We start from the raw sequence: 53010 nt of genomic DNA on the forward strand, positions 1-53010 counted from the left end.
TGCTCGTCCGTCATCGAGCGGTCCGGCTCGACAGGCAGTTCGTTCATCGACAGCGACTCCACGGCGGTCTCGGACATCAAGCGTCTCTTCCTTGATCATCAGATCCGCCGTTAGTTTTACAGTCCCCAGTTCGGGTCAAGATCGTGAGTTAGTCCGGACCGCAGAACGGCCTGACGACCGGCGACTTGACCAGCTTGGCAGGTTCCCGTGGTCAGGCCGGACAGCTGTTGGGTGGAGGCGGTCATGAGATCGCCTCCACCCCATACGCTTTGCGAAAATCGAAGATTCTGAGGAGTGAGATGGCGGACTTGTCGCAGGCAGTTCCTGCGGAGAGTCAGTGGGTTCTCCTGGAGGACTACCTCTTGAACGGATCTTTCCAGGCAGCCTGGATCGACACGAAGAATATCGAAGAGGCCGCACAACGATTCCGGGCGGATCCGAGTTCGGGCATTCTTTGTGATCTCGATACGGCATTCGACCTGGCCGACGATGACGGCGGGGGCACCATGACGTGGATCGGGGCGCATTCTCCTGGCTGGTCCGTCGCTGTCACCCTAACGGGGCGGCTTTCACTCCAACCGGCGGCGAGCTCGGGGGGTAGGCGCATCATCACTCATCAGCACAGGGCTGACCTGGCCGAACTTGCTGATGACGGGATGCTCTATTACCACGATGGAGAGCTCCTGGGCCCGCTGGGGGCACTCGAAGAATACGCGAATTACACGCGTGATCTGGAAGCACGCTACTACCTCGGGTTCGAGGAGATGGTGGAGAGCTATCTCATCCTGGCGGGACGGGTCACGAGCCGGTTCCTCGATCGCGACTGGTTCACGGCGCCGCGCGTCCTCTACCGTGTCCCCAGAGGCGCCTGGTCTCGTTGACTCCCTGACCTCGATGACTCACGGGCGGCCGTCCCCCTGATCGGTTTCAGCTGGCGGGGCTTTGTGCGCCCGATCGCCCTGTTCACTGCGAGCGGGTGATACGGCGACCTGCCCGAGACGCTCAGGCTCAGACCGTACAACGTTCGATCCGCCGTAAAGTTCAAACTCACCACGCAAGCCTGGCCCCAGGCAGCCGCGCCGAGATGGGGAACAAATGGCACATAGTGCCGACGATCAAGATCGCATGGTTGCTCGGTGGTTGCTCGCGTGTACGCGATACAACGCGGCACGCGTCGGCGCAGACCGACATGACGACGGGGATAATTCAGGCCACGGCAACACAAAACAGCACTCCGTGACACTGAGCGACATCAACCGAGGATTCTCATAATCCGTGGGTCGTGGGTTCAAGTCCCACCCGCCCTACTCACCAACACCGCGTCTGACCTGGGGTTTCTCGGTTCTCGCCACCCTCAAATCTTGCCGTTGATCATGGTCGGTTGCTCCATGGTTGCTCTTGTGTACGGACCGTGTACGGCGGTAGATCATTTAGTCCGCCATCGTCAGCTCAGACCTCGCCGACGACCAACAGAAGACCAAGCAAGAAGGCCCGTACGGCGTCCTCGGTCAGCGACGCCCTCGTGAGCGGTCAAGCCTTAGCCAAACTGCTTCGTTGTGCTCGCCAGGCGTTTCTGACCAGCAGATAAAAGATCCCCTGCTTCATGCGGAAGTCCGCTCGCCCCTTCGCAGCCGAAATTAGATACCGATCGGCTCCACAGTTCGACACCCTCATGGAGGGCAAACAAGCAGGCCCGCCGGGGAATCGGCGGGCCTGCTGGGTTCGGTAGCTCAGGTAGTGGCGTGGTCGATGTGGTTCGGCAGTGTGATCAACCGGGCAGTCTGCGCGCCGCTGGCTGCGGTGTTGATGAGGGCGGCGGCGGATTCGGCGGCGGCGCGGGCCACCTCGGGGTAGACGCTGGTGTAGGTGTCGCGCGTGAAGGTGGATGACACATGCCCCAATGTCTCCTGTACGACCTTCAGATCGACACCTGCGGCCAGCATGATCGAAGCCGCCCCATGCCGCAGGTCATGCAGCCGCACCGGCGGCAACCCCGCCCGGAAGGACAGCAGGTAGAACTGGTCGCTGACCTGCTGCGGATGCAACGCCCGGCCGATCTCGTCGGTGAAGACGAACCCGCTGTCCATCCACGCCTCCCCCGCCGCCAGCCGCTCAGCGGCTTGGCGCTTGCGGTGCGCGCGTAGCGCGGTGACGGTATCGGCGTCCAACGCGATGGTGCGGTCGCTGGCCTCGGTCTTCGGCCTGCCCTGCACCGGCTCCCACCCCAGCTGAGTGATCTGCCAATGCACCCCTGCCGTCCCGGCGGCCAGGTCGACATCCTTCCAGCGCAGCCCGACCGCCTCACCCCGGCGCAGCCCGCGCAACGCGATCAGTCGGTACAGCGCGAACAGCCGATGGGTTGCCGCTTGGGCGAGGAAGGCGAAGGTGTGGGAGGGCGTCCACACCATCACCGGGGACGGACGCGGCACGGACGCGTACACGTTGATCATGGCGGCGCGGCTCAGCCGCGCCCCGCACCGTTGCCGCTGCTCAACATCGAGCCGCTCCTGCAAGTCGCGGTTCCAGGCGGCCACCCGCTCCTCGGTCCACACCAGCGCCTTGGGAGATACGGCGTCGGGGAGTTCGACCACCGCCGCCGGGTTGAAGTCGATCAGCCGGTCCTGCTTGATCGCGATGTTCAGCGCGTGCCGGAGAGTCGCCCGGATGCGGTGCATGGTTGCCGGACCGACCGGCCGCCGATACCGCACCGTCGCCCGCTGCTCCGGATCGGCGCTGGCGCGGGCGGCGGTGATGACGTCGTTGAACTCCTCGATCGCATCGAACATCCCCGCCACATCCGACACCCGCAACCGGTCCAACCGGATGTCGCCGAGGTAGGGGGTGAAGTACAGGCGGATGTGCGCCTCGTACGAGCGACGGGTGGTGGCATCGATCTTCCGCTTACGCCGCAGAAACTCCTGCATCCATTCAGCGACGGTGACGGTGGGGTTGAGGTCCTGCCGTGTGCGGACCTTGCGCCGCACCTCCTCCACAGGCGGCAACGTCTTGGTGTCCTTGAGCACCGACAGCATCAGCTCGGTGATCTTCCGCTGCACGTGTGGGTCCTCATCCAGCGCCAGCAGTGCACGGGCGTGCTCCAGTTCAGCCTCGGCCTCCTCCAGTGTGGCGAAGCCGCGCCGTCGCAGGGGGTTGCGCCGCCGCCCATCGGCGTGCGCGGGCAACTCGAGCTGGTAGGCCCAGCGGCCGTGGGTGCTGCTCCACCTCTCCCCTGCGCCGCCGGGGCGGCGCAGCTTGGCGCAGGCCTTGCCCAGTCTCTTGCCGGTCGCCTCGTCGCGGCAGGAACATGTCTTGAAGGTGGTTCCGTTCATCTGCGTCGTCTTGCCCTTCATGTCCTGATCGGCTGCTGACCGCGTCGTCGCTGCTCGACGACGCCTTTCCTTTGCACCCCTACGACCGGCTGGACACGCCATCGCCCCTGGGCGATGGGTCCCTGCACGACCCGACCGGCGGGTTGCCCGCAGCGTCGCGCGGGACGCGGTCATGCCGTCAGGCACCCCACGCATGGGCAGCGGCGTCCAGGGCCCGGATTGCAGCCGTCCCATGGCACGCACACGGCCGGGGCGGCCGTTGTGGAACGCCCACGGCGGCCGCTGGTCGGGGGCGGTGGTATCGACGCCCACCTTCACCGCCCGCGTCAAGCGATATCCCCTGGTCACGTTCCCCGGGACACACATGATCCGGCCGGGCAAGCCGCCGGCGTGGCGTCCCGGGCAGCGGCTGGCCGCAGATTGTCCCGCTTGCACGCATAACCGCCTTCTGGCCGTAATGGCGGGAGAAGGCAGAAAAGCTCGACTGAACGAAAAGAATGTCCTGTCAGCATCATCGTCCCGATCCAGCGGGCGAGCATTGCCCGGTCACTATCCAAATACCGGCTCGAAGAGCCGAATTAGGACAGCGCGGTAGGCCAGACCTTGGTCAAATCGAAGTAAGCACCCGCTCCGATCGCCTCGAGCACCACACGCCACACGCGATCTCAGCGCCCCGGCCAGGAACAGCACATCATGCCCACGGCAGCACCAACATCAGGAAACGCCTGGCCATGGGGCGACGAGTCGGCAGGCGAACTCGGCGTATGCGTGTCGAATATTGGGCCTCATTCGCTCTGCGAGTACTCATGCGGGTCAGCCGCCACCAAGAGCGCCCGTTCGACCTCGTCGAGAGCGAGCCGCACCGCCCCAGGGCGACCGACCGGCTGCCGAGGGTGGAGGCCTCCACCCGGATGGGGAACAGGCACAGTTCGGCCAGCTCCTCGCGCAGTGGTGGCTTGGCGAGCAGTTTCGCGCGGCTCTGGGGCTCCTCCCGCTCTCCGATGACCTGGGAAACAGGTTCGGCGGCTTCCTCGCCGGTCTGCTGATCTCCACGATCACCGTGCTCGCCGGAGCCTCCGGTGCCGACACGGCGGTCCTTTCCGTCGTGGCATCGCGCCCGGGAACCCTCCACTCAGCGGGCGGGAGGGGCCGGAACCCTGGTGATGGGACCGACCAGGAGATCCTTCGCGGATCGTACGAACTCGGTGACGAGTGGGTTGGTGTCCGCAGCCCGGGTGGCCACGACGATCTGGCAAGGCTCGATCCCGTCGAGCGCAACGGTGACCAGGCCGGGGCGCAGGGTGTAGCGCCGGTCGCCGGCCGGGACGATGGCGATGGCGGTGCCGTCGGCGATGGCCTCGAGTTTGTCCTCGTAGGTCTCGGCCAAGGTAGGACCCACCGGGGCGGGTTCGCTGCCCGATCGGGGTTCGAGCCGCCAGAAGGTGGTCCATTCCACGCCCATCCCGGTACAGCCCACCAGTGGTTCTGCGGCGATGTCGTCGGCCGTGACCACCTCTTTCCCCGCGAGGTGGTGCGAGGCGGGCACGAGCAGGACCCGGGCCTCGGAGTACAGAACCGTCACCTCCAGATCCTCGGCCGGGATCGGCAGCGGCGTACGGATGACCAGGACATCGACCTGCCGCTCCAGCAGCGCGGAGGCGTCCTGCGAGCCGAGATGACGCGTACGGACGTGGGCGTCGGGACAGCGATGGCGCAGGTCGCGCACGGCGGGTGTGATGACGAGGTCGTCGACGTAGCCGATGGTGATCGTGCGCGCCGGCGCCGCCGCCCGGGCGGTCTGGACCGCCTGCCGGGCGCCGTGCAGCAGTTGCTGTGCCTGGGGCAGGAAAGCCGCGCCCGCAGCGGTGAGGCGGCTGCCCTGGGTGGTGCGCTCCAGCAGACGCACGCCGAGAGTGTTCTCCAGGCGCTGGATCTGACGGCTCAGGGAGGGCTGGGCGACCCGCAGTTCCTCGGCCGCCCGGGCGAAGTTCAGCTGCTCGGCGACGACCGTGAAGTACCGGACCAGCCGAAGGTCCAGATCGGGAAGCATGCCCCGAGACTAGTCCCCCGTTATGCAGATCTTGCATCACGGGGTGCAAGGCAGGTCTTGGACGCCTACGCCGGCCCGGTGGTGTCATACCTGCTATGACCATTGTCTTTGTCCACGGCGTCCCGGTGACCTCTGCGGTCTGGAGTCCTCTGATCAGCGAACTGCCCACGTCCCAGCAGCAGGACGTGGTCCGGCTCTCACCGCCGGGCTTCGGCGCCGCACTTCCGGTGGACTTCGGTGCCACCTTCCTGGACTACCGCGATTGGCTCATTGGCGAGCTGTCGCAGCTCAGGACCCCGGTGGACCTGGTCGGCCACGACTTCGGCGGCGGTTACGTGCTGGAGGTCGCGATGGCCCGTCCCGACCTGGTGCGCAGCTGGACCAGCGACACCATCGGCGGGTACGAACCGGACTTCACGTGGCATGACATCGCCAAGATCTGGCAGACGCCGGGGGATGGGGAACGCCACGTCGAGGAGACCTTCTCGGGAGACGCCGCGGAACGTACGCGGCGCATGATCTCGTGGGGCATCCCGGAGCCGGCGGCCGGCGAGGTGGCGCTCGGGCAGGGCCCGGAGATGGGCAGGGCCATTCTGTCGCTGTACCGCTCCGTACCGGAGAACATGCTGGCCGAACGCGGGCGCAAGCTGGCGGCGGCCGCGGCCCGGCCCGGTCTGGTTCCCGTGGCCACCGACGACCTCACTGCCGGCAGCGTCGCCCTCCGCCACCGCGCCGCCCAGCGCGCCGGCGCCCGTGCCGTGGATCTCGACGGGCTCGGTCACTGGTGGATGCTTCAGGACCCGGCCCGGTCCGCCCGCATGCTGTCGGACTTCTGGGACAGCCTGTGAAGCCGCACGTCCGGAAGTCACCGATCTTGAACACCGCGCACCACGATCACGGAAAGACCGCCGTCACCTCATGACCACGCACATCCCCGATCAGACCGGCCGGACCGCCATCATCACCGGCGGCAGCAGCGGCATCGGCAAGGCCACCGCCGCCGCACTGGCGGCGAAGGGCGCACGGGTCATCCTCGCCGTGCGCGACCAGACCCGCGGGCGCGCGGCCGCCGCCGAGATAGGCGGCCTCACCGAGTCACGCCCGCTCGACCTCGGGTCGCTGGCCTCCGTACGTGAGTTCGCCCGCACGGTGAACGGCCCCGTCGACTATCTGATCAACAACGCCGGCACCATGACCGACACCCTGCGGCACACCACCGACGGCTTCGAGAGCCAGCTCGGCGTCAACCATCTCGGGCACTTCGCCTTGACGAATCTGCTCCTGAGCCAGATCACCAGGCGGGTGATCACCGTGTCCTCCACCAATTACCGCAGCGCCCACATCGACTTCGAGGACCTGCAATGGCAACGACGGCCCTACCGGCCGTTCGGCGCCTACGGACAGACCAAGCTGGCCAACCTGCTGTTCACCCGGGAACTGCAACGCCGCCTGAACAGGGCCGGCTCACCGATCCTGGCCACGGCAGCGCATCCCGGCTGGGCGGCCACCGGATTCACCATGACCACCGGCCGGCGGCTCCTTGACCACGCCCTCGCACTGGGAACGCGGCTACTGGCCCAAAGCCCCGAAGGCGGGGCCCGGCCGACCCTGCTGGCCACCATCGGCGACGTCCCCGGCGCCAGCTTCTCCGGCCCCAGCCGGTTCGGAGTACGCGGCCCCGCCGCCCTCGAAGAACTGTCCGGCGAAGCACTCGACGACGCCGCCGCCCAAAAGCTCTGGGAGGTCTCCGAACACCTCACTCATGTCAAGTTCCCCCTGCCCACCGCCTGAGCAGTAGATCGCGCCCCGGCAGCCCCGCCCACGACCTGCTGCCCGAGGCCGTCGCCCGGTACAGCGAAGTGGCTGACCAAGGTGGCTTCCCCGCCGACGACCCCCGCGGCGCCGGCTTCACAGCCGGCGCTCTCCTTGTCCGTCGGCGTTGCTTGAGGACGTGGCATGCGCAGGCCCCCGAGAGCTTCGCCGCGCATGATCGCAGCATAGGAACTTGCAGAACCCGATGGAAGGCTTTTCAGAAAATTTCTGGAAGAATTCAGGCGTCATTACTCCCCATTATGGGCGAAATGTCTCTTTTTGGATGCATGCACCTGCCATCGAGCGGCCCGCGTCCCTGGCTATGCCGACCCATCGCGCGGCTTGAGATCATATGGCTCTATATTCGATCTCGTCAGCGTCGAAATTTGCTGAAATCTTCCAAGCATCTACCTGGCATCTAGGAGAACCGATGCGCAGATCGTTAGCCGCGCTGCTCAGCCTTGCGCTTGCCGTAGCGCCGACCCCGGCGGTCGCCGCCGCCGCACCACCACCTGCGTCCCAAGCAGGGCCGAACTCCCAACGCATCACGTTGATCACCGGAGACGTCGTCACGGTGGCCGGCGGTCGCGACGGCCTGCGGTTGCTGGCCTTCGAGCCGGGCTCCGGCCGCGAGGGGATCGGCTACCGAGTCACCAAGGGCCGCGACGGCGCCCTGTCGGTCGTCCCGGGTGACGCCCTCGACCTGCTCGCCAACGGGCGACTGGACCCGCGTCTGTTCGACCTTGACCGCCTGATCGACGATCACTATAGCGACGACAAGAGCAAGGCGTTGGCCGTACTCGTGCAGGGCCCCAAGGGGCGCTCGACCGCCGGAGCCCAGCAGGTGATGAAGGACGCCAGGCTCCGAAAGTCGCTGCCACGGCTCGCGATGAGCTCCTTCGCCGTGGACAAGACGAAGACCACCGCACAGTGGAAGGCGCTGGTGGGCGGCGAGCGCTCACCGCGCGCCTTCGTCGGTGAGGTGGGCAAGCTGTGGCTGGACGGCCGGGTCAAGGCCACGCTGACCGAGAGTGTGCCGCAGATCGGCGCTCCGCAGGTCTGGCAGTCGGGTCACACCGGTGAGGGTGTGAAGGTGGCGGTGCTCGACACCGGCTACGACACCGACCATCCGGACCTGGCGGGCAAGGTGATCGACTCGCAGGACTTCACCGGCCAGGGCGTGGAAGACGTGGCCGGACACGGCACGCACGTCGCCGCCACGATCGCCGGGACCGGGGCGACCACGAGTGGAGCGGGCAAGGGTGTGGCGCCAGGGGCCGACCTGGTCGTCGGCAAGGTGCTCGGGAACGACGGCTCCGGCGTCGAATCCGACATCATCGCGGGAATGGAGTGGGCCACGACGACCGCCGGCGCGAAGGTCGTCAACATGAGCCTCGGCGGGCCGGACACCGCGGGCGTCGACCCCATGGAGCAGGCGGTGAACGACCTGTCCGCGCAGACGGGCGCGTTGTTCGTCATCTCCGCGGGCAACGAGGGGCCTCGCTCGCAGACCATCGGCTCTCCTGGCTCGGCGGACGCCGCGGTCACGGTGGGGGCGGTCGACAAGCAGAACGTGCTGGCCGAGTTCTCCAGCAGCGGGCCTCGCGTAGGAGACCTCGCCGTCAAGCCCGACATCACCGCGCCGGGAGTGGACATCGTCGCCGCGAAAGCGGGCGGTGGCCTGCGCTCGGCGTCGGGGACGTCGATGGCGGCGCCGCACGTGGCCGGCGCGGCGGCGCTTTTGGCGGAGCTGCACCCGGATTGGCCGGCTACCCGGCTGAAGGCTGCTCTGACTAGCAGCGCCGTTCCCACTCCTGGGCTGACCGCCTTCCAGCAGGGCACCGGCCGGGTTGATGTGAACGCCGCCGCGACAGCGACAGTGATCGCTGAGGGAGCCCCGGTCTTCGGTCCGGTGTCCTCGACCGTGAACGCACCGGTCACGCGTACCGTCAGCTATCGCAACCTCGGCAGCACACCTGTCACCCTGACCCTGGAGGTGAGTGCGGCCGGGGCTCCGGCCGGCCTGTTCACGGTGAGCGCGACCAGCGTGACCGTTCCCGCCAGCGGGACCGCGGACGTCACCGTGACTGTCGACGGCCACGGCCGGCCGGTCGGCTCCTATTCCGGGCAGCTCACGGCCACCACCGGCAGCGAGGTCATTCGCACGGCCATCGGCGCCTACGTCCAGCCCGAGCAGCACACGCTGAACCTCGTCGTCAAGGACCGCCTGGGCGCACCCGCCAACACCACGGTGTGGGTCTTCTCCCGCCAGTCGGACACCGAGACGCCGGTCGCGATCGCCAACGGCAGTGGCACGATCGACCTGCCGGCAGGCTCCTACTACCTCGGCGCTCTCATCAAGACCGACGACACGTGGACGATGGCGGTCGTGCCCGCGAACATGTCGCAGGACCGGACGATCATCCTCGACTCGCAGCAGGCCAAGAAGGCCACGGTCACGGTGGGCGAGCCGACTGCCCGGCAGATCCTGCGCGAGACGTACGTGAACTTCCACTACGGCGTCGAGGACGGGCTCTACACCGGGTTCAGCATGGCGGATTACGTCCTCCCGGTCAGCGACCAAGGCATCACCTACACCGCCATCGCCTACTTCGACAAGGAAGGTTCCTCGGCGACCAGTCCCAGCCCGTACTTCTACCGCATCGTCGACCAGCGCAGCGGGGTGCCCAGCGAGCCGACCTTCCAGGGAACGCCGGCCAACCTGACGAAGGTCGACGTCACCTACCGCGGCACGGCGTCGTACGCGAGCTTGCTCGTCCAGCCCGAGTTCGACACGGGGCTCAGCTCTCCGGCGGCCCTGATCTACTCGCCGGTCAAGATGCCGTCGGTGGTGACCGAGTACCGGACGCCGGGACGCTGGCGCGGCCTGCTCCGGTTCGACGGAAAGCAGGTCCTCTCCGATCCCCGGGAGTTCGGCTCCGGCCTGGACAACACGGAGACGTGGAACGGCGCGGTTATCGGGCCCGCCCTCCCCGCGAAGAATGGCTATTGGAGTGGTACGGCTTGGCGTGACAACAACGAGATGGTGTTCAACTACATCAAGCTCCACTCCGACTCGGAGGCCGGTCACGGTGGTGAGAACGCCGACACCGAGGGGTCGATGCGCCTGTTCCGCGACGACCAGCAGATCTGGTCCAACTTCGTGAAGCCGCGTACCTGGCTCGTCCCGGTGACCGTCCCGGAGGCCCCCTCGCAGTACAAGCTCACCGCTTCGGCCACCAACAGAAATGGCGCCACGTCCACCCAGATCGATACGGAATGGACCTTCACCTCCGATGCCACGGCGAACGGGCCGCTCCCGCTGATGGTGGTGCGGTATCGGCCGGACGGACTGGACGAGCTGAACCGCGCGGCGGCCGGAACGGTGACCCCCGTGGTCACAAGCGTCCAGCGGGAGCCGGGCCAGGCCGTCACGTCCCTGGCCTCCTGCCTGATCGAGTCCTCCGTCGACGACGGCTCCACCTGGACGACGGTGGCCCAAGGGTCGACGTGCGGAACCCCGCAGATCACTAACCCGGCCGCCCCCGGCTTCGTGTCCTTGCGCGCGACGCTGGCCGATCAGGCGGGCAACACCGCCAAGCAGACGATCATCCGGGCGTACCAGGTGAAGGAGGCGCCGGGGTCGACGCGCATCCGCGTGCAGAAGGACGCGGGGGCGGGCAACAGGATCACGATCCGCGGCAACGTCAGCCCTCTCACCTGGTCTGCCGGTCGTGACTGCGTGAAGGTCTCGACCGCTGTGTGGGACTGCTGGGTGCCGGGCATCCCGGCCGGCCAGGCGTTCGAGTACAAGCCGTTGATCAACGACTCTGTGTGGTCGATCGGGAGCAACTACCACGGTGTGGGAGGAACCACCCAGGAGATCACGCCCACCTTCTGACCGAGACCAGACCGGGCTTCCCGCGGGGCGGGAAGCCCGGTCTTCTCAGCGTCGAGTGTCCCCACGCGTCAGGTTCGGCGGCGTGCCGCGACGGTCTCGTAGCCGATCAGGTCGTCGGGCACCGCGTCGGGGACGATCTCGTCGAATCTCGCCAGCACCCGGACCCGCATGGCGGCCAGCGCGATGACGGCGATCGCGGCGGCGAAGCAGACGTACATGAAGCCGATGCCGCGTCCGGCGCCGACGCCGATGACGGCGCCCACGGTGCCCGCGAGCGGTCCGCCTGGGGCCAGCAGCGGTTCGAACAGCGCCGCGCCGTACGGTGCCACCAGACCGAAGCCGATCGGGAGGGTGGACCAGGCGACCAGGGTGTTGAGCGCGATGACCCGGCCGTGGTACCGCTGCGGCACCTTGACCTGGATGATCGTGGCGTAGACCCCGTTGACGAGCGTGAGGCACAGCGACATGCCGAACGCGCCCACGGCGATCGTCTGCACGTTCCCCTGCAGCCCCGTGACCAGGCAGGCGAGCGACAGGGCGAGGGTGGCGAGCAGCACGCCGCGCAGCCGCCGCCGGCGAGGGCCGCCCCACACGGCCATCGCCAGGCCGCCCGCGAGCGTGCCGAGGCCCCCGGCGAACGACACCTGCGCCACGTCCGGCAGACCCGCGAACGCCAGCACCAGCGGCGAGATCATCAGGAAGAGCGGCGAGAGGAAGACGTTCAGCACCGCGAAGAAGCCGAGCATGCCGCGGAAACCCCGGTTGCCCCAGGAGTAACGCAGCCCGTTCAGCATCTCGGTGACGATCGGTTCCCTGCGCGTAGCGGCCATCGTCCGGGGGAAACGCGTCACGATCACCGCGGCGATCGCCACGACGTAGCTCGCCACGTCGATAGCGAGGATGCCCTCGACGCCGATGGCGGCCATCAGCCCGGCCGCGACGACGGGCACGACAAGCTGCGCCGAGCCCGTCGCCATCTGCACGACGCCGTTGGCGTGACCGAGGAAGCGTTTGGGCACGAGCTGCGGTATCGCCGACGTGTACGCCAGACGCTGGAACGTCAGGGCGACCGACAGGCAGGCCAGCAGCGGGTAGACGTGCCAGGTCGTCAGTCCCCCGGTCCAGAGCAGTGCACCGAAGATGAGCTGGGTGGACATCGCCGCCGCGTCGGCGGCGAGCAGCACCCTGCGCCGGTCGAAGCGGTCCACCACGGCCCCGGCGAGCGGCGCGATCAGGATGCCCGGCACGAGTCCGAGCACCGCGAGCAGCGCGAAGCTCACCAGGGATCCCGTCGTGGTGTAGATCCAGATGGGGATCGCGAACTCGGTCAGCGCGGCGCCGATCATCGACACGAGCTGACCTGCCGCGATGACGCCGAAGCGACGCATGCTCGGCCTCGGCCCCCGCTGCTCGGGCGGCGGGTCGGCCGCCGCGGACGCGCCCTGCAGCCACCAGGTGGAGCTCTCGGTGCGGCCGAGCCGGTCGGGCTCGCCCTCGGCGAGCGCGACGTGCGTCCGGGTGACGATCTCGGCGAGCTCGGCGGCGCGGTAACGCAGGAAGAAGTGGCCCGCCTCGTCCAGCACGGCCACGGCCGTGGTGGCGCTCAGCAGGTGCCATTCGCGGAAACGTTCCTGGTAGAACTCGGTCGCAGGGTCGCGCTCCCCCACGACCGAGACGATGGGGGCGCGTAGTGGCCGTCCGTCCTGTTCGAACAGCCGGGTGAAGTACCGCTCAGCCTCCCTGGTGCCCTTTCTACGGTTGTCGATGACCAGCTTGAGCTGGTCGCGTCCCAGCTCGTCCACCTCCAGCCCGGCCGCTCGCAGCGCGTTGGCCCACAGCTGGTCGCTGCGCAGGCGTTCCAGCGCCTCGGTGACCCCCGTCCACCGGGTTCTCGCGAAGGGGAAGATGCCGCCCAGGTAGACGGCGTCCACCTCGCGTCCGGCCGCCTCCAGCCGGCGGGCGATCTCGACCGTCAGCATCACGCCGAGGCCGCAGTGGCCGTACAGAACGAGCGGGCCCGCCACCTTCGAGAGGATCTCCTCAGCGCACGCGGCCGCGACCTCGTCGAGCGGCCTGGACTCCTCCCCCAGCTCGTGGCCGGGGACCGCGATCGAGTACAGGGCCCAGCCGGCGGGCAGCGCGTCGGCCAGCGGCTTGTAGATGACGGCGCTGCCGCCGCCGTACGGGGCGCACACGATGGTCCCGGTCGCCTGCCGGGCGGGGGTGAGCCGGTGCAGCAGCGCGCGTGGCCCGTCCTCGCCGCGTTCCAGGAGCCCGGCCAGCTCACGGACGGTGGGATGGCGGAACAGGTCCATGATGGTGACCAGCCGATCCGGGGCGACGGCGCGCAACCGGGCGACGACCTGCATCGCGAGCAGGGAGTGCCCGCCGAGGTCGAAGAAGTCGTCGGCCGCGCCAACCTCGTCCACGCCGAGCACGGCCGACCAGACGGCGGCCACCGCCTGCTCCGTCGGCGTGGCGGGCGGTTCCCACTCGGTCTCGCGGTCGAGGCCGGGCTCGGGCAGCGCGTCCCGGTCGACCTTGCCGTGCGCCTTCAGCGGCAGGGTGTCCAGCCAGACGTACCGGCTGGGGATCATGTAGTCGGGCAGCAGCGCCCGCAGGGCCTCGCGGAGGTCCGCCGCGCCGGGCCGGGGACCGGCCTCCGGTCCGGCCAGGTAGGCGACGAGCCGGTCCGACCGGAGTTCCGCCACCGCCTGGGAGACGCCCGGCAGTGTGGTGAGCACCGACTCGATCTCGCCCAGTTCGACCCGGTAGCCGCGGATCTTCACCTGGTGGTCGGTCCTGCCGAGGAACTGGAGGTTCCCGTCGGGCAGCCAGCGGCCGAGGTCGCCGGTGCGGTACAGCCGCGCCCCCGGCGGACCGTACGGGTCGGGGACGAACCGGTCGGCGGTCAGGCCGGGCCGGCCGAGGTATCCGCGGGCCAGCCGGTCGCCGCCCAGGTGAATCTCGCCGGGGACGCCCACGCCGACGGGACGCAGGTGCTCGTCCAGGACGCGTACGACCGCCCCGGGCAGCGGCCTGCCGATCGGCAGGGTCGCGCCGCCATGGGCGCCGGCCGGGTCGACGGCATAGGTCGTCATGCCCACGGTGGCCTCGGTGGGACCGTAGTGGTTGACGACCGCGCACCGTCCGGCCGCCGCCACCTCGTCCGCGAGCGCCTGACCGGCCGCCTCTCCCCCGAGGATCAGCAGCCGCTTGGGCAGCAGCTCCGCGGCGGGGGCGTCGGCCAGCAGCGCCGCCAGATGCGACGGGGTGATCTTCATGTAGTCCGAGCCGATGCCGGCGAGCCTCCCGGCCAGCTCGGGGGCCGAGGTGCGGGCGGGCACCAGGTGCAACGTCCCGCCCGTCGCCAGCGACAGGTAGAACACCGTCACGCCGAAGTCGAAGGCCAGCGACTGGAGCAGCACGAACACGCCCCCGGGCACGACGCCCAGCCGCTCGCGGACGCCGAGGAGGTAGGTGACGGCCTCGCGGTGCTGGACTGCGACCCCCTTGGGGGTGCCGGTGGTCCCGGAGGTGTAGATCACATACGCGAGGTCCCCGGGCCGCACGTCCGCGTCCACCGGGCCGTCCTCCTCGCCGTCGGTGTCGTCCAGGGTGAACGTGGGCAGGCCGGGAGGCAACCGGTCCCCGGTCCCCTCGGTGACGACGGCGGCCAGGGCGCCCGAGTCGGACACGGCGTGGGAGAGACGGGCGGCCGGGTGCTCGGGATCGAGCGGCACGTACGCGCCGCCCGCCTTGAGCACGCCGAGGACGGCGACCGCCACGTCGGCCGACTGCTCCATGCACACCGCCACCCGCGTGTCCCTGCCGACGCCGCGCCGTCGCAGGAACCGGGCCAGCCGGTTGGCCCTGCGGTCCAGCTCGGCGTACGTGAGGGTGGCGTCTCCGCAGGCCACCGCCGTGGCGGACGGGTGGCCGCCGGTCAGCTCGTGGAGCAGCCGCCGCTCGGGCCGTGGGAGGGAGGGCGCGGTGCCGAACGCCAGCACCTCCGCCCGTTCGGCGGCGTCGAGCAGGTTCAGCTCGGAGATCCGGGTGGACGGCTCGGCGGCGACGGCACCGAGCAGGGTCACGAACCGGGCGGCCAGGCGCTCCATCGTCTCGGGCAGGAAGAGCGCCGTGTTGTAGACGATGTGGCCGTCCAGCCCGTCGCCGGTCTGCCGCAGGTAGAGGGTGAGGTCGAAGCGTGTGGTGGCGGCGTCCACGCGATACTCGGCCATGCGCAGCCCGGTCTCCCACCGGGCGGGGGCCTGGAAGTTCTGCAGGGCGAACATGACCTGGAACACCGGCGAGCGGCTGACGTCACGCTTCAGGTTCAGTTCGCCGACGAGCCGGTCGAAGGGCAACCCCTGGTGGGCGAAGTCGTCGAGCGTGGCGTCGCGCACCCGGTCGAGCAACTCGGTGAAGGGCGGGTCGCCGCTGAGGTCCGCCCGCATGGCCAGCGTGTTCACGAAGACGCCCACGGTGCGTTCCAGCTCCGGCGTCTCCCGGCCGCTGACGGGCGAGCCGACCGCGAAGTCCCGCTGGCCGGAGTGGCGGAACAGCAGCACCTGGAAGGCGGCCAGCAGGGTCATGTACAGGGACGCCCCTCGGCCGCGTGCCAGGTCGGCGACGCGTCCGGCTGTATCCTGCCCGACCTTGAAGCGCAGCCCGGCGCCGGCGAACGTCTGCTCGGCCGGCCTGGGCCAGTCGCTGGGCAGGTCGAGTGCCGGCACGCCGGACAGCCGCCGCGTCCAGTACGCCGGCTCCTGCTGCCTTTCTTCCTGGGCCCGCTGCCAGAGGGCGTAGTCGCCGTACTGCACCGGGGGCTCCTCCAGCGGGGACGGCTCACCGGCCCGGAAGGCGTCGTGCAGGGTGAGCGCCTCGCTGAGCACCAGGTCGTACGACCAGCCATCGATGACCGCGTGGTGGGCGGTCAGCAGCAGCACGTGCTCCTCCGGGCCGAGCCGGACAAGAAGGGCGCGCAGGAGCGGCCCCGACGCCAGGTCGAACGGCCGGGCGAGCTGGGCGGCGCACAACTCCGCCGCGCCGGCCTCGTCGGACTCGGCGACGGTGAACTCCACCGCGGGCTCGTCCTCGATCACGACCGCGGGCCGCCCCTCGCCGTCGGTGACGAAGCGCGTGCGCAGGCTCTCGTGCCGGGCGGCGACCTCCCGCAGTGCGCGGGCCAGCGCCTCGGCGTCGAGGTCGCCGGAGAGCCTGGTGCCGAGCGGCACGGTGTAGGCGGCGGTCCCCGGCGCGTACTGCTCCATGAACCACAGGCGTTCCTGGGCGTGCGACAGCGGCGGCGTCCGGCCCTCAGGCCGCCTCGGAACGGACGAGGCGGCGGCGCGACGGCGCAGCAGCCCGGACAGCACCGCCTGCTTGGCCGGGGACAGCCCGTCGTCGAGTGTGGTCATCGGGCGCTCAGCGGACGCATGTCCGTCCAGACCTCGTCGATGTGGGCCAGGCAGTCCTCCCTGCCGCCGGTGAAACCGGTCCGCCGCCAGCCCTCGGGGACCGTCCGGTCGCCGGGCCAGAGGGAGTACTGCTCCTCGTCGTTGATCACTACGTGGTACGTCGTCACTGATCCTCGTCTTTCTGGTCGAGCAGGCGCAGCGCCTCCTCGTCGGACAGCCCGGCGAGCGAGTCGAGGAGCAGTGCCTCGACCGCGCCGGCGAACTCCGCCACCGTGCGCCGGGTGAACAGCGTCCGGATCGGCACCTCGACGCCGATCACCGCCCTGAGCCTGGCCGCGATGCGGACGGCGAGCAGCGAGTGCCCGCCGAGGTGGAAGAAGTCGTCGTACGCGCCGACGGCGGCGACGCCGAGCAGGTCCGCCCAGACCTCGGCGACCAGCGCCTCGGCGTCGGTGCGCGGCGCGACGAAGGAACGTTCCCTGGCGGGCTCGGGATCTGGCAGCGCCGCGCGGTCGACCTTGCCGTTCCCGGTGAGCGGAAGCCGGTCCAGGAGCGTCCAGGCGCCCGGCACCAGGTGCGCGGGGAGCCGTTCTTCCGCGTGGCGGCGCAGTTCCTCCGCCGTCGCCCGGCCCACCACGTACGCGACCAGCAGGTCACCGCGGGCGGCGACGGCCGCCTGGCCAACGTCCGGGTGCGCGAGCAGGCAGGCCTCGACCTCGCCCGGTTCGATCCGGTAGCCGCGCACCTTGACCTGGGAGTCGAGCCGTCCGAGGAACTCCAGGGTGCCGTCGCGCCGCCACCTGGCCCGGTCGCCGGTGCGATAGAGCCTTCCGCCGCCCGGTGTGAACGGGTCGGGCGTGAACGCCGCCGCCGTCGTCGCGGGCCGTCCCGCGTAGCCGCGCGCCACTCCCGCGCCTCCTACGCACAGCTCGCCGGGGGCGCCCGGCGGCACCGGTTCGCCGCTCTCGCCGAGCAGCCACACCGTGGTCTCGCCCACCGGCCGGCCGATGGCCGGGCGCAGGCCGTCGTCCACCAGGTCGGCGGACGTGGCGATGACCGTCGCCTCGGTCGGGCCGTAGGTGTTGACCAGCCGGACGCCGGGGAAGCGGCGCTTCCACCTCGACACCGCGGCGGCGTCCGCCTGCTCCCCGCCGAGGATGACCAGGCGGAGCGACGGCGGCCAGTCCACCTCGTCCACGACGTCGACCAGGTGGTGCCAGTAGGCCGTGGGCAGGTCGAGCACGGTGACGTCCCTGCCCTCGGGGGAGGCGAGCAGGTCGGGCAGGGCGGCGCCGCCGTCCGGCAGGAGAAGCAGCGTGGCTCCCGAGACCAGCGTCGGGTACACCTCTTCGACGTGGGCGTCGAAGCCGAACGAGGCGAACTGCACGACGACGTCGCCGGGTCCCAGCTCGTACACGGCGGCCATCCAGCGGATGCGGGCCGCCAGCGCGGCGTGCTCGACCACCACGCCCTTGGGGACGCCGGTCGAGCCGGAGGTGTAGATGACGTACGCGGCGTCACGCGGGTGCGGCTCCGGCTGTGCGAGCGCCTGCCCGGACAGGTTCCGCAGGTCATCCGGGGTGAGCACGGCCGCGGCGCCGCTGTCGGCGAGCAGCCGCTCCCGCCTGGGGGCGGGGTCGGCGGGATCGAGCGGCAGGTAGGCGGCGCCGGCCCGGAGCACGCCGAGCAGCGCGACGACGGCGTCCATGCCACGCGGCAGCGCCACTCCGACGACGTGCCCGCGGCCGACGCCGCTCCGGTGAAGGGTGGCGGCCAGCGCGTCGGCCCGCGTCACAAGCTGTCGGTAGGACAGCAGGTCGCCGCCGCACCGCAGGGCGACGGCGTCAGGAGTGTGCTCGGCGCTCCGGGCGACGAGCGCGGGCACCAGCCCTGCGGCGAGGACGGGTGCGGGGCCGGCGGCGACGGGTGCGGGGCCTGTGGCCAGGGCGCGCAGCTCGGCGTCGTCGGCGGGCGTCAGCAGGGGCAGCGAGCTCATCCGGCGGCCGGGGTCGGCGACGATCCCCTGGCAGAGGGTGTGGAACCGCTCGGCCAGCCGCTCCACCGTCGTCGCGTCGAACAGATCGGCGTCGTAGGTGAGGACCAGCGACAGAGCGCCGGGCTCGCGCCACACGTCGAGCGCCAGGTCGAGCTTGGCCTGGGCGTGGCCGTCCTCGAACAACTCCGCCTCCAGGCCGCCGAAGCGGGCGCCGGGCGCGTGCGGACCGGTGTCCTGGCTGTGCAGGATCATCATCGTCTGAAACAGCGGTGTCCGGCCGAGGTCGCGCCCGATGCCGAGCTCGTCGACGAGCAGCTCGTACGGCACCTCCCGGCCGGCCAGGTCCTCCATGACGGTCCGCCGGGCGGCGGCCAGGAGGTCGCGGAACGACGGGTCGCCCCGCAGGTCGGCGCGCAGGGCGACGGTGTGGGTGAGGTTGCCGAACACCGGCTCCAGCTCGACGCGGTCCCGTCCGGCGGTCACTGAGCCCACCACGACGTCGTCCTGGCCGCAGTGCCGCGACAGCAGCACCTGGTACGCGGTCAGCAGGACCATGAACAGGGTGGCGTCGTGCTCCCTTGCCACCCGTTCCAGCCCGGCTGCCGTCTCCTCCGGCAGGTGGGCACGGACGCGGCCCCCACGCCGCATGCCGGCGGACGTCCGGGGGCGGTCGGTGGGCAGGTCGAGCACCGGCGGGTCGGCGAGCCTGCGCCGCCAGTACGCCAACGGCGCCGACAGGTCCCTGCCGCGCTGCCAGGCGGCCACGTCCCCGTGCTGCAGGACGGGCTCGGTGAGTTGGCGGCCCGCGTACAGTCCTGCCAGGTCGTCCATGAGGACGTTGAGCGACCAGCCGTCGCCCAGGATGTGGTGGATCACCCAGCACAGGACGTGGTCGTCGTCGGCGAGCCGGACGAGGGTGAGGCGATACGGCGGCGCGGCGGCCAGGTCGAACGGCGCGTTGACGCGGGCGGCCACCAGCCTGCGGGCCTCGTCCTCGTCACGGGCGGCGAGATCCTCCCACTCGTCCTTGTCGCGGGCGGCGAGGTCCGCCCGTTCGTCCTCGTCGGAGGCGACGAGGTCCTCCCATTCCGGTCCCGCCGAGGGGTGGACGACGGCGATCGGCACGCCGTCCGCCTCGGGGAAGCTGGTGCGCAGCGACTCGTGCCGCGCGCGGGCCCCCGCGACCGCGCGGGCGAGCGCCGCCCGGTCCAGTGGGCCACGCAACCGCCGGACCAAGTACATGTTGGCGGAGCTGTCGTCGGGATTGAGCCGCTGCAGGAACCAGAGCCGCTCCTGGGCCGCCGACAGCGGCGGCGGTGTGCCCGGCGGGCGCGGGACGACCCGTACGTCGCCTCCCGGCCGGGCCGCGGTGCCGTCCCCGGTGTCGAGCTCCGCGGCGAGCGCCGCGACCGTGGGGTGGTCGAACAGAGCCCGTACCGCCACCTCGGTCCCGAGCGCCCGGGTGAGGCGGGCGGCGGCGCGGGAGGCGAGCAGCGAGTGGCCACCGAGGTCGAAGAAGCCGTCGTCCGCGCCCACGGCGTCGAGGCCGAGCACCTCGGCGAAGACCTCCGCCACCAGGCGCTCGGCCGGCGTCGCGGGCGGCCGGTCACCGCGTACGACGTCCGGGTCGGGCAGCGCGGCCCGGTCCACCTTGCCGTTGGGGGTGAGCGGCAGCGCGGGCACCGGCACGAACGACGCGGGCACCATGGGCGCCGGCAGCATCGCGCGGGCGTGCGCGGCCAGCGCTTGCGGAATCGCCTCGCCATGCCCCTCCGGTGCGGAGGACTCGCCGGAGCTGTCCGGCCCGGAGAGGGCGCCTGGCCTGTCCTGCCCGGAGAGCGCGCCGGACCCTTCCGGCGCGAAGGGGGTACCGGAGCTGTCCGGCGCGAAGGGTGTGCTGGAGCTGTCCGGCGGTGGGGGTGCGCTCGTGGGCACGACGTAGGCGACGAGCCGGTCGCCGCGCACCACGACCGCGGCCTGCGCGACCGAGGGGTGCTCCATCAGCCGCGCCTCCACCTCGCCCGGCTCGATGCGGTGGCCGCGCAGCTTCACCTGCTCGTCGGTCCTGCCCAGGCATTCGACCTCGTCACCGCGCCACCTGGCCAGATCGCCCGTGCGGTACATACGGGTGCCCGGCGGCCCGTAGGGGTCGGGGAGGAAGCGCTCGGCCGTGAGCCCCGGCCGGCCGGGGTATCCGCTGGCCAGGCCGTTACCGGCGATGAACAGTTCGCCGGTCGAGCCGTCGGGCACCGGCTCCATCCGGCGGTCCAGCACGTACAGGCGGGTGTTGGCAATGGGACGGCCGACGCGGACGGCGCCGGTGACGCCGGCCGGCACCTCCCAGCAGGACGACCAGATGGTGGTCTCAGTGGGTCCGTACACGTTCCAGAGTCGCGCGACGCGGGGCCGCAGTTCGGTGGCGAGCGGCCCCGGCAGCGCCTCCCCGCCCGTGAGCGCGACGGCGCCGGGCCGGTGGAAACCGGCGTCGAGCAGCATGCGCCACCCTGACGGCGTGGCCTGGAGATGAGTGACGCCGGCGGCCGCGGCCAGGGCCGCGAGCCGGGAGCCGTCGCGGATGTCCTCGTCGGAGGCGATCACGACGGTGCCGCCGGTGATCAGCGGCAGGTACAGTTCCAGGGCCGAGATGTCGAACGACAGCGACGTGGAGGCCAGCCACACGTCGTCCGGGCCGGCTTCGAGCTGGTCGCGGAACGACAGCAGCAGGTTCGCCAGGGCTCCGTGGCTGATGGCGACGCCCTTGGGCCTGCCGGTGGAGCCGGAGGTGTAGATCACGTACGCGAGGTCGGAGGCGACAGCCGGTTCGCCGGGCTCGTCTTCCGGCTCCTCCCCGTACGGCTCGTCGAGGAGCAGCGATGGCAGGTCGCCCGGCAGGCGCGTGCTCAGGCCACGCTGCGTGAGCAGCAGCTGCGCGCCCGAGTCGGCCAGCACGTACGCCAGCCGCTCGGCAGGGTGTCCCGGGTCGAGCGGGAGGTAGGCGGCCCCGGCCCGGACCACCGCGAGGAGCCCGGTGAGCAGGTCGATCGAGCGCGGCGCGCAGATCGCGACGAGTGTGCCCCGCGCGGCGCCGGTGGCCCGCAGCCGCCGGGCCAGCGCGCGGCTACGGGCGTCGAGTTCGGCGTAGGTGACCCGCTCGTCCCCGCAGATCGCCGCGACCGCGCCGGGCTTGCCGCCGAGCAGGTCGGCGAGCGTGACGTCGGGGTAGGACGTCTCGGGACCGCCCGCCCTGGCGAGGATCGCCGCCCGCTCTCCGGGGGCGAGCAGGTCGAGCCGCGCCAGCGGGGTGTCGGGATGGGCGACGACCTGGCCGAGCAGCACCTCGAACCGGGCCGCCACGCGTTCGACGGTGCCGTGGTCGAACAGCCCGGCGTCGTAGACGAACCTCGCGGTCAGCCCGTCCGCCGACGGATGGACCTCCAGGGAGAGGTCGGCCTGGGCGTGGGCCGTGTCCACGGTGAACGGTTCGGCCACGAGACCATGGAGGGCCGGCCGGACGGTGTTCTCGTGGTGCAGGCCGAACTGGGCGCGCAGCAGCGGGTTCCTGCCTCCGTGGCGGCCGGGGGCGAGTTCCTCGGCCACGCGGGAGAACGGCACGTCCCGCCGGGACAACGCTCCCAGCACGGCGGTCCTGGTACGGGTGAGAAGCTCTGCGAAGGACGGGTCACCGGTCAGATCGCCCCGGAGGACGACGGTGTTGATGAGCGGGCCAACGACCTCCTCCAGCTCCGGCCGGTCCCGGGTGGAGACGGCCGAGCCGACGCAGACGTCGTCCTGGCCGGTCTGCCGGGCCAGCAGGAGCTGGTAGGCGGCGAGCAACGCCATGAAAGGGGTGCATCTCCGGCTTCTGGCCAGCTCGGCGACACCGCGGCTGAGCCCGGCGGGCAAGCGCAGCACGACCGTGCCCGCACCGGACGCGGCGGACCCGCCGGACGCACGGGACGCGCCGTCGCGGCGAGGGCGGTCGGTCGGCAGGTCGAGGACCGGGGCCCCCTTCAGCCGTTCGCGCCAGTAGGCGAGCGCGGCCACGTCCACGGCGCGTGCGCGCTCGTCCGCGGCGTGCAGGGCGTGGCCGCGCGGGGGCGGGAGGTCGGCGGGCACTCCGGTGACGAACTCCGTGTAGAGCGACGCCAGCTCCGAGGTGAGCAGTCCGATCGACCAGCCGTCGGCCGCGATGTGGTGCACGGCCAGGTGCAGCACGTGGTCGCGCTCCCCGAGCCGGATCAGCGCGGCCCGCAGGACCGGTCCCTCGGCCACGTCGAACGGCGTCCGGGTGCGCTCGGCCACGGCGTCGGCCGCCCGGCGCTCCCGCTCGCCCTCGGGGTGGGAGGTGAGGTCGAGGCGGTCCAGCGGGGGGATCGGTCCCGGCACCGCGACCGGTTCACCGTCGCGGGCCGGGTAGCGCGTACGCAGCGTCTCGTGTCGCGACACCAGCGCGGCCAGGGCCCGTTCCAGCGCGTCCGCGTCGAGTCGGCCGCGAAGCCTTTCGGAGATGAACAGGTTCGAGGAGGAGTCGGCGGGATCGTACCGCTGCAGGAACCACAACCGTTCCTGAACGTAGGAGACGTCAGCCCGCATGGCGCACCGCGAGCGGAGGAAGGACCTGGTCGGGACGGCCAGCGGCGGCGCGGGCCAACCGGAGGAAGGCGTCGGCCAGTGCGGCCGCGGTCTCGGGGTCGTAGCCGTGGTGGTTGTAGACGACGGCGCAGTGCATGGAGCCGTCCCGCTGCTCCTCGACGATGAGCTCGGGGGCGCTCAGGTCCAGCTCGCCGGGGTTGGCCGACCATTCCAGCGCCTCCTGCTCGCGCGGGAACGGGAACGGCTCGGACGCCAGGCCGGGGAAGTGCGGCGCGCCGAAGCTCTCGTAGTGGATGCGCGACGGGAACGGCACGCGCAGCCGGGCGTCCTGGTACGCGTGGAGCTGGTGGGCCACGGCGCCCACGGCGACGTCCCGCACCCGGTCGAGCAGTTCGGCGTAGCCGGGGCGGCCGGAGACGTCGAAGCGCAGGATCAGCGACTGCACCAGGCAGCCGACCAGGGTCTCGTGCTCGGGCAGCGTCCTGCCTGGCACGGGCGACATCACGACGATGTCAGTACGGCCGGTCCACTCGGCCAGCAGCCACGTCCAGCAGGCGGCGACCGCCATGAACGTGGTGGCGCCGCGCTCGCGCGCGATCTCGGCCAGCCGGTCGCGCAGCGCGGGTTCGACCTCGAAGGCGTGCCGCCGCCGGGAGAACCGGCTCGTCTCCCTGCGCCCCGGGAACGGGCTCAGGTCCGTGGGAGCGCCCTCCAGCACGCGGTCCCAGTACGGCTGGTTCACCGGCCACTGCTCGCGGGCGAAGCGGCAGTAGTCGGTGTAGGTGATCGGCAGGGGCCGCAGCGGGTCGGGGTGTCCCGTGGACAGCGCGGAGTAGAGGAGGGCGAGCTCCCTCAGCAGCACGCCGAAGGAGAACCCGTCGAACGCGAAGTGGTGCACGGCCAAGACGAGGACGTGGTCGTCCGCGTCGTCGTCCTGACCGATGTGGACGACGAGGGCTCGCACCAGCGGGCCGGCGATGACGTCGTCGAGGCGCATGCGCTCGTGCCACACGATGCGGCCGGCCTCGGCCTCGTCCGCCGCCCGTTCCTCGGCGACCTGCGGCGGACGATCGGCGACGATCTCCACCGTCCCGTCGGGCCGGACCACGGTGCGCAGCGCCTCGTGGCGGGCCACGAGCGCGTTCAGCGCACGGGTGAGCAGCGGCACGTCCAGCTCGTCCCTGATCCTGATCGCGGTGCAGCAGGAGCCGATGTCGCGCACGTCCTGGGAGCCGTGAAGCCGGGGCTCGAACATCCAGTACAGGAAGTCCTCCTGCTGGGTGCTGAGCGGGACGGCCGACGGCGGGGCCTGCGGCAGCGGGGTGAGAGGTGCGTCGCCGGCCCGCGCGCCGTCGATCCAGCGGGCCTGCCCGGCGAGTTCGGGCCGGTCGAAGGCGAGCGCGGCGGTGGCGGCCACGCCGAACCGCTCGCCGACCAGCGCGGCGAGCCTGGTGGCGCGGAAGGAGTCGCCGCCCAGGGCGAAGAAGTTGTCCTCAGGGGAGACGCGCGAAAGGCGCAACACCTCGCGCCAGATCCCCCCGAGCGCGTCGAGCGTCGGCGACGCGACCGGTGCGGTCATCGCTTCCCCCAGTCGAGCGCCGTCGCCGGTACGGTCTTCGCTTCCCCAACCGAGCGGCGTGGCCGGTGCGGTCATCGCTTCCTCCAGTCGAGCAGGCTGGGGCCGTCGGCCTCCAGATCGCGCCGGGTCCGGCGGATCAGCTCCGCGCACTCCCCCAGCCCAGGCGCGGACATCAGCAGGTCGTAGGTGTCGGGGAACGTCCACAGCAGGTCTTCCAGCAGGTAGCGCCAGTAGGCGGGCCGCAGTTCGGGGTGGTCGCGCAGGATCCGCTTGTGGTGCCAGGTGTGGTGGAAGAGCCCGGCGTGCGGGGGGCCGTCCCACCGTTCCGCCTCGACGATCCAGAACCTGCCGGTCACGGGGCGCAGGTCGATACCGAGCGCCCGCGCCACCGCCGGGGCGAGGCGCTGCTCGGCGAACGTCTGCCGGACGAGCGGGTCGGTCGCCGACGGCGCGGCGTTGCCCGTCATGAACTCCATCGACGCGGCCGCGTACGCGGCCCGGTGCTCGTCGTCCAGGAACACCGAGATCGCCATGTTCGCGGCGGGAGTGTCGAAGACCCAGCGCGACAGGTCGGCGCCGCCCTGGTTGGGCACCTCGGCAACCGGCGGGTAGACGGCGTTGCCGGTCGACTCCCAGTGGGCGAAGACGAAGCCCCCGCGGTCCAGCCCTTCGATGGGACTGCGCAGGTAGAGATCGGTGTCGATGACGGCGAACGGGGCCCGGCGGAGCGTCGCCAGATGGCTCTTGCCCGCGGCGAAGTAGAACAGCGGGTCGATGTCGAGCTCGTCCAGGGCGTCGAGGGCGGTGTTGACGCGGTCGTAGAGCACGTCCAGGCCCTGCTCGGCGGCGTACTTGGCGCCCAGTGTGTCGGTCACCAGCTCGACGCCGCCGTGGAAGGCCCGCCACGCCCGGATCCCGTGCACGCAGGTGAGGATCTCCTCGACGGGCATCGCGTAGGGCCCGTTCTCCAGCGCCCTGTCGCGGTGCCTGCGCAGCCCCGCCCGGTGGGGGCCCGTCCAGGCGACGTGCGCCGCGGTCAACGCCATCGGTCAGCCCTCCCCGCGCGACCGCTCGACGGCGGCGGCGATGCCCGCGATCGTGGGGTCGTCGTAGTAGAGGTGCAGCGGCAGGTCGGCGCCGAGCCGGGAGCGTACTCGCGCGGCGATCTGCGTGATCGTCAGCGAGTGGCCGCCCAGGTCGAACAGGTCGTCGTGCGGGCCGACCCGGTCCACGCCGAGCACGTCGCACCAGATCTCGTGCACCACGGCCGCGGCGCCGGTGAGCGCGGCGGCGGGCGCGTCCGGCTCGGGCGGCGGCGCGTCCCTGGCCGGTGGCGCGGGGAGCGCGCCACGGTCCATCTTGCCGTTGGGGGTGAGCGGCAGCGCGTCCAGCTCCACGAACTCGGCCGGCACCATGTACGGCGGGAGCGTCCTCGCGCAGTGCTCCCGCAGCCCGGCGGGAAGGCCGGGCGCGCCGGCGGCAGGCACGGCGTAGGCGACGAGCCTGTCGCCGCGCACCGCCACCGCCACGTGCGCGATCGACGGGTGCTCGGCCAGCCTGGCCTCGATCTCTCCTGGCTCGATACGGTGGCCGCGCAGCTTGACCTGGTCGTCGAGGCGTCCGAGGAATTCCAGCACGCCGTCCTCGCGCCAACGCGCGAGGTCCCCGGTGCGGTACATGAGGCCCTTGCCGAAGGGGTCGGCGACGAACCGTTCTGCGGTCAGCTCCGGCCTGCCGCGGTAGCCGTCCGCGACGCCGTCACCGGCGACGCACAGCTCGCCGGGCACGCCGACCGACCGCAGCCGGAGCCGGTCGTCCAGGACGTACACCCGCGTGTTGGCCAGGGGCGTCCCGATGGGCACGCCCGCTCCCGCCTGAGTCACCTCGGCGCTGGTGGACCAGATCGTGGTCTCCGTCGGCCCGTACACGTTGATCAGCCGGCCGGTCCTGGCCAGCAGTTCGGCGGCCAGCGGGGCGGTCAGCCGCTCGCCGCCCGCGAGCGCGGTCACCGCCGGGCGGTCGAACCCGCCGTCGAGCAGCATCCGCCACCCTGAGGGCGTGGCCTGGACGTGGGTGACGCCGTACGTGTCGGCCAGTGCGGCGAGCGCGCGCCCGTCCCTCGTCAGGGCGTCGGGCGCCAGGACGACGCTCCCTCCGGTGATCAGCGGCAGGTACAGCTCCAGGGCGGAGATGTCGAAGGCCAGGGACGTGGCGGCGAGCCAGACGTCGCCGCTCCTTGAGCCGAGGCGGTCGCGCATCGCCCACAGCAGGTTGGCCAGCGCCCGATGCGGGATCTCGACCCCCTTCGGGCGGCCGGTGGAGCCCGAGGTGTACATGACGTAGGCGAGGCTGTCGGGCTCCGGCCACGGCCCCGCGTCTCCCGCGGCGGGCTCCAGGGTGTCGGAGAGGAGGACCGTCGTGGCACTGCCGCAGGGCAGCCGCTCGCGCAGAGCTTCGGAGACCACGATGACCTTGGCGCCGGAGTCGTCCAGGATGAAGGCGAGCCGGTCCGCCGGGTGCTCGGGATCGAGCGGCAGATACGCGCCCCCTGTCCTGAGCACGGCGAGCAGGACGGCCAGGGTACGCCGCGACCGCTCGGCGAGGACGGCCACGAGCGTGCCCGGTCCTACTCCGGCCTCGCGCAGCCCTACGGCCAGCCCCTCCACCTCGGCGGCCAGTTCCGCGTACGTCGTCGCGCCGGGTCCGTGGCGGACCGCCACCGCCTCGGGGGCGTGCCGCGCCTGCCGGACGACCAGCTCGGGCAGCGTGGCCGACGGATAGGCGACGGACGTGTCGATCCAGGCGCCGAGTAGCGGCTCGGTCTCGTCGGCGCCGAGCAGCTCCACCTCCGACAGCCGCGTGTCGGGGTCGGCGGTCACTTCGGCGAGCAGGCGCAGCCAGTGGGCGGCGACCCGCTGCGCGCTCTCGCGGCGCATCGTGGCGGGGTCGTACTGGAGGATGACGCCGCACTTGTCGGGCCCGTCCACGACGTGTACCCGCAGGGCGCCGCGCACGGTGTGGTTGAACAGCGCCCACGTGACGTCGGCGCGCACCCCTTCGAAGGAGGGCGCAGCCCCCCGCCTGCGGTAGCCGAGCGACACGGGGGCGAGCGCCACCCCGGGCCGCACGTCGCGCACCGCGCGTGACAGCGGCACCTCACGGACGCGGAACAGGCCCGGCAGATCGGAGCGCAGCCCGTGGGCGAACCGCTGGTCCTGCAGGAACCTGCGGAAGCTCCACGAGCCGTCGAGCCGGGCGGTCACCGGTAACTCGTTGACGAAGGCGCCAATGTGTTGGCGGGTGTCAGCGGTGCGGGTGCCTAGGTCGACGGCGACGGTCGGCTCCGCGTTGCCGTACCGGTGAAGCAGGGCGTGCAGCGTGGCGAGCAGGATCTCGAACCGGCTCGCGCCGGTGTCCAGGCCCAGGCGGTCGAGCGCCGACGACAGCTCGCCGGTCAGCGTGAACTCCACCGACTCGCCGCTCGCCGCCGTCGCCGCTTCCCCGGTGAGGCCGGGCAGCACCACTTCCGTCCGCTCCCGGTGGCGCGCCGCCCAGAAGTCGCGGGCCTGCGCCAGTGTGGCCGTGACGCGGGTGTCCTCCCTCTCCGCCAGCCCGTCGTACGGGACCTCGGGCAGGTCCGCCGCCCGGCCGGTGACCTCGGCGCGGTAGAGCTCGGCCAGGTCGTCGAGGAAGACCGAGGTGGACTCCCCGTCGAAGACCAGGTGGTGGGCCACGACGAGGAGCAGGGCCCGTTCCGGCCCTTCGACGAGGAGCGTGAGCCGTACCAGTGGGCCGGTGCGCAGGTCGAACGGGCGCAGGAGCTCGGCGCGGACCAGTTCGTCCGGCTCGCGCCCGGCGACCTCCACGACCGCAAGCCGGGGCGGCCGTGCCGACTCGACGAGGTACGGTTCCCCTCTGTCCTCGGCGACGACGGCGGCCAATAAGGGATGCCTGCGGACCAGCGCCGTGCAGGCGGCATCGAGCGCCGCCACGTCGAGCGGCCCGGTGAAGAGGACCGAGAACGGCATGGAGTAGACGGTTCCGAGGCCGCCGAGGCGTTCGTTGAACCAGATGCCCTGCTGGGCGAGGGAGGCCCGGATGCGCGGATGATCGGTCATCGTGGGAATGGCCATCGCTGAGGTTTCACTTCCGATCACGAGGTGCGGTGTTTCAGGGGGTGCTCACGAGAGGAGCAGGCCCAGGTGGTGGGTGAAGGACTCGGCCGCCCGCGCCGCCGAACGCCCTTCGCAGTGGCCGGACAGGCTGCCGTCGGGCTGCGCGGTCAAGGTGAGCCGGGGTGGCCCGTGCGGAGGCGTGGGCGCGGGGAGCGGCAGCGGCTCGGTCCGCAGTCCGGGCAGGTCAGGCTCGGGCCGCAGTCCTTCGAAGGTGAACCGTCCGGCGTGCGGGGGCACGGGCCGGAACCGATGAGCCTCGGCGTCGGCCGCTTCGACGACCTGCTCAGGAAGGCCGGGGATGTCCACGCCCAAGGGACCGACCAATCCGGCGGCGCCCGGGGTGGTACGCCCCGGCGAGCGGACGAGCACGCACGCGGAGCCATGCTCTTCGGCGAGCGCGGACGCCCACGCCACGAGCGCCAGGCTGCCCGGAGCAGTGCCCCTGGCCCGTGCGGCGCGACGCAGCCTGCCGACCGTCCCGGCGGCGATCACCACGGGAACCCATTCCGCCGGCCCGGTGTCGAAGACCGGGCCCGGCCGGGTCACGGGCGTCGGAGCACCTGACCCGGCGTGGGCGGCGGTGACGAAGCCGGCGTACGTCGTCTCCACCGGCGGCAGGCCGGCCGGCCTGCCGTGGTACGCGGCGCCGTACAGGATGCCGAGCTCCTGGACGAGCAGGTCGAGTGACCAGGCGTCGCACACCAGGGGATACGCGGCGAGCCCGAGCAGGCGCCCGCCGTCCGGCGTCTCGGCGACCACGGCGCGCAGCAGCGGCCCGCGCCTGGCGTCGAAGGCGGCTCGGAGCGCTCCGGTGAGGGCCGCCGTCCCTCCCTCCACCCGTTCCAGGTCAGGGGCGAGACCGTCGGCGATCTCGGCGACGCCCCCGCCGGGGAACGTCATGCGCAAGGCGTCGTGCCGGGCGGCGAGATCGGCCAGCGCGCGGCGGAGCGCGGCCAGGTCGAGGGGATCGTGCACGCGCAGCGCCGACTCGTGCGGCGAAGGGTCGCCGGCCAGGTCGGCGAGTTGCGCCGCCGTCAACGGCACCCGCGTGGAAGCGCCGGTGAACAGGGCGCGCACGGCTGGTTTGAGCACCTTGCCCGCCTCGTTGCGCGCGAAGTCGTCCACCACCGCGATCCTGGTCGGCAGCTCGTGCCTGGCCAGGCGCGTGGTGAGGAAGTCGCGCAGCTCCTCCAGCCGTACGTGCCCCCGAAGCCGTACGGCCGCCGACGGGACCTCGCCCATCACGGGATGGGGAACCCCGACGACCGCCGCCTCCGCCACGAGCGGGTGCTCGTGCAGAGCGGCCTCGACACGCAGCGTCGAGACCTTGAGCGCGCCCGACTTGATGACGTCGCCCGCGCGGTCGGCGAGATAGAGGTATCCGGCGTCGTCCAGGTGGCCGACGTCCCCCATGCGCACCCAGCCGTCCCTGAACACGGCGGCGCTGCCGCCGGGGTCTGCGAAGTACGAGCGCGGCGGCGCCGGGCAGCGCAGCCAGACCTCGCCCACCTCGCCCGGCGGCAGGACACGCCCGCCGGAGTCGCGGATCACGAGGTCGCCCGGGTCGCTCGCCCTGCCCAGCGACCCCGGCCGCTCGGGGTCCAGGACCATCGTGGTCCCGGCCGGCATCGCCTCGGTGGAGGTGTAGGTGTTGACCAGGACGGCGCCGGGGAAGGCCGCGGCCAGGTCCTGCGCCAGAGCGGGCGGCAGGGCGGCGGCCGAGGAGCCGACGAGCACGACGCTCGACAGGTCCTGGCGTCGCCTGGCGGCCGAGCCGAGCAGCTCGATCGCCATGGACGGCACCAGGAACACGGTCCCCACCCGGTACGCCTCGACGAGCCGGCAGAACTCCGCGGCGTCGAACCGCGGCAGCGCCAGCGCCGCCGGGTACGCGGTGAGGGCGTCCATCAGCATCATCTGGGCCGCGTTCGTGCCGATGGGGAAGGCGTGCAGGAAGTGCCGGGAGTGCGCGTACGCGCGGCGGCGCGGCATCGGGTGGCGCCCGTACGTGAGGTTGGCGTGGCTGGCGGCCACGCCCTTGGGGTCTCCGGTCGTCCCCGACGTGTAGACGATCTGCGCGAGCCGGGAGGGACTGACCTCGATGCCGGGCGGCGTGTCGTCGGCGGACTCGACCTCCTCGATCGTGGCCGCCCATCGGCCCGGCCCGGCCGCACAGCCGGTGTCCTCCTGCAGCACGCCGACGGCGTCGCACCGGTCGAGGATGTCGTCCGTGACGCGTACGGGTTGCGCCGCGGCCAGGGGGACGGCGACTCCGCCCGCCTTCTGAACCCCGCAGTAGGCCACGGCGTAGTCGATCCACCGTGCTCCCCCGAAGCGCAGCCCCACCCGATCGCCGGGCCGCAGCCCCCGGTCCAGCAGGCCGTGCGCCACCGCGTTGGAGCGCGACGCCCATGCGCCGAAGGTCAGCTCGCCCCGGCCGTCCACGACGATGGCCGCTCTGTCCGGCTCGGCCTCGGCGCGGGCCTGTAACAGGCCGGGGATGGTCAGCTCGGCCTCCACACCCTCGCCTCCCTTCTTCCTTCGGTCAACGGATGATGTTGGGCCCTGAGCCGGTCGAGGAGCGGACGATGAGCTCCGGCCGGAACATCAGTTCCTGGTGCCGGTAGGGTCCACCGGCGACCAGTTCCAGGAGCGCGTCGACCGCCGCGGTCGCCATGACCTGCACCGGCTGGCGCATCGTCGTCAGGGGCGGGTCGGTGTAGGCGATGAGCGTGGAGTCGTCGTAGCCGACCACCGACACGTCGCGCGGCACGTCGAGCCCGCGCTCCTTGCAGGCCCTGATCGCACCGATCGCCATGAGGTCGCTCGCGCAGACCAGTCCTGTGCAGCCGCGGTCCAGGAGCTGGGACGCGGCCGCCTGCCCGCCTTCGACGGAGAAGAGCGAGTGGGCGATCAGCGACTCGTCGGCCCCGCCGAGTCCGAGTGTCGCCATGGCCTGCCGGTAGCCCTCGACCTTCCTGACCACGGGCACGAACCTGGCCTGGCCGACGGCCAGCCCGATCCGCACGTGCCCGAGGTCGTGCAGGTGCTGGACGGCGAGCCGGGCCGCTAATCGGTCGTCGGTGGACAGGAATGTCGCCTCGACGTCGGCGGCGTACCCGTTCAGCAGGACGATCGGCACGCTCTGCGCCACCAGCCTGGTGTAGCGGTCGGCACGCGCGGTCGTGTCCGCGTGCAGCCCCGACACGAAGATCATTCCGTTGACGCCGCATTCGAGGAGCAATTCGGTGAACTCGTCCTCGGGGGCGCCGCCGGGCAGCTGCGTGCACAGCACCGGCGTGTAACCGTGCTGGGTGAGCGCCTTCTCGATCGCCTGCCCGAAGGCCGGGAAGATCGGGTTGTCCAGCTCGGGCGTCACCAGGCCCACGAGCCCGCGGCTGCGCTGCTTGATCCGCGCCGGCCGCTCGTACCCCGCGAGGTCGAGCGCGGTCAGCACGGACCGCCGGGTCTGGTCCGACACTCCTGGCCGGCCGTTCAGCACCCGGCTGACCGTCGCCTCGCTCACCCCCGCGAGCGCGGCGATGTCGATGAGCCGGGGCGTCCCGTTCCCGGCCGCGGCTACCACGAGGGCCGCCTCCACCAGGCGGCCGAGTCGGGCGGGAGCGCGCCGTCGATCAGCGGGGCGCTGGCCAGCAGCAGCTCGCCCTCGACGCGTGGCTCCACCTCGTGGTCGTTGAGGTTGACGACGCAGGTGAATCCGTCGCCGCGGGTGAAGGCGAGCGTCCCGAACGGCGCGTCGAGCCAGGTGAGGTCGCCGTCACCGAGCTCGGCGCACTCGCGACGCAGCCGCAGCGCCGTCCGGTACAGCTCCAGGGTCGAGCCGGGGTCGTCCCGCTGGGCCTCGACGCTCAGCCCCGCCCACTCCTCCGGGATGGGCAGCCACGGGTCGTTCCAGCCGGACTCGCGCGTCCAGGGAACGGGCACGCGGCAACCGTCCCGGCCGCTGTCGGGGTCGCGCAGCCGCTGGGGGTCGCGCAGGCACTCCTCCGGCAGGTCGAGCACCTCGGGCAGGCCCAGCTCCTCCCCCTGGTAGACGTAGACGGAGCCAGGGAGCGCCAGCGCGAGCAGGGCCGCGGCGCGGGCCCGGCGCAGCCCCCGCTCGCCGCCGCCGTAGCGGGTGACGTGCCGCTTGACGTCGTGGTTGGACAGCACCCAGGTCGAGGGCGCGCCGACGAGCGCGGCGGTGTGCAGCGATTCGTCGATGACCGCGCGCAGCTGCGCGGCGTCCCAGGGGGTCTTCAGGAAGTGGAAGTTGAACGCCTGGTGCAGCTCGTCCGGGCGGACGTAGTCGGCCAGCCGCTCGGCGGTGGGGGCCCACGCCTCGGCCACGCCGATCCGCTCTCCCGGGTAGGAGTCGAGGACGCGCCGCCAGGCGCGGTGGATGTCGTGCACGCCGTCCTGGTCGAAGAACGGCACGACGGCGGTGCCGATCATCTCGACCTGGCCGGTACGGCCGACGTCCGGCAGCCCCGGCGCCTTGACCATGCCGTGGGCGACGTCGACGCGGAAGCCGTCGACCCCCAGGTCGAGCCAGAAGCGGAGCACGCCCTCGAACTCGGCGTGCACCTCCGGGTGCTCCCAGTTCAGGTCCGGCTGCTCGGGGGCGAACAGGTGAAGGTACCACTGGCCGTCCTCCACCCGGGTCCAGGCGGGACCGCCGAAGACGGACTCCCAGTCGTTGGGCGGCAGCTCGCCGTTCGCCCCCCGGCCGTCCCTGAAGATGTAGCGGTCGCGGTCGGGGCCGCCCCCGAGGGCCCGGGCGAACCAGGGATGCCGGTCGGAGGTGTGGTTCGGCACCACGTCGACGATGACGCGCAGGCCGTGCGCGTGCGCGTCGGCGATCAGCTCGCGGGCGTCGGCGAGCGTGCCGAACAGCGGGTCGACGTCCCGGTAGTCGGCGACGTCGTAGCCGAAGTCGGCCATGGGCGAGGGGTAGAACGGGGTCAGCCAGAGGGCGTCCACGCCCAGGTCCGCCAGGTAGGGCAGCCGGCTGCGCACGCCCGGCAGGTCGCCGACGCCGTCACCGTCGCTGTCGGCGAAGCTGCGTACGTACACCTGGTAGATCACCGCGTCCCGCCACCAGCGGGTGGCGGCGGCCGCCCGCGCGGCGTCCTCGGCCAGTTCGGTCATGTGTCTCCCCGATCGGTCGGATGCGGATGGCTGGAGGGAAGGGTCGCGGCCCGCCTCATGACTTGGTGGCGCCGCTGGTCAGGCCGGCCACCAGATGGCGCTGGACGACCAGGAAGACCGCCGCGGCGGGGACCGCGATGAGCACGGCGGAGGCGGTCAGCAGTCCCCAGTCGGACCAGTGCTGGCCGACGAACTGCTGCAGGCCGACGCCGAGGGTGCGCTTGTCCTCCTGCGACATGAAGACCGTCGCGTACGCCACCTCGCCCCACGCGGTCATGAAGCAGTAGAACGCGGTGACGGCCAGGCTCGGCCGGGCCAGCGGCAGGATCACCCGCCAGAACGTGCCGAACGGCGTCAGGCCATCGATCAGCCCGGCCTGGTCGATCTCCCGCGGGATGGAGTCGAAGTAGCTCTTCATCATCCAGGCGCAGAACGGCACCGCGATCGTCATGTACGCGACGATCAGCCCCGGAATCTGGTTGAGCAGCCCGAGCGCCGCCATCAGGTTGTACAGCGGGACGATGAGGATGGCGACGGGGAACATCTGGGTGATCAGCAGCAGCCACATGATCCCGCGCCGCCCCGGGAAGGAGAACCGGCTGAGCGCGTACCCGGTGGTCGAGGCGAGGAAGACGCCGAGCACGGTGGTCAGGCCCGCGGCCACCACCGAGTTGAGCAGCCAGACGGGGAACTCGGTCTCGCTGAACACCCGGGAGTAGTTCGTCAGCGACGGCTGGTTGAACAGCTCCAGCTCGGCCGACAGCCACCCGTCGCGCGGCTTCAGCGACGTCAGCACCAGCCAGACGACCGGGAACAGCGAGATGACGCTGGCCGCGATCAGGGTGGCGTGCAACAGCACGGACGCGAGAGGGCCGCGCCTGTCGCCTTGGCCGGCGACCGGGCGGGTGTTCACGGTGCTCACCAGACCTCCCCTTGCTTGCGCAGCGCGCGCCGGTAGACGCTGGCCAGCACGATGAGCAGAGCCAGGATGATCACGCCCCACGCGGCCGAGCCGGAGTAGTTGCGGACCCCCGTGAACGCCTCCCTGAAGGCGTAGGTGACGAGGATCTCCGTGTCACTGCCAGGGCCTCCTCTCGTGATGAGGAAGATCACGGGGAACATGTTGAACGTCCAGATCGTGCCGAGCAGGACGACCGTCGCCGACACCGGCCGCAGCATCGGCAGCGTGATGTGCCGGAAGCGCTGCCAGGGGGTCGCGCCGTCGACCGCCGCGGCTTCGTAGAGATCGGCCGGGATCGCCTGCAGGCCGCCCAGCAGGGCCACCATCATGAACGGCACGCCGACCCACACGTTGACCGCGATGACGGCCAGCTTGGCGGTGGTCGGGTCGTCCAGCCAGCCGACCGCGCCGAGGCCGGCGGCCTTCAGCATCGCGTTGATGACGCCGAAGTCGCTGTTGAACAGGTAGCGCCAGATGAAGGCGGCCACGAAGCCGGGGATCGCCCACGGCAGGATCAGCAACATGCGGTAGACCGAGCGGAAGCGCATCCGGCGGTGCAGCAGCATGGCCAGGCCGAGGCCCAGGCCGTAGTGCAGGCCGACGCAGGACACCGTCCAGATCACCGTCCAGGTGAGCTTGTCCCAGAACAGGCTGCTGGTCAGGATGTCGAGGTAGTTGTCCAGTCCGACGAACTCGTAGCTGGCCGGGATGACGTTGACGCCGATCGTCCGGCCGACGTTGGCCTCGGTGGCGTCGGTCAGGGACAGGTAGACGCCGCGCAGGAGTGGCCAGCCGATCAGTACGCCGATGACGACCAGCACCGGCGCGACCATGGCCCAGGCGTACCAGTGCCGCCCCAGGGCCCGCCGCAGCGGGCCCGGGGCGCGGCCGCCCCGGCGCCGGCCGTGATGGGCGCCGGCGCTGGGCGTGCTTCTCACACGTCCGGTCGAGACCGCCACGCTCAGCTCCAGGCCTTCATGACCTGCTGGAACTGCTGCTCGGTCTTGCTCAGCGTCTCCTCTGGCTTGGCTCCGCCGACGAGCCCCTGGAAGGCTTCGAGCAGAGGCTGGAAGAGCTGGCCGCCCTCGGGGATCCAGGGGCGCGGCACCGCCGTGTCCAGGATCGGCTTGAAGACCGCGACGTCCCGGTTGGCCTTGACCCTCGGGTCGTCGAAGCTCGACGAACGGGTCGGCAGCAGGCCCAGCTCACTGGAGACGGTGGCCAGCGAGGTGGAGGAGCTCATGAAGCGCAGGAACTCGTACGACGCCTCGATGTTCTTCGAACCGGCGTAGACGGCCAGGTTCCAGCCGCCGGTGGGGGCGCCGGCCTTGGCGGAGCCGGCGGGCACGGGGGCGATGCCGAGGTTCTCCTTGTCCTTGAACTCCTTGCCCTGGTAGACCTCCGACAGCGACCACGGGCCGTTGTAGATCATCGCGGTCTTGCCGTCCTTGAGCGCGGTCATCGCGTTGGCGTAGCTGTCCTGCAGCGCCGGCTTGGCCGCCGCGCCCGACGTGATGAGGTCCTGCAGCTCGGTCATCGCCTTGACGTTCTGCGGCGAGTTGACCACGACCTTCTTGTTCTGGACGTCCAGGAGGTCGCCGCCCTCGCCGTAGATGAACGGCAGGAGGAAGTAGCCGTCCACGTTCAGCGCCAGGCCGTTGGCGCCGGCCTTAGCCTTGACGTCCAAGGCGGTCTGCTTGAGCTCCGCCATCGTCTTGGGGGCCTCGTCGTGGCCGGCCTCCTTCAGCAGCCGCTTGTTGTACAGCAGCGCGAGCGTGTCGGTGACCTGCGGCACCGCCCACGTCTTGCCGTTGTACTTGGTGCTGCTCAGCGGGCCCGGCAGGTAGTCGGCCTCGTTGTCGACCGCGCGGGTGCCGTCCAGCGGTTGCAGGTAGCCCAGCTCGGCGAACTGCGACGTCCAAGCGACCTCGGAGCGGATCACGTCAGGAGCGCCCGTGCCAGCCTGGGCCGCGGTCTGGAACTGGTTCTGCGCCTGGTCGGAGGGGACGTTGACGTACTTGACCTTGATCTTCGGGTACTTGGCCTCGAACTCCTTGATCAGCTTCTGGAAGGTCGGGCCCTCACTGTCGGGACGGACGGTGTCCCACCAGGTGATCTCACCGCTGATCTGGGTCGGGTCCGCGGGGGCCGCGCTGGACGGCGCCGCCGAGGACGTGGTGCCGCCGCCACCGCCGCACGCACTGACCGCGAGCGCGAGTGCCGCGACCATCGTCACGGCTGAAAGGGCTTGCCGCATCTCTGTCTCCTCGTTTCAGGCCGGGGTTGAGGACACGCCCTGCGGTACCTCGCCGCCGGGGTCCTGGGAAGTGAGGAGGACGTTACGCGGCTGCAAGAAAAATTGAAAGACCTTTCATACAGAGACACTCTTTTCGTTATCTTTGCAGCAAGGCGTCAGATCATCACTCTATGTAGTCGAGTGATGCAGCTTTTCGGAAATAGGACGCGCATCGGGAACATTCCGCTTGCGGCCGCCCAACCCAGTGGAGGGGCGCCGTTACGGGACGGTTGTTCGCGCCGGCTTCCGCCCGCAAGAGGGCACGGCGAAAGCCGGGACCTCGCGGGATCCGGCAGGGGTCAGCTGGTGGGAACGGCGGCGCGGACCGGAGCCGTCGAGCGGCGGACCACCAGCTCAGGGCGGTGCAACAGCTCCGCGCGAGGCGCGGGCAGGCCCTGGATCTCGTCCAGCAGGCTCGCGACGGCCGCCAGGGCCATGTCGCGGACCGGTTGCCTGATGGTGGTCAGTGGCGGGTCGAGGTAGGCCGTCATCGGCGTGTCGTCGAAGCCCACGACCGAGACGTCCTCCGGGACGCGAAGCCCGAGGTTGCGGGCGCCCCTGATCGCGCCGATGGCCATGATGTCGCTGCCGCAGCAGATGGCCGTGCAGCCGCGCTCCAGCAGCTGCTGCGCCGCGGACTGGCCGCCCTCGACGGTGTAGAGGGTGTTGACGACCAGCTCGGAGACGTCGGTGACGCCGGCGTAGGCGGCCATGCCGCGCTCGAATCCCTGCGTCTTGCGGATGGTCGGAACGAAACGCTCCTGCCCGACCGCGAGCCCGATCCGCCGGTGGCCCAGAGACACCAGGTGGTTGACCCCCATGTCGAGCGCGGCGACGTCGTCGTTGGAGATGAAGTGCGCGGGGATGTCGGGACGGAAGCCGTTGATGAGCACCATTGGCAGGCCCAGCTCGGCCAGCCGCACGTAGCGGGTGCGGTCGGAGCGCGAGTCGGCGTGCAGCCCGTTGACGAAGATGATTCCGGCGACGCCGCGCTCCAGCAGCAGGGTGGTGTAGTCGTCTTCCGTGACGCCGCCAGGAGTCTGCGTGCACAGCACGGCCGTGTAGCCCGACAACACCAGAGCGCTCTCTATGACCTGCGCGAACGCCGGGAAGATGGGGTTGTTGAGCTCGGGCAGGATCAGGCCGATCAGCCCGGTCTGGTTCTGCCGCAGCTTCAACGGACGCTCGTAGCCCAGCACGTCAAGGGCGGTGAGGACGGCCTGCCTGGTGTCGGCCGCCACACCGGGTCTGCCGTTAAGCACCCGGCTCACAGTCGCCTCACTCACGCCCGCTTGGGCGGCGATGTCGGCGAGGCGCATGGTCATGCCGGTGATTTTACCGTCTTCCCTTCCCACCATGACCCGCGCCTTTGCCCGCTTTACAAGCGGAAGCAGCACTCGGTGGCCTGCCGAGAGGAGCCGAACGCCTGACATGACGCCCTCCAGGGCGTCCGTCGTCCAGTTCCGTCCCTGCAACTGTCTTGCAAACTCTTGCAGAAGCTTCATCTCCTAGGTAGTTTCCGGGAACTAGTTGCGCACCCTGATCGCCCTCTGGAGGCCGCCGTGCCCCTGAACACCCCTTCTCATCGGTTACGCAAGCTCGGGCTGGCGTCCGCCTTCCTCGCGCTCCCCTTGCTCCTCCCCCTCACGCCACCCGTTCCCGCCCAGGCAGCCGCTCACCACCAGGCCGGCACGGCGCCGTCCGCCCTTCAAGGGATGGGCGACCGCGAGCCGAGCGACCGGCAGCTGGCCAGACAGCGCCGCGACCTCCCGCTGAGCCGCGAGCGGTTCTACTTCGCCATGACGGACCGCTTCGCCAACGGCACTCCTGGCAACGACCGTGGCGGGCTGTCCGGCGACCGACTCGCCACCGGTTTCGACCCCACCGACACCGGTTTCTACCAGGGTGGAGACCTCGCGGGGCTGATGGCCAGGCTCGACTACATCAAGGGCCTGGGCACCACGGCGCTGTGGATCACACCGGCGTTCCGCAACCGTCCCGTGCAGGGGACGACGGCCGGCTACCACGGCTACTGGATCACCGACTTCACCTCCATCGACCCCCATCTCGGCACCAACGCCGACATGAAGAAGCTGGTCAAAGAGGCGCACCGGCGCGGGATGAAAGTCTTCTTCGACATCATCACCAACCACACCGCCGACGGCATCGACTACAAGGAGAAGCAGTACGGCTACCGGTCCAAGGCCGCCTATCCGTACGTCGACGCGACGGGCAAGCCCTTCGACGACGGCGACCACGCCGACGGCTCGAAGCCGTTCCCGAAGGTGGACGAAGGGGCGTTCCCGTACACGCCCGTGCCCGTGGACGGCGTCGTCAAGAAGCCCGCGTGGTTGAACGACGTCACCATGTACCACAACAGGGGCGACTCCACCTTCGCCGGGGAGAGCTCGCAGCACGGTGACTTCTCCCAGCTCGACGACCTGTGGACCGAGCGGCCCGAAGTCGTCCAAGGGATGATCGACATTTACCGCACGTGGGTGCGGGAGACCGACATCGACGGCTTCCGCATCGACACCGCCAAGCACGTCAACATGGAGTTCTGGGAGCGCTTCTCCCCCGCGCTGCACGGCTACGCCGCCAAGCTCGGCAACGAGCGGTTCTTCATGTTCGGCGAGGTGTACTCCAGCGACCCGTCCGAGACCAGCCGCTACTCCACCCGCGGTGGTATGGACGCCACTCTGGACTTCCCGTTCCAGGAGGCCGCGCGGTCGTACGGCGGCGGCACCGCTGACGCGAGCCGCCTGTCACGCCTGTACGCCGCCGACGACTCCTACACGGACGCCGACTCCGACGCCTCCAGCCTGCCCACGTTCCTCGGCAACCACGACATGGGCCGCATCGGCCGCTTCCTGGCGCAGGACAATCCGGGCGCGAGCGACGAGGAGCTGCTGCGCCGGGACCTGCTCACGCACGAGCTGATGTACCTGACGCGCGGTCAGCCGGTCGTCTACTACGGTGACGAGCAGGGCTTCACCGGCAAGGGCGGCGACAGGGACGCGCGGCAGCCGATGTTCGCCTCGAAGGCGGCGTCCTATCTGTCGGACGACCTGATCGGCACCACGTCCACGCACGCGACGGACAACTACGACACCGGCCACCCGCTCTACAAGGGGATCGCCGCCCTGGCCCGGCTCCGCGACACCCACCCGACCCTGGCCGACGGCGCGCAGATCGAGCGCCTCGCGCAGGGCGGCGTGTACGCCTTCTCCCGCATCGACGCCGGGCGGCGCGTCGAGTACGTCGTCGCGGTGAACAACGCCGAGCAGCCAGCCAAGGCCGCCATCCCCACCTACACGGCGGGCATGAGCTTCACCAGGCTGTACGGCACCGGTCCCGACGTTCTGCGCGCCGACGCCGGGCGCGTCCTCACCACCACCGTCCCGCCGCTGTCGGCCGTTGTCTACAAGGCGGCGCGTCCGCTCGACGCGCCCGCCGCGCGCCCGTCCATCGCCCTCGAACTGCCGGGCGCCGAGATCCGCGGCGCCGACGGCGACGGTCGCGTCGAGATCAAGGCGACCGTTCCCGGCACCGGCTTCGACCGCGTCACCTTCGCCGCGAAGGCCGGCTCGGGACCGTGGCGGGTGCTCGGCACCGACACGGCGCCCAACGGGCGCACCTTCCGCGTCTTCCACGATCTGACAGGGCTGCGGGCGGGGACCCCCGTCATCTACAAGGCGGTCGTCGAGGACTCCGCGGGACGGCTGGCCTCGGCCAGGGCCTCCGCCGTGGTCGGCCCCGAGCCGCAGGCGCCGGAGCCCGGGGCGGCGCGGCGCGATTGGCTGGTGGTGCACTACGCGCGGCCGGGAGGCGACTACGACGGCTGGGACCTGGAGGTCTCAGGCGACGTCGCGCAGCCGGGCGCCGCGCCGCTCACCGGCCAGGACGCGTTCGGCCGCTTCGCCTGGATCAAGCTCCGGGAGAACGCCGCGAACGTCACCCTGACCGTTCGCGGCGCCGACGGAGCCGACGGGGCTCCACGCACCGTCAATCCGGCGCGGAACGGTGAGATCTGGCTCGTCCAGGGCAAACAGGACGTGCACGTCTCCCGGGCCGCCGCCCAAGGGTTCGTGACCATCCGCTACAACCGGCCGGACGCGGCCTACACCGGCTGGGGCCTGCATCTGTGGGGCGAGGGCCTGGCCGACGGCGCGGCCACGCAGTGGAGCGAGCCGCGCGTGCCCGACGGAACCGACGCGTTCGGGCTGTACTGGCGGGTCCCGGTGCGTGACGCGGATGTGCCGGTGAACTTCGTGATCCACCGCGGCGACGCCAAGGACCCCGGGGGCGACCAGTCGGTGACGCCCGGCCGTCAGGCGGAGGCGTACGTGAACTCGGGTTCCGAGCAGGTGCATCCTTCGGAGGCCGCGGCTCGTAACACCATGGTCCTGCACTACCGGCGACCCGGCGGCGACTACGACGGCTGGGGGCTGCACCTGTGGGGTGACGTCCGGCAGCCCACCGAATGGTCGGCGCCGCTGCGACCGGCCCGGTACGACGCGTTCGGCGCGGTCTTCGAGGTGCCGCTCACCGAGGGCGGCAAGAACGTGAGCTACATCCTGCACAAGGGCGACGAGAAGGACCTTCCCGACAACCAGTCGCTGGATGTGGCGACCACCGGTCACGAAGTGTGGCGCTTGGCCGCTTCGCCGGGCGACGTCCTGCCCCAGCCGCCGGCCCGCGTCGCCGACGTGGACCTCGACAAGGCGGAGGCACACTGGATCGACCGCTCCACCATCGCGTGGAACGTCCGGCCCGGATCCGCGCGCCAGTACACCCTGGCGTTCGCCCCGGACGGCATCGGCCACGACAAGGGCGAGCTGACCGGCGACTACCGCATCATCCGCCTGGTGCCGGGCGCGCTCACCGACGAGCAGCGGGCCGCCTGGCCCGAGTGGGCCTCCTACGCCGCTCTCCGCGTGGATCCGCGTGACGAGGACCTGATCGACCAGGCGCGCCGCGGCCAGGTCGTGGCCGTGGAGCGCGACGCGCAGGGGGCGCTGCTGACCGCCCGAGGCGTCAGCCTCGCCGGCTAGCCCGGACCCATCGCCACGGGCTGGGCGTCGACCGCCCAGCCCGTGGACGTGACCTCGTTCCATGGAACGGGGCTTCGGCAGGCAAGAAGTGCGACAACATCCTGCGATTCACTCTGCGCCTTTTCGGAATCGCAGGCGCCACCCTTACTTCTGTCCCCGCTGCTGGCGACCTCTTCCCTTCGCCACCTTTCGCCGCCCAAAGTTCAATCGTCCTTCCGCCCATTGCAAGATGCGGCACCAAGGGAAACTCATTTCAGCTCGTCAGCGTGATCTCCCTTTCTGACCTGCGGGAATTATTGCAAGAGTGTTGACAGTAAGGCGAAGTTGGCCACAGTCTTTTGCCCGTAGAACTCCCTTGCGCGCAGCACGTGCGCCTTTCCTTTATCTTCCCCGGAGGCCGGTCGATGACGGCGGACAGTGACGCCCCGCATTTAGTGAGTGAGAAGAATCCCTTGCCCGGCGACATCGTTCTCAGGTCACCGCGCGCCTGGGCTCCTCACCTTTGGTGGATCGCCCTGCTCGGAGGCGGGGGCGGAGCCGCGTTCGTCTGGCTGGCCACGCCGCACGGCCGGGAGATCCAGGCGGCGTGGCAACTCGGCCTCAAGCTGTTGGCGTTCGCCTGTCTGTGCTGCGGGATCGCGTTCTTCCCATGGGCATCGCGGCGCCTGTACTGGCTGCTGTACGTCCCGCTCGTCTTCTTCACCGGCTACGTGCTCCCCAGAATCAGCTACTTCTACTACGGCGACACTGCCCGCGTGCAGGGTGACGGCTTCTACACGCACCTCTACCTGCTGCTTTATCCCGGGATCGTGCTGAGCGTGGCCGCGGCCTACCGGCTGGGGGGCGGAAGCCCCGGAAACTGCCTCAAGATCGCGGTGAACGGCGTCCTCATCGTGTTCTCCGGCTTCCTCGACATCATGTGGCAGCTGGTGAACCCCATCCCGATCCCCGAACGTATCGACGCCCCCCACATCGCGGTGTTCACCGGCGGCCCCATCTCTTTCGGCGCGACGATCCTGTTCGCGCTGGCGCACGTCCCGATCGTCGTCGGGGTCGCGCTGCTCCCGCTGGACCGGTGGATCGATCGCCTGCTGGGAATCGCGTCCTCCGCCCGGGTGCGATGACCGGCCTCGTCGTCGGAACCAGCCCACCCGTTCACCCGAAGCCAGAGGAGGTGGAACCATGCTGACCTTTCCCCGCGGCCTCCCGACCTCTACCCGCACCGTCGATGTCTCCGTGGCGGCGCCCGCCTACAACGAGGCGGACACCATCGCGGCCGTGGTCACCGAGTGGCGGGAGTACTTGGAGCGGCATCCGTCGGTCGGCGAGTGGGAGATCGTCGTCTGCGACGACGGCAGCGTCGACGCCACGAGCGCCGTCCTGGCCGGGTTGTCGTACGACTGCCCTCAGCTGGTGGTCGTCACGTTCGAGCACAACCGCGGGGCGGGCGCCGCGATCGCCGCCGCCATCGCCCGCACCCGGTTCGACTGGGTCGTACTGCTCGACTCCGACGGGCAGTTTCCCATCGCGAACCTCGACCGCGTCCTGCCGAGGATCCAGGCAGGGGAGGCCATGGCGTTCTCCGGTGCCCGGATCAGGAAGGCCGACGGCCTGGCGTACCGGTGGGGGTCGGCAGCCAGCGGCGCGATCAGCAACCTGCTGCACCGCACGCGCTACCGCGACTTCAACTCGGTCTTCAAGGTGGTGCACGGCCCGCTGTTCCGGGCGCTGCCGCTGGAGGCGGGCGGGATGAACTGTTCGACCGAGATCACCGCGCGGGTCGCCGAGATCGGCCACCAGTGGGTCGAGGTGCCCATCGAACATCGGGAGCGCGGCAGCGGCCGACGCGGCTGGCGGTTCTGGCGCGGCGCGTGCGACCGCGCCCTGTTCGTCGCCTATCTCGGCTACCGCCATTGGTTGCTGCGCCGAGGCGTCCTACGCACTGCCTCTGGCCCCGAGGAGGCGGGATGACCGTGGAACACCTCGAAGGAGCAGCCGCGGTGCTGTTCAGCGGCGGCCGCGGCGGGTCCAGCATCGCTCGTGGACTCGTACGAACGCCCGGGACCACCCTGTCGGTGGTGATCAACGGGTACGACAACGGGTCGTCCACCGGGATGCTCCGGCGCTACCTCCCCGGCATGCTGGGGCCGTCGGACTTCCGCAAGAACCTCCTGCTTCACCTCGACGCCGGCATCCCGGCGCAGGCGGCCATGATCGCCCTGCTGGAGCACCGGCTACCGCCGGGGGCGACCTACCACGACCTCGCCGCCATCGTCCGCGCGCTGGCGGCCCGGGAATCGGCGGAGGGTTCCCCGAGCGACGGCATCGGCGGTCATCAGGACCGGCGGATGTTCGCCGCGCTGCCGGCCCGGACGCGTGCCGAAGCGGTACGGGACCTGTCGTTCATGACGGGCCGGCTCGGCCGTGACCCCGAGGAGCTCGCCCTCGCCGGCTGCGCGCTGGGCAACCTGCTGTTCGCCGGGGCCTACCTGCGATTGGGCGAGGACTTCAACGCCGCGGTCCGCGCGTGCGCCGCGACCTTCCGGTCACCCGCCCGTCTGCTCAACGTGACGAACGGCGAGAACGCCTACCTGACCGCCCTCAAGCAGGACGGCCGCATCCTCACCGACGAGGCCGACATCGTCGCCCCTCAGTGCGACACCGCCATCACCGACCTGTACCTGCTGCGCGAGCCGGTCAGCCCGGAGCGCCGCGCCGAACTCCAGGCACTTCCCGCCGAACTCGTCCGGCCGGTTCTGGCCGGCGCGGCGGCCGAGGTGACGCTGAACCCCGAGGCGGACCGCGCGATCCGCGACGCGGACCTCATCGTGTACGGTCCCGGGACACCGCACTCCTCGCTGCTGCCCACGTATCTCACTCCCGGCGTCGCGGACGCCGTCTCCGACAGCCGGGCCGCCGCCAAGGTCTTCGTCGTCAACATCCACGACGACCACGACGTCCAGGGGCTGGGCCCGCGTGCGCTCGTGCGGCGCACCCTGTCCTACTTGGGCGATCCGTACAACGAGCGGCGCACGGTGACCCACGTCCTGTGCCATCGGGCCACGTTCGCCGGCGCCGTGGACGGCGGCGGCTGGGAAAGGGCGCGCTGGATCGTGACGGACCTGGAGGATCCCGAGCGCCCAGGCGTGCACTGCGGCCGGCGCACCCTCTCCGCCCTCGCGGGCGTCGTGGGCACGACCGCCGGCGAGACGGCCCTGGTGAGGACCGTATGAGCGTGGTCCGCGTCCGGACGGACGTCCTGTCCACCGACGTGGCGAGGCTGGTCTCCACCAGGCGAGTCTGGCTGTGCGACCTGGACGGCACGCTGGTGGACTCCTCTCCCGTCCACGAGGCGGCCTTCCGCGAGGCCCTCGCCGAGATCGCACCGGAACTGCTTACCTCCTTCAGCTACGGCGACCACGCGGGGGCCGGCACACGCGAGGTGGTGACCACGCTGGGCGCGGCCCCCGCGGACGCCGAGCGCCTGATCCGGCGCAAGCAGGAGCTGTACCGCGAACGCGTCGAGGCCGGCATGGTGACCCTCCTTCCCGGCGCCCGCCAACTCCTGGAGCGCCTGACCCGCACCGGCCGCACGCTCTACCTGGTCACCAGCGGCAGCCGTGAGTCGGTGCGGCGGGTGTTGTCGGCCGGCGCCCTGACCGGCTGTTTCCGAGCGGTGCTGACCTCCGACGAGGTCGCTTGCGCCAAGCCCGACCCTCGGTTCTACCTGCACGCCTGCCGGCTGTGGTCCCTCGACCCGGCCGACTGCCTCGTGCTGGAGGACTCCGCCCACGGGGTGGCCTCCGCCCTCGGCGCCGGGCTGGTGACCCTCCAGGTCCACGCGGCCCTGCCCGCTCAGGGGGCCCTGCCGGTACGGCATCTGGACCAGCTCATCCACCTCATCGACGCGGAGACGGACGACCGTGAGTGACCTGCGTACCTGTGCGGTGATTCCGGCGGCCGGGCAGGGCAGCCGCCTCGGCACGGGAATCCCCAAGATCATGCTGGAGATCGCCGACGGTGTGACCGTCTGGTCCCTGCTCCTGCGCCGCCTGCGGCCATGGGTCGAGCACATCCACGTCGTGCTCTCCCCCAGCGGAGAGGGCCCGTTCCGGCGGCTCGCGGCCGAGGAGATCGCCCGCGGGCAGGTCACCGTGAGCGTCCAGGCCACGCCCACCGGCATGGGCGACGCCGTCTTCGGCGCGGCCCCGTACTGGCTGGGGTACGACGCCATCCTGGTGGTCTGGGGCGACCAGGCGAACGTGTCGACCGCGACGCTCGGACGGGTCGTGCGCGCTCATGCGCGGACGGCCTCGCCGGACCGGCCGGGACTCGTCCTCCCCCTGGTCCCGCTGCCCGACCCGTACGTCGAGTACGAGTACGACGCCGCGACCTCCAGGCTGCTGCGCGTACGGATGTCCCGCGAGGGCGACCGGTGCCGTCCGGGCGGGCTCGGCGACGTCGGCGTCTTCTGTCTCGGCACCCGCGAGCTCACGGAGGCATGGAACCGGTTCCTGGCAGACGCCGTTCCCGGGGCGGTCACCGGCGAGATCAACTTCCTGCCGTTCCTCACCTGTCTGTCCCGGCAGGGCCGGCCGGTGACCGCGGTGCCGGTCGGCGACCCGGACGAGGCGCGCGGCATCAACACCCCGGCCGACCTCGAGTTCGCCCGGACGGCCTACCTGCGGCGGGCGGACTGATGGACCGTCCGAGCCGGATCTACGCCGTCTGCTCAGAGGTTCCCCCGGAGATCGTGGGAGGTCTCGGGCGGTACGCCGAGAGGATGACGGCCCCTCTCGGCGAATCCGGAATCCCCATCGAGGTGCTGGGGGCCGCCGGGCGGCGCCGGACCCCCCGGACGGAACGCTCCGGCGACCTCACGCTGCACAGGCTGACCTCGGCCGGCCTGGGCCTCGTCGGGAATCCCCGTCTTCCTCGGCCCCTGCGGCTGCTGGGCAGGACGGCCGGGCTGCTCGTGTTCAACCTGCGCGCCGCCGCACGCATCCTGCGCTCCGAGGCGGGCCGCTCCGGGCCAGGACGAGCCGGAGCGGTCGTCGCGGTGCACGACTGGATGAGCTGCCCGGCCGGGATCCTGTGCCGGGTGCTCGGCCGCCTGCCGGTCGTGTTCCACGTGCACACCCGCGAACTCAACGCGGCTCCGGGACGGCGTCGCCCCCGGCACGCCCTCGTCCTCGACGCGCTGGAGACGGCCCAGGCCCGGCTGGCGCGCCTCATCGTGGTGCCGAGCGCCGCGATGCGCGACGAGCTGACGGCCAGGGGCTGGCCGGCCGACCGGGTGCGCGTCGTGCCGCACGGTTTCGAGGATCCCGAGCTCCTGCGGCTGGCGGCCCTGCCCGAGGAGGAGCGCGACCGGATCCGCTCGGAGGTCCGGCGCCGCTACCTGCCCGGCGGCGAGGGCCGGCTCGTCGTCTTCGCCGGCCGCCTGTCGTCCCACAAGGGCGTCCACACCCTGGTACGTGCCGTACCCCGGCTCGTCGAGGAGCACGCCGGCACCCGGGTCGTGCTCGTCGGCGCCGAGCTCCCGCAGACCGACGACGCCGCCGTGCTGGCCCGGGTGATCGAGGAGACCGGCACCGCCGCCCACGTGGTCGCGGGGAACCGGTTCCTGCCGTCCACCGAGGTGTTCGCGCACTTCCTCGCCGCCGACGTGTGCGTCTTCCCCTCCGTGTACGAGCCGTTCGGCCTGGTCGCCGTCGAGGCCATGGCACTGGCCCGGCCTGTCGTCGTCGGTCCCGGCTACTCGCCGGAGGTCGTCGGCGACGGGGCGCTGCGCTGCGGCCACGACGATCCGGACGAGCTGGCCGCGCTCCTGCTGGGCTGCCTCGGCGACCCACAGGGCTCGGACCGGCTCGCCCGGCGCGGCGCGGCGTACGTGCGGGAGCACTACAGCTGGGCCCGGACGGCCGAGCGCACCCTGGCGGCGTACGGCGAGGCGACGCGGTGACCCCGGCGCGGACGGCGACCAGCGTGCCCGCGCGGGTCGCCAGGCTCCTCGCCGCCCAGGGCCGGCCGGTGGGACCGGCTCTGGTGAACGCCTTCGCCAGCGGGATCTCGGCGGCGACCACCCTGGCCGTGGCCTGGGGGCTCGGCGCCGCCGCCTTCGGCCGGTTCACGGTGGTCCTGTCGATCGGGTTGATCGTGGTCGTCCCCATGGTGATGGGCCTGCACTTCGTGATGTACCAGGAACTGCCGCGGGCCGAGCCCGCCGACCGCCCCGCCCTCGTGACGACGGCTCTGCTCTCCACACTGGTGCTGGGGGCCGCGCTGTGCGTCGCGGGACTGCTGGCCGCCCCCGTCCTGACCGCCGTGTTCGGCGTCGACGTCCGCACGCTCTGCTTCGGGCTCGCCCTGGCGCTGTCCCTGACGGCCGCGTACCTGACCGAGAGCTTCCTGCGCGGGCTCGGAAGGTACGCGCTCACCGCCGGCCTGAAGCTCGTCGTGGCCGTCGCCTACCTCGGCACGTCGGCGTACTGCCTGCTCGTCCCCGGAATCGGGGACGCCTACCTCTACCTCACCTGCCTCATCGCGTCGAACGTGCTCTTCGCCGTCGCCGCCACGGCGGGTTTCCGGGTCGTGCCGCGCCTCTGGTCGGCGGCGCTGGCGCGCACGCTGTACCGTCACGGCGCCTATCTGACCGCGCTCACCGCCCTCACCACCGTGCTGTTCGGCGTCGACGTGATCTTCCTGAACCACTGGGCGGCCCAGGCGGACGTCGGCGTCTACTCGATCTACAACAACTTCCCCAAGCGGCTGCTGGGGGTGCTGTTCACCGACGGCGTCGGCCTGGTGCTGCTCCCCACGCTGGCGACCATGCACAAGCCGACGGCCTTGCGGCGCATCGGCCGCCTGTCCCCGGCCGTCTTCGCCGTGACCGCGCTCGTCTCGTTCGCGGCCAGCGCGGTGTTCTTCCTGCTGCTGCGTGCCGACTACCCCTACTCGCCGGGGCTGATGGCGCTCTCGGCCGTGGGGATCGGCGTCCACACCGTCTTCAATCTGTACTCGCTCGCTCTGCTCATGGACGGGGTGCGAGGGGCCAGGGCCCTCATCGTCGCCCAGGTCGCGGGCGCTCCCCTCGTGCTCGGCTGCCAGGCGGCGCTCATCGCCTGGCAGGGCCTGGCCGGCGGGCTGTGGGCGTTCGCGCTGTCCAACCTCGTCCTGGTCGCCCTCATCGTCGCCGTCTGCCGGCTGACGTACAGCCGGGCGGAGACCGTGGACGCCTGCCCCGCCCCGGAGACGTCACCATGAGGATCGCCCAGATCATCACCCAGTTCCCGCCCAACATCACGGCCGGACTCGGCCGCTACATCGAGGAGATCACCCCTCATCTGGCGGCCCGTCACCGGCTTGCCGTGTTCACGCTCAACGACGGCCGCCTCCCGGTGCACGAGCGGAACGGCGGGGTCACCGTGTATCGGCCCATGAGCCGCGTCCTCGGCGCGCTCGGCCGCCGCCGACGCCTCAACCGCACGCGCGGCACGGACGTCGTCCTGCTCGTGCTGACGGTCGTGACGAGCAACTGGCGGTACTTTCTGCGGCTGTGGCGCGCGGGGCGGGACGGGCGGCCCGACCTGGTCGCCGTCCACGACTCGACGAACTTCCTCGCCGGCCTGCTCTGCCACCATGTCCTGCGGCTCCCTGTGGTGCTCCACGTCCACACCACGGAGTACGGGGTGCACCGCGGGCGGAGCGACCTCGCGGGCGCGGTGTTCGCGGCGATCGAGCGGTGGCTGGCGCGCGTCGCCCGGCGCGTGATCGTCCCCACGCCCGAGGTCCGGGAGCAACTGGCCGCCTCCGGCTGGGATCGGGCGTCGATCGACGTCGTGTGCCTGGGTGGCACCTTCGAACGGCTTCTGGCCACCGGCGGCGCCCGGGACGGGCTTCGTGCAGGCGGCAAGGCCCTGCGCGCCAGGCTCGGGATCCCCGCCGGGGACCCCGTGCTGCTGTTCGTGGGCCGCCTCGAACGGCAGAAGGGCATCTACCAGCTGCTGGAGGCCATGCGGCCGATCGCCGCCGCCGTCCCGGGGCTGCGGCTGGTGATCGTCGGGGAGGGTGACCACTCCGGGGTCCGGCGGATCGTCGCTCAGAGCGGGCTGGACGGGCGGGTGCTCGACTCCGGCGGCTGGGTGGACCGCCAGGAGTTGCTGGAGTACTACGAGATGGCCGACGTCTGTGTCTTTCCCTCCCTCTTCGAACCGTTCGGCCTGGTGGCTACCGAGGCCATGGCGATGGCCAGACCGACGATCCTCGGCCATGGCTTCTCCAAGGTCTTCCTCGGCGACCCGGATCGGCCCGCCGTCCGGTTCGTACGCGCCGATGAGCCTGGCGACATCTCCCGTACGGTGATCGAGGTCATGACCGATCCGGACCTGCGCCGGGCACTGGCCGAGCGCGGCGAGCGGCTCGTCCGCGAGCGGCTGAGCTGGGCCCGCGCCGCCGACGAGACGCACGCGGTGTACAAGGCCGCCTTGCGCCCCGTCGTCTCGGACAGGTGAACCTCTCCCCCGAACAGAGCCATAGCAAGGACTTGCGACAGCAACGTTGCGGACCCCTCTGCGGTCACCGCAAGAGCTTTCCACGCTCTTTGCAATGATCCACAATTACCTCTTTGGCTTCACGCGGACCGCTTCTTTCCCGTTACTTTTAGTCATCGACGCGCGCGGATGTCCGCGAAAAAGCGGACACTTGATAGCAAGAGTGGCGAGATAGACCGAGAGACATTCTGGAATTCTCTGCAAAGTATTGCAATCCGGATGGCCACTGAGTAACTTCCAGGCAACACCTAGGAAACCTGAACATGGAGGCCCCTACGGTGTGCCCGTCCCCCACCCCTCCGAGGGCGCCGCCCCCCTCCCCCAACGCCCACGATGTACGGGGCCGGGCGGCCAGTTCGTCTCCGTGTTCCGTTCTCAAGCACTCCGCAGCGGCGCGGAACGAGGACGACACCACATCGTCACGGCGGCTCGTGTCGTCGAGCCGAAACAACCCGTACGCCTCTCGGCAGGCGTTTCGCATGGAAGCGGGCCAGGTGTTCGCCCACCCGGCCCGCCCTCACGGGATCCCGTCCTCAATCTGGAGACCCCCACCATGAGACTGTACAAAGCAATCGTTGCGGGCGCGTTAAGCGCGGCCGCGGTGGCGGCCACCGCCGTGGCGCTGCCGGTTCTCACCGAGGAGCCCGCCAACGCCGCCTCCGGCCCCGGCGTCACCGTCAACCTGTGGAACTGGAACTGGAAGTCGGTGGCCAAGGAGTGCGCCGACGTCCTGGGACCGGCCGGCTACGGATCGGTGCAGGTGTCCCCGCCGTCCGATTCCATGTCCAAGGGAGGCTCGGTCTGGTGGGACATCTACCAGCCCGCCCGGTACGACCTGACCAGCAAGTTCGGTGACCAGGACGCGTTCAGGAAGATGATCGACGCCTGCCACGCCGCGGGCGTGAAGGTCCAGGTGGACACGGTCATCAACCACATGACCGGGCAAGGCTCGACGAGCTACGGCGGCTACGGCTTCAGCAAGTACGACTACCCCGGCCTGTACTCCTCCCAGGACTTCCACCAGCCGGCCTGCGGCATCAACGACGCCGACTACGGCAACAACGCCTGGCGGGTGCAGAACTGCGAGCTCGTCGGCCTGTCGGACCTCAACACCGGTTCCGACCACGTGCGCGACCAGATCGCCGCGTACCTGAACAAGCTGATCGACCTGGGCGTCGACGGCTTCCGTATCGACGCCGCCAAGCACATGAGCCCCGACGACCTCGCGGCGATCAAGTCCAGGCTCAAGGGGTCGCCCTACATCCACCAGGAAGTCATCTACGGCCAGAACGAGGCGGTCCAGCCGAGCCAGTACACCGGCGTCGGCGACGTGGACGAGTTCGTCTACGGCCGCAAGCTCAAGGAGCAGTTCACCGGCCAGATCAAGTCGCTGCAGACCTTCGGCCAGAGCTGGGGCCTGTCGGTGGGCAGCGACAAGGCCATGGTCTTCGTGGACAACCACGACACCGAACGGGGCGACTCCACGCTCACGTACAAGTACGGCGCCACCTACAAGCTGGCCAACACGTTCATGCTGGCCTGGCCGTTCGGCAAGCCCAACGTCTACTCCTCCTTCACCTGGAACGACAGGGAGGGCGGACCGCCGTCGGCCAACGGCGGGTTCGTCACCGACACCGACTGCTCCAACGGCCGCTGGACCTGCTTCGACCGCGAGATGTCCGGCATGGTGGGCTTCTACAACGCCGTCAGCGGCACCTCCGTCGGCAACTGGACCGACAACGGGAGCAACCTGATCGCCTTCAGCCGCGGCGACAGGGGCTGGGTGGCCATCAACAACGAGAACAGCGGCGTCACCCGCACCTTCACTACCGGCCTGCCCGCCGGGACGTACCCCAACGTCGCAGGCAGCGGCTCGGTCACCGTGAACGCCGGCGGCACGGCGACGGTCACCGTGCCTGCCAAGAGCGCCGTCGCCATCCGAGTCGGCACCTCGCCCTCGCCGACCGCGACCCCAACCCCGACGCCGACCCCGACGGGCGACAGCACCGCGACCGTCTTCTACAAGACGAGCTGGAGCACCGCCAACATCCACTACGGCATCGGCGGCACCTGGACCACCGTCCCCGGCATCGCCATGGACACCGCCTGCACCGGCTGGAAAAAGAAGACCGTCGACCTTC

Annotated in this window: 29 protein-coding genes; 14 read left to right on the top strand and 15 right to left on the bottom strand. The window is 71.0% G+C overall.

The window, feature by feature from the left end; translation table 11 throughout:
* Positions 1 to 299: 299 nt before the first annotated feature.
* The gene (locus tag ABD292_RS47255; protein WP_344219761.1) at positions 300 to 881 is read left to right on the top strand and encodes a hypothetical protein; all 582 of its coding nucleotides are present in this window, start codon (positions 300 to 302) and stop codon (positions 879 to 881) included.
* An 849-nt stretch (positions 882 to 1730) separates the two neighbouring features.
* On the opposite strand, the gene ABD292_RS47260 is transcribed toward ABD292_RS47255, so the two are convergent.
* Together ABD292_RS47260 and ABD292_RS47265 are read right to left on the bottom strand one after the other, a co-directional pair.
* Complete coding sequence (locus ABD292_RS47260; protein WP_020544404.1) at positions 1731 to 3350, bottom strand: tyrosine-type recombinase/integrase; 1620 nt, start codon at positions 3348 to 3350, stop codon at positions 1731 to 1733.
* 1111 nt (positions 3351 to 4461) lie between these two features.
* Positions 4462 to 5379 carry a LysR family transcriptional regulator gene (locus ABD292_RS47265; protein WP_344219764.1) on the bottom strand — a complete coding sequence of 306 codons (918 nt, stop codon included), beginning with the start codon at positions 5377 to 5379 and terminating at the stop codon, positions 4462 to 4464.
* Positions 5380 to 5474: 95 nt separating this feature from the next.
* On the opposite strand from ABD292_RS47265, the gene ABD292_RS47270 reads away from it, so the two are divergent.
* The 3 genes from ABD292_RS47270 to ABD292_RS47280 all read left to right on the top strand — a co-directional run bounded on the left by ABD292_RS47270 (position 5475) and on the right by ABD292_RS47280 (position 11092).
* Positions 5475 to 6227: an alpha/beta fold hydrolase gene (locus ABD292_RS47270; RefSeq protein ID WP_344219766.1), complete on the top strand. Its 753-nt coding sequence runs from the start codon at positions 5475 to 5477 to the stop codon at positions 6225 to 6227.
* A 70-nt stretch (positions 6228 to 6297) separates the two neighbouring features.
* The gene (locus ABD292_RS47275) at positions 6298 to 7170 is read left to right on the top strand and encodes an oxidoreductase (protein ID WP_344219768.1); all 873 of its coding nucleotides are present in this window, start codon (positions 6298 to 6300) and stop codon (positions 7168 to 7170) included.
* A gap of 451 nt (positions 7171 to 7621) precedes the next feature.
* Positions 7622 to 11092, top strand: a complete 3471-nt coding sequence (locus tag ABD292_RS47280) for a S8 family serine peptidase (RefSeq protein ID WP_344219770.1) — start codon at positions 7622 to 7624, stop codon at positions 11090 to 11092.
* Positions 11093 to 11160: 68 nt separating this feature from the next.
* On the opposite strand, the gene ABD292_RS47285 is transcribed toward ABD292_RS47280, so the two are convergent.
* From ABD292_RS47285 to ABD292_RS47345, 13 genes are all read right to left on the bottom strand, one after another.
* Positions 11161 to 16512: a non-ribosomal peptide synthetase/MFS transporter gene (locus ABD292_RS47285; RefSeq protein ID WP_344219772.1), complete on the bottom strand. Its 5352-nt coding sequence runs from the start codon at positions 16510 to 16512 to the stop codon at positions 11161 to 11163.
* Complete coding sequence (locus ABD292_RS47290) at positions 16509 to 16679, bottom strand: MbtH family protein (RefSeq protein WP_344219774.1); 171 nt, start codon at positions 16677 to 16679, stop codon at positions 16509 to 16511. Before ABD292_RS47290 ends, ABD292_RS47285 begins: the two co-directional genes overlap by 4 nt.
* Complete coding sequence (locus ABD292_RS47295) at positions 16676 to 23101, bottom strand: amino acid adenylation domain-containing protein (protein WP_344219776.1); 6426 nt, start codon at positions 23099 to 23101, stop codon at positions 16676 to 16678. Before ABD292_RS47295 ends, ABD292_RS47290 begins: the two co-directional genes overlap by 4 nt.
* The gene (locus tag ABD292_RS47300) at positions 23091 to 24680 is read right to left on the bottom strand and encodes a condensation domain-containing protein (protein ID WP_020544414.1); all 1590 of its coding nucleotides are present in this window, start codon (positions 24678 to 24680) and stop codon (positions 23091 to 23093) included. The genes ABD292_RS47295 and ABD292_RS47300 overlap by 11 nt, the downstream gene beginning before the upstream one ends.
* A 71-nt stretch (positions 24681 to 24751) precedes the next feature.
* Positions 24752 to 25726: a hypothetical protein gene (locus ABD292_RS47305; RefSeq protein ID WP_020544415.1), complete on the bottom strand. Its 975-nt coding sequence runs from the start codon at positions 25724 to 25726 to the stop codon at positions 24752 to 24754.
* Positions 25727 to 25729: 3 nt separating this feature from the next.
* Entirely contained in the window at positions 25730 to 28798 is a 3069-nt protein-coding gene (locus ABD292_RS47310; RefSeq protein ID WP_344219782.1) for a non-ribosomal peptide synthetase, read from the bottom strand.
* 63 nt (positions 28799 to 28861) lie between these two features.
* Positions 28862 to 31375: an AMP-binding protein gene (locus ABD292_RS47315; protein WP_344219784.1), complete on the bottom strand. Its 2514-nt coding sequence runs from the start codon at positions 31373 to 31375 to the stop codon at positions 28862 to 28864.
* A 25-nt stretch (positions 31376 to 31400) separates the two neighbouring features.
* Entirely contained in the window at positions 31401 to 32441 is a 1041-nt protein-coding gene (locus ABD292_RS47320) for a LacI family DNA-binding transcriptional regulator (RefSeq protein ID WP_026214586.1), read from the bottom strand.
* Complete coding sequence (locus ABD292_RS47325; protein ID WP_020544419.1) at positions 32435 to 34006, bottom strand: glycoside hydrolase family 13 protein; 1572 nt, start codon at positions 34004 to 34006, stop codon at positions 32435 to 32437. The genes ABD292_RS47320 and ABD292_RS47325 overlap by 7 nt, the downstream gene beginning before the upstream one ends.
* A gap of 55 nt (positions 34007 to 34061) precedes the next feature.
* Positions 34062 to 34928 (bottom strand): sugar ABC transporter permease, encoded by an 867-nt coding sequence (locus tag ABD292_RS47330; protein ID WP_020544420.1) that lies wholly within the window; start codon positions 34926 to 34928, stop codon positions 34062 to 34064.
* The gene (locus tag ABD292_RS47335; protein WP_246649785.1) at positions 34925 to 35905 is read right to left on the bottom strand and encodes a carbohydrate ABC transporter permease; all 981 of its coding nucleotides are present in this window, start codon (positions 35903 to 35905) and stop codon (positions 34925 to 34927) included. Before ABD292_RS47335 ends, ABD292_RS47330 begins: the two co-directional genes overlap by 4 nt.
* 23 nt (positions 35906 to 35928) lie before the next feature.
* Positions 35929 to 37224 (bottom strand): extracellular solute-binding protein, encoded by a 1296-nt coding sequence (locus tag ABD292_RS47340; RefSeq protein ID WP_026214588.1) that lies wholly within the window; start codon positions 37222 to 37224, stop codon positions 35929 to 35931.
* A gap of 338 nt (positions 37225 to 37562) precedes the next feature.
* Complete coding sequence (locus ABD292_RS47345) at positions 37563 to 38588, bottom strand: LacI family DNA-binding transcriptional regulator (protein ID WP_020544423.1); 1026 nt, start codon at positions 38586 to 38588, stop codon at positions 37563 to 37565.
* 237 nt (positions 38589 to 38825) lie between these two features.
* On the opposite strand from ABD292_RS47345, the gene ABD292_RS47350 reads away from it, so the two are divergent.
* From ABD292_RS47350 to ABD292_RS47395, 10 genes are all read left to right on the top strand, one after another.
* On the top strand, positions 38826 to 42317 hold the full coding sequence (locus ABD292_RS47350) for an alpha-amylase family glycosyl hydrolase (protein WP_344219792.1): 3492 nt from the start codon (positions 38826 to 38828) through the stop codon (positions 42315 to 42317).
* Between the two features lie 452 nt (positions 42318 to 42769).
* On the top strand, positions 42770 to 43441 hold the full coding sequence (locus ABD292_RS47355) for a hypothetical protein (RefSeq protein WP_344219794.1): 672 nt from the start codon (positions 42770 to 42772) through the stop codon (positions 43439 to 43441).
* Positions 43442 to 43499: 58 nt separating this feature from the next.
* On the top strand, positions 43500 to 44288 hold the full coding sequence (locus ABD292_RS47360) for a glycosyltransferase family 2 protein (protein WP_344219796.1): 789 nt from the start codon (positions 43500 to 43502) through the stop codon (positions 44286 to 44288).
* Entirely contained in the window at positions 44285 to 45550 is a 1266-nt protein-coding gene (locus tag ABD292_RS47365; RefSeq protein ID WP_344219798.1) for a 2-phospho-L-lactate transferase CofD family protein, read from the top strand. The genes ABD292_RS47360 and ABD292_RS47365 overlap by 4 nt, the downstream gene beginning before the upstream one ends.
* Entirely contained in the window at positions 45547 to 46248 is a 702-nt protein-coding gene (locus ABD292_RS47370; protein WP_020544428.1) for an HAD family hydrolase, read from the top strand. Before ABD292_RS47365 ends, ABD292_RS47370 begins: the two co-directional genes overlap by 4 nt.
* Positions 46241 to 47017 carry an NTP transferase domain-containing protein gene (locus tag ABD292_RS47375; protein WP_246649784.1) on the top strand — a complete coding sequence of 259 codons (777 nt, stop codon included), beginning with the start codon at positions 46241 to 46243 and terminating at the stop codon, positions 47015 to 47017. The genes ABD292_RS47370 and ABD292_RS47375 overlap by 8 nt, the downstream gene beginning before the upstream one ends.
* Positions 47017 to 48282 carry a glycosyltransferase family 4 protein gene (locus tag ABD292_RS47380; protein ID WP_020544430.1) on the top strand — a complete coding sequence of 422 codons (1266 nt, stop codon included), beginning with the start codon at positions 47017 to 47019 and terminating at the stop codon, positions 48280 to 48282. Before ABD292_RS47375 ends, ABD292_RS47380 begins: the two co-directional genes overlap by 1 nt.
* Entirely contained in the window at positions 48279 to 49583 is a 1305-nt protein-coding gene (locus tag ABD292_RS47385) for a lipopolysaccharide biosynthesis protein (protein ID WP_344219804.1), read from the top strand. The genes ABD292_RS47380 and ABD292_RS47385 overlap by 4 nt, the downstream gene beginning before the upstream one ends.
* Complete coding sequence (locus ABD292_RS47390; protein ID WP_020544432.1) at positions 49580 to 50830, top strand: glycosyltransferase family 4 protein; 1251 nt, start codon at positions 49580 to 49582, stop codon at positions 50828 to 50830. Before ABD292_RS47385 ends, ABD292_RS47390 begins: the two co-directional genes overlap by 4 nt.
* Positions 50831 to 51422: 592 nt before the next feature.
* A partial coding sequence (locus ABD292_RS47395; protein ID WP_344219806.1) for an alpha-amylase family glycosyl hydrolase occupies positions 51423 to 53010 on the top strand: 1588 nt, incomplete at its 3' end.

The sequence above is a fragment of the Nonomuraea bangladeshensis genome (genome assembly GCF_039529455.1).
In the GTDB taxonomy this organism is placed as follows: Bacteria; Actinomycetota; Actinomycetes; order Streptosporangiales; family Streptosporangiaceae; genus Nonomuraea; species Nonomuraea bangladeshensis.

Bases quoted from the DNA above. Each gene is read 5' to 3' on its own strand.
- ABD292_RS47255 (WP_344219761.1), top strand. From the start codon at position 300: ATGGCGGACTTGTCGCAGGCAGTTCCTGCGGAGAGTCAGTGGGTTCTC.
- ABD292_RS47260 (WP_020544404.1), bottom strand. From the start codon at position 3,350: ATGAAGGGCAAGACGACGCAGATGAACGGAACCACCTTCAAGACATGT.
- ABD292_RS47265 (WP_344219764.1), bottom strand. From the start codon at position 5,379: ATGCTTCCCGATCTGGACCTTCGGCTGGTCCGGTACTTCACGGTCGTC.
- ABD292_RS47270 (WP_344219766.1), top strand. From the start codon at position 5,475: ATGACCATTGTCTTTGTCCACGGCGTCCCGGTGACCTCTGCGGTCTGG.
- ABD292_RS47275 (WP_344219768.1), top strand. From the start codon at position 6,298: ATGACCACGCACATCCCCGATCAGACCGGCCGGACCGCCATCATCACC.
- ABD292_RS47280 (WP_344219770.1), top strand. From the start codon at position 7,622: ATGCGCAGATCGTTAGCCGCGCTGCTCAGCCTTGCGCTTGCCGTAGCG.
- ABD292_RS47285 (WP_344219772.1), bottom strand. From the start codon at position 16,512: ATGACCACACTCGACGACGGGCTGTCCCCGGCCAAGCAGGCGGTGCTG.
- ABD292_RS47295 (WP_344219776.1), bottom strand. From the start codon at position 23,101: ATGCGGGCTGACGTCTCCTACGTTCAGGAACGGTTGTGGTTCCTGCAG.
- ABD292_RS47300 (WP_020544414.1), bottom strand. From the start codon at position 24,680: ATGACCGCACCGGTCGCGTCGCCGACGCTCGACGCGCTCGGGGGGATC.
- ABD292_RS47305 (WP_020544415.1), bottom strand. From the start codon at position 25,726: ATGGCGTTGACCGCGGCGCACGTCGCCTGGACGGGCCCCCACCGGGCG.
- ABD292_RS47310 (WP_344219782.1), bottom strand. From the start codon at position 28,798: ATGACCGATCATCCGCGCATCCGGGCCTCCCTCGCCCAGCAGGGCATC.
- ABD292_RS47325 (WP_020544419.1), bottom strand. From the start codon at position 34,006: ATGACCGAACTGGCCGAGGACGCCGCGCGGGCGGCCGCCGCCACCCGC.
- ABD292_RS47340 (WP_026214588.1), bottom strand. From the start codon at position 37,224: ATGCGGCAAGCCCTTTCAGCCGTGACGATGGTCGCGGCACTCGCGCTC.
- ABD292_RS47345 (WP_020544423.1), bottom strand. From the start codon at position 38,588: ATGACCATGCGCCTCGCCGACATCGCCGCCCAAGCGGGCGTGAGTGAG.
- ABD292_RS47360 (WP_344219796.1), top strand. From the start codon at position 43,500: ATGCTGACCTTTCCCCGCGGCCTCCCGACCTCTACCCGCACCGTCGAT.
- ABD292_RS47365 (WP_344219798.1), top strand. From the start codon at position 44,285: ATGACCGTGGAACACCTCGAAGGAGCAGCCGCGGTGCTGTTCAGCGGC.
- ABD292_RS47370 (WP_020544428.1), top strand. From the start codon at position 45,547: ATGAGCGTGGTCCGCGTCCGGACGGACGTCCTGTCCACCGACGTGGCG.
- ABD292_RS47380 (WP_020544430.1), top strand. From the start codon at position 47,017: ATGGACCGTCCGAGCCGGATCTACGCCGTCTGCTCAGAGGTTCCCCCG.
- ABD292_RS47390 (WP_020544432.1), top strand. From the start codon at position 49,580: ATGAGGATCGCCCAGATCATCACCCAGTTCCCGCCCAACATCACGGCC.